The 56,726-nt window shown below is 73.0% G+C and carries 48 protein-coding genes; 26 read left to right on the top strand and 22 right to left on the bottom strand.

The window, feature by feature from the left end; genetic code table 11:
- Positions 1-308 precede the first annotated feature (308 nt).
- Positions 309-584 (top strand): DUF2087 domain-containing protein, encoded by a 276-nt coding sequence (locus ABD347_RS21125; RefSeq protein ID WP_344363613.1) that lies wholly within the window; start codon positions 309-311, stop codon positions 582-584.
- A 37-nt stretch (positions 585-621) separates the two neighbouring features.
- Here the strand turns inward: ABD347_RS21125 and ABD347_RS21120 are convergent, their stop codons facing one another.
- Positions 622-1,899, bottom strand: a complete 1,278-nt coding sequence (locus ABD347_RS21120; RefSeq protein WP_344363610.1) for a GNAT family N-acetyltransferase — start codon at positions 1,897-1,899, stop codon at positions 622-624.
- 224 nt (positions 1,900-2,123) lie between these two features.
- Between ABD347_RS21120 and ABD347_RS21115 the strand changes: the two genes are divergently transcribed.
- Positions 2,124-3,293, top strand: coding sequence for a lactate 2-monooxygenase (locus ABD347_RS21115; RefSeq protein WP_344363608.1), 1,170 nt, complete (start codon positions 2,124-2,126; stop codon positions 3,291-3,293).
- Positions 3,290-4,267: a 2-hydroxyacid dehydrogenase gene (locus ABD347_RS21110; RefSeq protein WP_344363606.1), complete on the top strand. Its 978-nt coding sequence runs from the start codon at positions 3,290-3,292 to the stop codon at positions 4,265-4,267. The genes ABD347_RS21115 and ABD347_RS21110 overlap by 4 nt, the downstream gene beginning before the upstream one ends.
- 29 nt (positions 4,268-4,296) lie before the next feature.
- Here ABD347_RS21110 and ABD347_RS21105 read toward each other — a convergent pair whose 3' ends face one another.
- Entirely contained in the window at positions 4,297-4,719 is a 423-nt protein-coding gene (locus tag ABD347_RS21105) for a YjbQ family protein (protein WP_344363604.1), read from the bottom strand.
- 121 nt (positions 4,720-4,840) lie between these two features.
- On the opposite strand from ABD347_RS21105, the gene ABD347_RS21100 reads away from it, so the two are divergent.
- Positions 4,841-6,004, top strand: a complete 1,164-nt coding sequence (locus tag ABD347_RS21100) for an NAD(P)-binding domain-containing protein (protein WP_344363601.1) — start codon at positions 4,841-4,843, stop codon at positions 6,002-6,004.
- Between the two features lie 34 nt (positions 6,005-6,038).
- Here ABD347_RS21100 and mltG read toward each other — a convergent pair whose 3' ends face one another.
- Together mltG and ABD347_RS21090 are read right to left on the bottom strand one after the other, a co-directional pair.
- Complete coding sequence (gene mltG, locus ABD347_RS21095) at positions 6,039-6,905, bottom strand: endolytic transglycosylase MltG (RefSeq protein WP_344363599.1); 867 nt, start codon at positions 6,903-6,905, stop codon at positions 6,039-6,041.
- Positions 6,906-7,177: 272 nt separating this feature from the next.
- Positions 7,178-9,130, bottom strand: a complete 1,953-nt coding sequence (locus ABD347_RS21090) for an ABC transporter ATP-binding protein (protein WP_425575724.1) — start codon at positions 9,128-9,130, stop codon at positions 7,178-7,180.
- A gap of 133 nt (positions 9,131-9,263) precedes the next feature.
- Here ABD347_RS21090 and ABD347_RS21085 point away from each other — a divergent pair, with 133 nt between their 5' ends.
- The 5 genes from ABD347_RS21085 to ABD347_RS21065 all read left to right on the top strand — a co-directional run bounded on the left by ABD347_RS21085 (position 9,264) and on the right by ABD347_RS21065 (position 18,305).
- The gene (locus ABD347_RS21085; RefSeq protein WP_344363597.1) at positions 9,264-9,713 is read left to right on the top strand and encodes a MarR family winged helix-turn-helix transcriptional regulator; all 450 of its coding nucleotides are present in this window, start codon (positions 9,264-9,266) and stop codon (positions 9,711-9,713) included.
- 79 nt (positions 9,714-9,792) lie between these two features.
- On the top strand, positions 9,793-12,717 hold the full coding sequence (locus ABD347_RS21080) for an FAD-binding and (Fe-S)-binding domain-containing protein (RefSeq protein ID WP_344363775.1): 2,925 nt from the start codon (positions 9,793-9,795) through the stop codon (positions 12,715-12,717).
- Between the two features lie 192 nt (positions 12,718-12,909).
- On the top strand, positions 12,910-14,334 hold the full coding sequence (locus ABD347_RS21075) for a Gfo/Idh/MocA family protein (RefSeq protein ID WP_344363595.1): 1,425 nt from the start codon (positions 12,910-12,912) through the stop codon (positions 14,332-14,334).
- Between the two features lie 408 nt (positions 14,335-14,742).
- Positions 14,743-16,518: an ABC transporter transmembrane domain-containing protein gene (locus ABD347_RS21070; RefSeq protein WP_344363593.1), complete on the top strand. Its 1,776-nt coding sequence runs from the start codon at positions 14,743-14,745 to the stop codon at positions 16,516-16,518.
- The gene (locus ABD347_RS21065) at positions 16,515-18,305 is read left to right on the top strand and encodes an ABC transporter ATP-binding protein (RefSeq protein WP_344363591.1); all 1,791 of its coding nucleotides are present in this window, start codon (positions 16,515-16,517) and stop codon (positions 18,303-18,305) included. Before ABD347_RS21070 ends, ABD347_RS21065 begins: the two co-directional genes overlap by 4 nt.
- A gap of 207 nt (positions 18,306-18,512) precedes the next feature.
- Here the strand turns inward: ABD347_RS21065 and ABD347_RS21060 are convergent, their stop codons facing one another.
- Both ABD347_RS21060 and ABD347_RS21055 read right to left on the bottom strand, forming a co-directional pair.
- Complete coding sequence (locus ABD347_RS21060) at positions 18,513-20,477, bottom strand: flavin monoamine oxidase family protein (RefSeq protein ID WP_344363588.1); 1,965 nt, start codon at positions 20,475-20,477, stop codon at positions 18,513-18,515.
- Between the two features lie 69 nt (positions 20,478-20,546).
- On the bottom strand, positions 20,547-21,338 hold the full coding sequence (locus ABD347_RS21055) for a metal-dependent hydrolase (RefSeq protein ID WP_344363586.1): 792 nt from the start codon (positions 21,336-21,338) through the stop codon (positions 20,547-20,549).
- Between the two features lie 122 nt (positions 21,339-21,460).
- Here ABD347_RS21055 and ABD347_RS21050 point away from each other — a divergent pair, with 122 nt between their 5' ends.
- Both ABD347_RS21050 and ABD347_RS21045 read left to right on the top strand, forming a co-directional pair.
- Positions 21,461-23,974, top strand: a complete 2,514-nt coding sequence (locus ABD347_RS21050) for a DEAD/DEAH box helicase (protein ID WP_344363583.1) — start codon at positions 21,461-21,463, stop codon at positions 23,972-23,974.
- Positions 23,975-24,031: 57 nt separating this feature from the next.
- Positions 24,032-24,898 (top strand): acyl-CoA thioesterase, encoded by an 867-nt coding sequence (locus ABD347_RS21045; protein ID WP_344363581.1) that lies wholly within the window; start codon positions 24,032-24,034, stop codon positions 24,896-24,898.
- 51 nt (positions 24,899-24,949) lie between these two features.
- Here the strand turns inward: ABD347_RS21045 and ABD347_RS21040 are convergent, their stop codons facing one another.
- Entirely contained in the window at positions 24,950-25,159 is a 210-nt protein-coding gene (locus tag ABD347_RS21040; RefSeq protein ID WP_344363579.1) for a DUF6011 domain-containing protein, read from the bottom strand.
- A gap of 72 nt (positions 25,160-25,231) precedes the next feature.
- Between ABD347_RS21040 and ABD347_RS21035 the strand changes: the two genes are divergently transcribed.
- Complete coding sequence (locus ABD347_RS21035) at positions 25,232-25,717, top strand: glutathione peroxidase (RefSeq protein ID WP_344363577.1); 486 nt, start codon at positions 25,232-25,234, stop codon at positions 25,715-25,717.
- Between the two features lie 339 nt (positions 25,718-26,056).
- Here the strand turns inward: ABD347_RS21035 and ABD347_RS21030 are convergent, their stop codons facing one another.
- Genes ABD347_RS21030 through ABD347_RS21020 form a run of 3 tightly spaced genes read right to left on the bottom strand, consistent with a single transcriptional unit; the run spans position 26,057 to position 29,631 of the window.
- Positions 26,057-28,342 (bottom strand): ABC transporter permease, encoded by a 2,286-nt coding sequence (locus tag ABD347_RS21030; protein WP_344363575.1) that lies wholly within the window; start codon positions 28,340-28,342, stop codon positions 26,057-26,059.
- A 6-nt stretch (positions 28,343-28,348) separates the two neighbouring features.
- Positions 28,349-29,119, bottom strand: a complete 771-nt coding sequence (locus ABD347_RS21025; RefSeq protein WP_344363572.1) for an ABC transporter ATP-binding protein — start codon at positions 29,117-29,119, stop codon at positions 28,349-28,351.
- A complete protein-coding gene (locus ABD347_RS21020; RefSeq protein ID WP_344363570.1) occupies positions 29,116-29,631 on the bottom strand; it encodes a PadR family transcriptional regulator in 516 nt (171 codons plus the stop codon). Before ABD347_RS21020 ends, ABD347_RS21025 begins: the two co-directional genes overlap by 4 nt.
- Positions 29,632-29,755: 124 nt before the next feature.
- Between ABD347_RS21020 and ABD347_RS21015 the strand changes: the two genes are divergently transcribed.
- The 5 genes from ABD347_RS21015 (at position 29,756) to ABD347_RS20995 (ending at position 36,518) form a co-directional block, all read left to right on the top strand.
- Positions 29,756-31,030: an ABC transporter substrate-binding protein gene (locus tag ABD347_RS21015; protein WP_344363568.1), complete on the top strand. Its 1,275-nt coding sequence runs from the start codon at positions 29,756-29,758 to the stop codon at positions 31,028-31,030.
- Positions 31,031-31,251: 221 nt separating this feature from the next.
- The gene (locus ABD347_RS21010) at positions 31,252-32,943 is read left to right on the top strand and encodes a glycoside hydrolase family 13 protein (protein ID WP_344363567.1); all 1,692 of its coding nucleotides are present in this window, start codon (positions 31,252-31,254) and stop codon (positions 32,941-32,943) included.
- Positions 32,940-34,265 (top strand): ABC transporter substrate-binding protein, encoded by a 1,326-nt coding sequence (locus ABD347_RS21005; protein WP_425575723.1) that lies wholly within the window; start codon positions 32,940-32,942, stop codon positions 34,263-34,265. The genes ABD347_RS21010 and ABD347_RS21005 overlap by 4 nt, the downstream gene beginning before the upstream one ends.
- A 4-nt stretch (positions 34,266-34,269) precedes the next feature.
- Positions 34,270-35,601, top strand: coding sequence for a carbohydrate ABC transporter permease (locus tag ABD347_RS21000; RefSeq protein WP_344363562.1), 1,332 nt, complete (start codon positions 34,270-34,272; stop codon positions 35,599-35,601).
- Positions 35,598-36,518 carry a carbohydrate ABC transporter permease gene (locus ABD347_RS20995; protein ID WP_344363559.1) on the top strand — a complete coding sequence of 307 codons (921 nt, stop codon included), beginning with the start codon at positions 35,598-35,600 and terminating at the stop codon, positions 36,516-36,518. Before ABD347_RS21000 ends, ABD347_RS20995 begins: the two co-directional genes overlap by 4 nt.
- Positions 36,519-36,571: 53 nt before the next feature.
- Here ABD347_RS20995 and ABD347_RS20990 read toward each other — a convergent pair whose 3' ends face one another.
- Positions 36,572-37,798 (bottom strand): acyl-CoA dehydrogenase family protein, encoded by a 1,227-nt coding sequence (locus ABD347_RS20990; protein WP_064067139.1) that lies wholly within the window; start codon positions 37,796-37,798, stop codon positions 36,572-36,574.
- A 135-nt stretch (positions 37,799-37,933) separates the two neighbouring features.
- Here ABD347_RS20990 and ABD347_RS20985 point away from each other — a divergent pair, with 135 nt between their 5' ends.
- Positions 37,934-38,587 (top strand): TetR/AcrR family transcriptional regulator, encoded by a 654-nt coding sequence (locus ABD347_RS20985; protein ID WP_344363556.1) that lies wholly within the window; start codon positions 37,934-37,936, stop codon positions 38,585-38,587.
- A 23-nt stretch (positions 38,588-38,610) separates the two neighbouring features.
- Here ABD347_RS20985 and def read toward each other — a convergent pair whose 3' ends face one another.
- The gene (gene def, locus ABD347_RS20980) at positions 38,611-39,156 is read right to left on the bottom strand and encodes a peptide deformylase (RefSeq protein ID WP_344363555.1); all 546 of its coding nucleotides are present in this window, start codon (positions 39,154-39,156) and stop codon (positions 38,611-38,613) included.
- A gap of 115 nt (positions 39,157-39,271) precedes the next feature.
- Here def and ABD347_RS20975 point away from each other — a divergent pair, with 115 nt between their 5' ends.
- The 5 genes from ABD347_RS20975 (at position 39,272) to ABD347_RS20955 (ending at position 43,734) form a co-directional block, all read left to right on the top strand.
- Positions 39,272-40,510 (top strand): Mur ligase family protein, encoded by a 1,239-nt coding sequence (locus ABD347_RS20975; protein WP_344363553.1) that lies wholly within the window; start codon positions 39,272-39,274, stop codon positions 40,508-40,510.
- A 20-nt stretch (positions 40,511-40,530) separates the two neighbouring features.
- On the top strand, positions 40,531-41,259 hold the full coding sequence (locus ABD347_RS20970) for a type 1 glutamine amidotransferase (RefSeq protein ID WP_156695573.1): 729 nt from the start codon (positions 40,531-40,533) through the stop codon (positions 41,257-41,259).
- 157 nt (positions 41,260-41,416) lie between these two features.
- The gene (locus ABD347_RS20965; protein WP_344363549.1) at positions 41,417-42,442 is read left to right on the top strand and encodes a 6-phosphofructokinase; all 1,026 of its coding nucleotides are present in this window, start codon (positions 41,417-41,419) and stop codon (positions 42,440-42,442) included.
- Positions 42,443-42,553: 111 nt separating this feature from the next.
- The gene (locus ABD347_RS20960) at positions 42,554-43,516 is read left to right on the top strand and encodes a cytochrome c oxidase assembly protein (RefSeq protein WP_344363546.1); all 963 of its coding nucleotides are present in this window, start codon (positions 42,554-42,556) and stop codon (positions 43,514-43,516) included.
- A 59-nt stretch (positions 43,517-43,575) separates the two neighbouring features.
- Positions 43,576-43,734, top strand: a complete 159-nt coding sequence (locus ABD347_RS20955; protein WP_344363544.1) for a hypothetical protein — start codon at positions 43,576-43,578, stop codon at positions 43,732-43,734.
- A gap of 21 nt (positions 43,735-43,755) precedes the next feature.
- On the opposite strand, the gene ABD347_RS20950 is transcribed toward ABD347_RS20955, so the two are convergent.
- The 3 genes from ABD347_RS20950 to ABD347_RS20940 form a co-directional block, all read right to left on the bottom strand.
- Entirely contained in the window at positions 43,756-44,154 is a 399-nt protein-coding gene (locus tag ABD347_RS20950) for an SSI family serine proteinase inhibitor (protein ID WP_344363542.1), read from the bottom strand.
- A 126-nt stretch (positions 44,155-44,280) separates the two neighbouring features.
- On the bottom strand, positions 44,281-45,600 hold the full coding sequence (locus ABD347_RS20945) for an APC family permease (protein ID WP_344363541.1): 1,320 nt from the start codon (positions 45,598-45,600) through the stop codon (positions 44,281-44,283).
- Between the two features lie 148 nt (positions 45,601-45,748).
- The gene (locus tag ABD347_RS20940) at positions 45,749-46,219 is read right to left on the bottom strand and encodes a DUF6098 family protein (RefSeq protein ID WP_344363540.1); all 471 of its coding nucleotides are present in this window, start codon (positions 46,217-46,219) and stop codon (positions 45,749-45,751) included.
- A 287-nt stretch (positions 46,220-46,506) separates the two neighbouring features.
- On the opposite strand from ABD347_RS20940, the gene ABD347_RS20935 reads away from it, so the two are divergent.
- Positions 46,507-47,115: a response regulator transcription factor gene (locus ABD347_RS20935; RefSeq protein WP_344363538.1), complete on the top strand. Its 609-nt coding sequence runs from the start codon at positions 46,507-46,509 to the stop codon at positions 47,113-47,115.
- A gap of 11 nt (positions 47,116-47,126) precedes the next feature.
- Here ABD347_RS20935 and ABD347_RS20930 read toward each other — a convergent pair whose 3' ends face one another.
- From ABD347_RS20930 to ABD347_RS20910, 5 genes are all read right to left on the bottom strand, one after another.
- On the bottom strand, positions 47,127-48,827 hold the full coding sequence (locus tag ABD347_RS20930; protein ID WP_344363537.1) for an ATP-binding cassette domain-containing protein: 1,701 nt from the start codon (positions 48,825-48,827) through the stop codon (positions 47,127-47,129).
- The gene (locus ABD347_RS20925; protein ID WP_344363535.1) at positions 48,824-50,449 is read right to left on the bottom strand and encodes an ABC transporter ATP-binding protein; all 1,626 of its coding nucleotides are present in this window, start codon (positions 50,447-50,449) and stop codon (positions 48,824-48,826) included. The genes ABD347_RS20930 and ABD347_RS20925 overlap by 4 nt, the downstream gene beginning before the upstream one ends.
- Positions 50,450-50,874: 425 nt before the next feature.
- Complete coding sequence (locus tag ABD347_RS20920) at positions 50,875-51,003, bottom strand: SapB/AmfS family lanthipeptide (RefSeq protein ID WP_073755677.1); 129 nt, start codon at positions 51,001-51,003, stop codon at positions 50,875-50,877.
- Entirely contained in the window at positions 51,000-53,591 is a 2,592-nt protein-coding gene (lanKC, locus tag ABD347_RS20915; protein WP_344363772.1) for a class III lanthionine synthetase LanKC, read from the bottom strand. Before lanKC ends, ABD347_RS20920 begins: the two co-directional genes overlap by 4 nt.
- A gap of 118 nt (positions 53,592-53,709) precedes the next feature.
- Positions 53,710-54,126 (bottom strand): VOC family protein, encoded by a 417-nt coding sequence (locus tag ABD347_RS20910; RefSeq protein ID WP_344363534.1) that lies wholly within the window; start codon positions 54,124-54,126, stop codon positions 53,710-53,712.
- Between the two features lie 158 nt (positions 54,127-54,284).
- On the opposite strand from ABD347_RS20910, the gene ABD347_RS20905 reads away from it, so the two are divergent.
- Both ABD347_RS20905 and ABD347_RS20900 read left to right on the top strand, forming a co-directional pair.
- A complete protein-coding gene (locus tag ABD347_RS20905) occupies positions 54,285-54,998 on the top strand; it encodes a lysophospholipid acyltransferase family protein (protein ID WP_344363533.1) in 714 nt (237 codons plus the stop codon).
- A 159-nt stretch (positions 54,999-55,157) separates the two neighbouring features.
- Entirely contained in the window at positions 55,158-55,451 is a 294-nt protein-coding gene (locus ABD347_RS20900; protein WP_344363532.1) for a DUF4190 domain-containing protein, read from the top strand.
- A 33-nt stretch (positions 55,452-55,484) separates the two neighbouring features.
- Here ABD347_RS20900 and ABD347_RS20895 read toward each other — a convergent pair whose 3' ends face one another.
- Together ABD347_RS20895 and ABD347_RS20890 are read right to left on the bottom strand one after the other, a co-directional pair.
- Positions 55,485-56,225 (bottom strand): urease accessory protein UreD, encoded by a 741-nt coding sequence (locus ABD347_RS20895; RefSeq protein ID WP_344363531.1) that lies wholly within the window; start codon positions 56,223-56,225, stop codon positions 55,485-55,487.
- A gap of 128 nt (positions 56,226-56,353) precedes the next feature.
- Positions 56,354-56,726: GTP-binding protein (locus ABD347_RS20890; protein ID WP_344363530.1), on the bottom strand; the 373-nt coding region annotated here is incomplete at its 5' end.

Raw genomic sequence — 56,726 nt, 5'->3', positions numbered from 1 at the left:
CCGGGCCCCGTACCGGGCGCGACCGCCGTACCGGACCATGGCCGGCCCCCCGTACACCCGACCAACCGCCAACGGATCCCGCCCGCCCGCCCGCCGGCCGGCGACCGCCGCACCCGGCTCGACCGGCGGCCGGGGGGCGGCCGTCGGGACCCTGGCCGCCTACCGGGCTGCGGCTGGACCCGCCGCCGTCCGCTCGTCCCGTCGTCGTACCGTCGGCAGGCGCCGCGCCGGCCGGCGGGCGGGCGGGCGGGCGCGGGGCCGGGAAAACGCGTTGCCCGCCGCGCTCCCGGCACGACAGGCTTCCCCCCATGTCCGAGATCCGAACAAGCGGCGCGCACGACGTGGCCGCCCTCTTCTCCAAAGGGCGGCTGACGGCCGTCCCACGCAAGCCGGCCCGACGTCAGCAGCTGCTCGCCCACCTCTCCGAGACGCTGTTCGAGCGCGACCGGTCGTACACCGAGCCCGAGATCAACGAGGCCCTGCGCACGGTGCACGAGGACTGCGCCGCGCTCCGCCGCTACCTGGTGGTCGGTGGGCTGCTCACCCGGTCCCGGGACGGCGGCAGCTACCGGCGGGTCCGGTAGTGCCGTAGCACGGTGGCGCGGTCGCGGGGACGCCGCGTCAGAAGCGGGCGTGGGCGGTGATGTCCGCGCCGAACTGGTCGATCATCGCCGGGGTGACGGTCGGCCGGCACTGGGCGATCGCCTCCAGGTAGTCGTCGGTGCTCGCCCCCGGCGCCCGCAACTGGTCCTGGTCGCCCAGGTCCCGCTCGAAGGCGGTCTGGGCGGCGATCCGGGCGGCATGCTCGATGTCCGCCGGAGTGAACAGGTCGCTGGCGGCCACCAGGACCGACACGTCCACGTCCGTCCGGCCGTCGGTGTACCGGGACCAGATCGCGGCGCGCGCCGCCTTGTCCGGCGTACCGATCGGGATGAGGTAGTCGAACCGGCCGGGGCGCAGGAACGCCGGATCGAGCGACCGGACGGAGTTGGTGGCGCACACCAGCAGGCGTTCGTCACCCTCCCGGAACCGGGGTATCAGCTTGAGGAGTTCGTTGGTGACCCCGTGCATCCCGCCGGGCTGCGCGGGCTCGGTGCGTACGGGGGCGATCTCCTCCACCTCGTCGATGAAGACGAGCACCCGCTCCAGCTCCGAGATCCGGGCGAACGCGCTGCGCAGCGCGGCCGCCAGGTTCCCCTCGTCGGCCAGCCGGGACGGCAGGAGTTCGACGAAGGGCCAGCCGAGGCGGGAGGCGATGCCACGCGCGAAGGTGGTCTTGCCGGTGCCCGGGGGTCCGAACAGCGCGATGGCCCGGGGCGGACGCACACCGTGCCGCGCGGCCCGCTCGGGCTGGGCCAGGGGCAGGACGACCCGCCGCTCGATCAGGTCCTTCTCCGCCTCCATGCCGGCGACCTTGCCCCACAGGTCACCCGGCAGGAAGCTCCCGCCGAGGTCCTCCAGGAGGTTGGCGGCGGGCCCGTGCAGCGGTTCGACCTTCTCGAAGTAGGCCACCGCGGGCTGGCGGGTGTAGCCGGCGTTGAGCAGCCCCTCGCCCACGAGTTCCTCCTCGGGCAGGACATAGGCGATCCGGCCCACCCGGGCGGCGAGCAGGCGCCGTTCCAGTTCGACCAGCAGAGCGCTCGCCAGGCCCCGGCCGCGCCAGGCCGGGGAGATGGCGATGCGCATGACCCAGGCGCGCTCCCCCGCCACGCACGCGAGCGCCGCGCCGATCGGTGCGCCCTGGTGGACGGCGACGACCGCCGGCTGGCGGCTCGTCAGCGCGCCGATGCACTCGGCGAGTGAGAACACGGACTCCTGACCGAGTTCGGCCGTGGTGTCGATCAAGTGGACGACGGCCGCGAGGTCGCTCTCACGGTAGTCGTGGATCAGCCAGTTCACCGGTACCACCCCTCGTTGTGCTGTTCCGGCGAGGCTAGGGGCCCCGACCTGCCCTGGCCTGTGCCGCTGTGCACAAGGCGGTGGCGCCGACTGCGACGTTGTGGAGGTTGTGGATGTTGTGGCGGACGGCACAGCGACGGCAGGACGGTGGACGCGCGGCCGGGCGGTCGCCAGGATCGCGGTGACGCACGATCTCCGCGACCGAGGGACGGGACGTACGACGCATGGCGAAACACTGGGCCGACTTCCAGTACGAGATCTATCTGAACGGCATGACGGGCGCCGTACCTCGGCTGCCCACCGACCTGACCCGCCTCGAGGAGCTCACCGAGCGACGTCTCGGTCCCGGACCGGTCGGTTACGTGGCGGGCAGCGCGGGCAACGGGAGCACGGCGGCCGCCAACCGGGCGGCGCTGGACCGGCGGCGGATCGTGCCCCGGATGCTGCGCGACGTCCACGAACGCGATCTGTCGGTCCGCGTGCTGGGCCGGGAACTGCCCGCGCCGCTCGCCCTCGCACCCGTGGGCGTACTGTCGATCATGCACCCGGACGCGGAGCCGGCCGCCGCGCGGGCCGCCGCCGCGCAGGGCGTGCCGTACATCCTGTCGTCCGCGTCCAGCACGCCCATGGAGCAGGTCGCGGAGGCGATGGGCGAGGCGGAGCGGTGGTTCCAGCTGTACTGGGCGAAGGACCGGGAGGTCACCCGGTCGTTCCTCGGCCGGGCGAAGGCCGCCGGGTTCAGCGCGCTGTTCGTCACGCTGGACACCCCGCTGCTGGCGTGGCGGCCGCGCGACCTGGACCAGGCGTACCTGCCGTTCCTCCATGGCGTGGGCACCGCCAACTACTTCACCGATCCGGCGTTCCTGGCCGGGCTGGCCAAGCCGGTGCACGAGGACCCGAACGCGGCCGTGGCGCACTTCGTCGGCATGTTCGCCGACCCGGCGAAGACGTGGCCGGACCTGGAGTTCCTGCGGGAGAACTGGGACGGCCCGATCGTGCTCAAGGGCATCCTGCACCCGGACGACGCCCGGCGCGCCGCCCAGGCGGGCATGGACGGCGTGGTGGTGTCCAACCACGGCGGCCGCCAGGTCGCCGGCTGCGTCGCCGCAGCCGACGCCCTGCCACGCGTCGCGGAGGCGGCCGACGGCCGGCTGACCGTGCTGTTCGACAGCGGCATCCGCACGGGCGACGACATCTTCAAGGCGCTCGCCCTGGGCGCCGACGCGGTGCTGGCGGGCCGTCCGTACGCGTACGGGCTCGGCCTCGACGGGCAGGCGGGCGTCGAGCACGTCATCCGCTGCCTCCTCGCCGAACTGGACCTGACCCTCGCCCTGTCCGGTCACCGCACACCCGGCACACCCGGCCGGGACGACCTGACCGAGGATGGCGCGTGACCGCCCCGAAGAACGTGCTCGCCGTCGTCGCGCCCCACGTGGGCGGCCGCGGCGCCGGTGCCGCGCTCGCCTCGGTCCTCCCGGGCCACGCCCGGGTCACCGTCGTGGAGAGCACCGACGAGGACCGGGCGGCGCTGCGCGAGGCGCACGTCGTCGTCACCGCCCTCGCCCCGGTCACCTCCGCCCACCTCGCCGCCGCACCGCACCTGGAGCTCGTCCAGTGCGCGAGCCACGGCTACGACTACGTCGACGTGGAGGCGGCCCGCGAACGGGGCGTCGCGGTCTGCACGATCGGGTCCAGCGGCGCGGAGCGGCAGAACGTGGCGGAGCAGACGTTCGCGCTCATGCTGGCACTCGCCAAGCGGCTGGTCCCCGCCCACACCGCGCTCGTCGAAGCCGACTGGGCGCTGCCGCGTCTCCAGCAGTCCCTCACGGAACTGTGCGGCAAGACGCTCGGCGTCATCGGCCTGGGGCACATCGGCACCGAAGTGGCCCGTCGCGCGGTCGCGTTCGACATGAGCGTCCTGTACGCCGGACGGCGGCGTGTCTCCCCCGAGACGGAGGCGCGCCTGGGCGGCGCCCGGCATGTGGAGCTCGACGAGCTGCTCCGGACGTCGGACTACGTCACGCTGCACACCCCGTTGAACGAGGAGACCCGTCACCTTCTCGACGCGCGGCGCCTGGCTCTGCTCAAGCCCACCGCGTTCGTCGTCAACACAGCCCGGGGCGCCCTGATCGACCAGGACGCCCTCGCGGACGCCCTGGAGTCCGGCGCCCTCGCCGGCGCGGGCATCGACGTCTTCGACCCCGAGCCGCCTCCGCGCTCGCTGCGGCTGCTCAGGGCCCCGAACGTGGTGCTGTCCCCGCACGTCGCGGGCGTCACCCGCGAGACCGTGGTCCGCATCGCCCTGGCCGCCGTCCAGAACGTCACCGACCACCTGGACGGGAAGCCGGCGAGGGACGTCGTCGGGTGAACCGGCCCGCGTGACCCGGCCGGGGAGGCTCAGCCGAGGAAACTGAGCCGCACCTGCCGGTCCGGGTTGTCCTTGTTGGTGTCGACCACGCACACCGACTGCCAGGTGCCGAGGGCCATTTCACCGCCCACGACGGGGATCGTGGCGTGCGGGGGCACCAGCGCGGGCAGCACGTGGTCGCGGCCGTGGCCGGGACTGCCGTGGCGGTGCTGCCAGCGGTCGTCGGCGGGGAGCAGGGTGTGGAGGGCGGCCAGGAGGTCGTCGTCACTGCCGGCGCCCGTCTCCAGGATGGCCACGCCCGTGGTGGCGTGCGGTGTGAAGACGTTGAGCAGGCCGTCGCGGCCCGCCGCCGCCTCCCGGAGGAAGGAGGCACAGGCGCCGGTGAGGTCGTGGACGGTCTCCCTGTCGCCGGTGGTGATGCGCAGCGTACGGGTGGTGAATGCGTCGCTCATGCCCCCATGGTGTCACCGTGCCGCCGCCGCTCCCGGAGCCGGCGTGTCCCGCGAGCCGCCCGCCTGACCGATCGGCGCGGACGACGGGAAGTTCCACGGACCTCGCCCTGTTAGTAGAAACATGAACTACATGGTGGGCGGGGACGTGGACGTGGTCGTCATCGGTGCGGGCCAGGCGGGGCTGTCCGCCGCCTACCACCTGCGGCGCGGCGGCCTGGTGCCGGACCGGGACTTCGTCGTGCTGGACCACGCCCCGCGGCCGGGCGGCGCCTGGCAGTTCCGCTGGCCTTCGCTGACGTACGGCCGCGTGCACGGGATGCACGCGCTGCCCGGTATGGAGCTGGCCGGCGCCGACGACAGCCGCCCGTCGTCGGAGGTGATCGGCGAGTACTTCGCGCGGTACGAGGAGAGGTTCGGGCTGCGGGTGCACCGGCCCGTGGACGTCACGACCGTCCGGGAGGCCGGGGACGGGCGTCTGGTGGTGGAGTCCTCGGAGGGGACGTACACGACGCGTGCCCTGGTCAACGCGACGGGCACCTGGGACCGGCCGTTCTGGCCCTACTACCCGGGCCAGGAGACCTTCCGCGGGCGGCAGTTGCACACGGCGGACTACCCGGGGCCGGCGCGGTTCGCCGGTCGGCGGGTGGTCGTGGTGGGCGGCGGGGCGTCGGGAACGCAACACCTGATGGAGATCGCGGAGGTGGCGGCGGAGACGACGTGGGTGACGCGCCGCGAGCCGGTCTGGCGCGAGGGCCCGTTCGGAGAGGCGGAGGGGCGGGCGGCGGTGGCCCTGGTGGAGGAGCGGGTCCGGCGCGGGCTGCCCCCGCAGAGCGTGGTGGGCGTGACCGGTCTGCCGCTGAACGACGCGATCCGGCGGGCGCGGGAGCGCGGCGTTCTGGACCGGCTGCCGATGTTCGACCGGATCACCCCGGCGGGTGTGGTCTGGGACGCGGGCTCCGCCCTGGCGGGGCGGACGGTGGACGCCGACGTCATCCTGTGGGCGACCGGCTTCCGCCCGGCCGTCGACCACCTGGCCCCGTTGCGGCTGCGCGAGCCGGGCGGCGGCATCCGCCTGGACGGCACGCGCGTGGTGCGCGACGAACGCGTCCACCTCGTGGGGTACGGCCCTTCCGCCTCCACGATCGGCGCGAACCGCGCCGGGCGTTCCGCCGCCCGTGACATCGCCCGCCTGCTGGACCGGGCCGGGTACGGGGGCCAGGTCCCGGACCGGGCCCCCGCCGCGCACAGGGGCCAGGACCGGGACCTGCAACCGGCGGCCGTCTGACGCGGGGCCGCCGGTCCGGGCGCGTGGAGGACGGTCAGTTCGACGCCGACGCCGACGCCGACGCGCGGTGGGCGTTGAACTCCTGGACGTTGCGCTGGTGCTCCGCGTAGTCGGCGGTGAAGCGGGTGTCGCCGGGCCGCACGGTGACGAAGTAGAGCCAGGCGCCGGGCGGGGGGTCGACCGCCGCGCGCATCGCCTGCTCGCCGGGGTTGCCGATCGGCGTGGGGGGCAGCCCCTGGCGGTTGTAGGTGTTGTACGGGTTGTCCATGCGGGTGTCGGCGTGCGACGTGTCGAGCGTGGAGCGCCCGAGGCCGTAGTTGAGGGTCGAGTCCATCTGGAGCGTCATCCCCCGCGCGAGGCGGTTGCGGATGACCCGGGCGACCTTGCCCATGTCCTCCGGCGTGTCGGCCTCGGCCTGCACGATGCTCGCGATGGTCACCGTCTGGTAGAGGCTCACGCCGTTGCGCTGGGCTCCGGAGCTGATGCGGTCCACGCCGAACCGCTCGTGGGCGGTCCGCACCATGTAGTCCAGCAGGCCGCGCGGAGTCGTCTTCTCGTAGACCGGGTACGTGGCGGGGAAGAGGAACCCCTCGGGGTTGCCCAGCGCGTCCTCCGGCAGTTTGAGGGTCCCCGCCTCGGCGACCTTGCGGGTGGTGCCGGGCGCCACCCCGAGCGCCTTGTCGGCCGCCTCGTACACCTGACCCGCCCGCCATCCCTCCGGGACGAGCAGCATCGTCGGCTTCTCGGGTGGCGGCACGGCCGGGGGCTCCTTGAGCAGCAGCAGCGGGACCAGCACCGCGGCGGCCGCGACGGCGGCCAGACCGGCACCGAGGGCCAGCCGGCCGCGACGGGTCATACGGGGACGCCCGCGCCGGGGCGCGTCGGGGGACTCGTTCACCATGCGGGCACGCTAACCCGGAAAAGGTAGATAATCGGGCAATTCGCACATCCACCCTCACCCGACCCGCCGAACGGGAACAGGCGAACACGGGCTCGGTTGTTCGCCCGAACGCATGATCGTCACCCTTTTTCCGGGACCGGGCGGGGTGCGACGGGTGATGCTTACGGTGCGCAAGCGACGGGCTGCAGACCGCGACTGCGCAGTCCCACACATGCACGTACAGCCAAGGAGAACGCACCACATGAACGTCATCACCGACCTGCTCGCCGGCATCATCCACTTCGTCGGCTGGCTCGTCTGACGATCGTTTCCCCCGGCGCCGTCGCTCCCCCGTCCCAGGGAAGCGGCGGCGCCGTCGTCGTGTCCGCCGATCCGTCGCCCGGCCGCCCCCGGCCGCCCTCGGCCGCCTGAGCGGGTCCGGACGGTTCCGGCTCCGGCTCCGCGTCGCCCCGCACCAGCGCGGCGTAACGGCCGTCCCGCTTCACCAGTTCCTCGTGCGTTCCGCGCTCGACGACGCGCCCCTCGACGAGGACCACGATCTCGTCGGCGTCCCGGATGGTGGAGAGGCGGTGGGCGATGGTGATGGTGGTGCGGCCGGCGGAGAGCGCGTCGATCGCCTGCTGCACGGCCTGTTCCGTACGGGTGTCGAGGGCGCTGGTGGCCTCGTCGAGGATCAGCACGGGCGGATCGCGCAGGATCGTCCTGGCGATGGCGAGGCGCTGCTTCTCCCCACCGGAGAAGCGGTACCCCCGCTCACCGACCAGGGTGGCGTAACCGTCCGGCAGGGACGCGATGTGGTCGTGGATCTGGGCCGCCCTGGCGGCCGCCTCGATCTCCTCGTCGGTCGCCTCCGGCCGGGCGAAACGGAGATTGTCGGCGACCGAGGCGTGGAAGAGGTAGGTCTCCTGGGAGACCACGCCCACCCCGCGGGCGAGACTGTCGAAGTCCAGCTCCCGCACGTCGACGCCGTCGAGCGTGACACGGCCGCCGGTGACGTCGTACAGCCTGGGGACGAGATAGCTGAGCGTGGACTTGCCGGAGCCGGTGGGGCCGACGACCGCCAGGCTGCCGCCGGCCGGCACGGCGATGTCGATACCGCTGAGCGTCTCACCGCCCTTGGTGTCGTACCGGAAGTCGACGCCCTCGAAGCGGACCTCGCCTCGGATCTTCTCCAGCCGGACCGGCGTCTGCGGCTCGGTGATGTCGACGGGGAGGTCCAGGTACTCGAAGATCCGCTGGAAGAGGGCCATGGAGGTCTGGATGTCCACGCCGGTCGAGAGCAGGCTCACGGCGGGCCGGAACAGGCCCTGCTGGAGCGAGACGAAGGCGACGAGCGTGCCGATGGAGATGGTGGGGCCGCCCGCCTGGAGCGCCAGCCCGGCCGCCCAGTAGAGCATCGCGGGCATGGCGGCCATCACGATGCCTATGGTCGACATGCGCCACCGGCCCGCCATCGAGGAGCGGACCTCGAGGCCGACGAGGCGCTCGGACTCGGCGGCGAAGGAGGAGGTGAGGGAGTCGGCGCGGCCCATCGTGCGGCCCAGCAGGATCCCGCTGACGGAGAGCGACTCGGTGACGGTCGCGGCCATGGCGGCCATCTGCCCCTGCCGCTGGGCGGCGATCCTCTTGCGCTCGCGGCCGACCCTGCGGCTGATCCACACGAACACCGGCAGCAGGAGCAGGGAGACGATCGTCAGCCGCCACTCCAGCGCCAGCATCGCCACGACGGTGGCCACGACGGCGGTCAGGTTCGACACCAGGGAGGTCGCGGTGGAGGTGACGGTCGCCTGCATCCCTCCGATGTCGCTGGCGATGCGGGACTGGACCTCACCGGTGCGCGTGCGGGTGAAGAAGGCGAGCGGCATCCGCTGGAGCCGGCCGTAGACGGCGGTGCGCAGGTCGTGCATGACGCGCTGGCCGACCGTCGTCGAGATCAGCGTCTGCAGCACACCGAAGACACCGGTCACCACGGCGGTGAGGATCATGCCGAGGGCGAGCAGCGTGAGCAGGCCCGTGCGCCCCTGCGGGATCGCGGTGTCGAGGATTTCGCGGAGCAGGAAGGGCGAGGCGACCGACACCAGCGACGAGGCGGCGACGAGGACACCCACCACGGCCAGTCGGCCGCGGTAGGGGCGGAAGAGCCGGAGGGCGCGCCGGATCTGGGGCGGCGGCTGTTCCGGACCGGGTGGCGGTGGCGTCCAGGTGGACTCCGCGTGGATGCGCATGGGCTCCTTCGAGAGTGCGGGGGCGGTGCGGACCGCGACCGCCCCCGGCAGCAGACCCGTCGGAGCGATCTCTGAGAGAATAGCTCATTGTTACCTATATTCACAGTGAATAAGGTCCTGATACCATCCGGCCATGTACTCCCCCGACGCCGACGGCCTTCTCGCCGAGCAGTTGCTCCGGCTGACCAGGCGCCTCCACCGCAGCCAGAAGCGGCAGCTGGAGTCGGCCGACATAGCGATCACACCCGCCCAGTCCCGGCTGCTGCGCACGGTCGCGCACTACGACACCCCGCCCCGGATGGCCGACCTCGCCGCCCGGCTCGAGGTCGTTCCGCGTGCGGTGACCAGCCTGGTGGACGGGCTGGAGGCGAGCGGACGGGTCCGCCGCGCCCCCGACCCGGCCAACCGCCGGGTGGTGCGGATCGAGCTCACCGACGCGGGGCGGGACACGCTGCGGCAGCTGCGTACCGCGCGCCGGGCCGCCGCGGAGGACATCCTGGCTCCATTGACCGCCGAACAGCGCGAGGTGCTCGGCGGACTGCTGTCCGCTCTGGTCGACGGAAGTCCGGAGCGCCACTGCTGACGCCCGTGCCGTGACACCCGCGCCCCGACGCCGGTGCCGTGACGCCGGTGCCGCCTGTCGAGGGGACCGTGACATGCCGATGCCGATGCCGGAGCCGAAACCCGACGCCTTCCGCCCCGGCACGCATCACGGCCCCTACCCCGACCGGGTGCCCGACCTGCTGGCGCACGGCTCACCCGGACGGCTGCGCGACGAACTGACGGCGCTCCTGGGCGCCGAGAAGGTGCTGTGGCGGGTCTCCGACCTCGTCCGGTACGCGTCGGACGCCAGCCCCTACCGTTTCGTCCCGCAGGTCGTCGTGGTCGCGGAGGACGTCGCCGACGTCTCGGCCGTCCTGTCCTACGCCCACGACAGAGGCCGGGAGGTCGTGTTCCGGGCCGCCGGGACGAGCCTCAACGGCCAGGCGCAGGGCGAGGACGTCCTGGTGGACGTGCGCCGGCACTGGTCGGGGGTCGAGGTCCTCGACGGCGGCGCCCGTGCCCGCGTCCGGCCCGGCACCACCGTCGCCCGCGCCAACGCGGCGCTCGCCCGTTGTGGCCGCGTACTGGGCCCGGACCCGGCGAGCGCGGCGGCCTGCACGATCGGCGGGGTCGTCGCCAACAACGCGTCCGGGATGACGGCCGGCACGGCGCGCAACGCGTACCGCACGGTCGCCTCCCTCACCGTCGTCCTGCCGTCCGGCACGGTCGTCGACACCGGCGACCCGGCGGCCGACGCCGCACTGGCGCGCGCGGAGCCCGGCCTGTGCGCCGAGCTGCTCGCCATCAAGGCGGAGATCGAGGCCGACCCGCGGCTTACGGCCCGGATTCGCGCCAAGTACGAGATCAAGAACACCAACGGCTACCGTCTCGACGCCTTCCTGGACGGTTCGACGCCCGTCGAGATCCTGCGCGGGCTGATGGTCGGCTCTCAGGGCACCCTCGGCTTCATCTCCGAGGTGGTGTTCGACACCCTGCCGCTGGACCGCGAGGTCACCGCGGCGCTGCTGTTCTTCCCGTCGCTGCCCGCCGCCGCGGCCGCGGTGCCCCGCTTCACCGAGGCGGGCGCGGTCGCCGTGGAGCTGATGGACGGCAACACGCTGCGGGCGTCGGTACGGGTGGACGGGGTGCCCGCCGACTGGGGGCGGCTGCCCCGCGCGGCCACGGCGCTGCTGGTGGAGTTCCGGGCGCCCGACACGGCGGCCCTGGAGGCGTACGAGCGGGCGGCGGCGCGGGTGCTCGACGACCTCGAGCCGGTGGCGCCCGTGGCGTCGGTGACCAACGCCTTCACCCGGGACGCCCGGACGATCGGCGGCTACTGGAAGGCGCGCAAGGCGTTCGTCGCCGCGGCGGGCGGCGGGCGTCCTTCCGGTACCACGCTCATCACCGAGGACTTCGCGGTGCCGCCGTCACGGCTCGCCGAGGCGTGCGAGGCGCTGCTCGCCCTACAGGCGGCGCACGGCTTCGACGCCGCCGTCGCCGGACACGCGGCCCACGGCAACCTGCACTTCCTGCTGGCCTTCGACCCGTCCGACCCGGACGACGTCGACCGGTACGCCGCCTTCATGGACGAGTTCTGCAAGCTGACCGTCGAGCGGTTCGACGGCTCCCTGAAGGCCGAGCACGCCACCGGCCGGAACATCGCGCCGTTCCTGGAGCTCGAGTGGGGGCCCAGGGCGACGGAGCTGATGTGGCGTACCAAGCAGGCCCTCGACCCCGACGGGGTGCTGGCCCCGCGCGTCGTGCTCGACCGGGACCCTCGCGGCCACCTGCGCGGGCTCAAGACGGTACCGAGGGTGGAGCCGGTCACCGACGCGTGCATCGAGTGCGGCTTCTGCGAACCGGCCTGCCCCAGCCGGGACCTGACGACGACGCCCCGTCAGCGCATCGTGCTGCGGCGCGAGATGACGCGGCAGAGTCCCGGTTCGCCCGTCGAGGCGAACCTCCTGGCAGCGTACGGGTACGCCGCGGTGGACACGTGCGCGGGCGACTCGGTGTGCCGCCTCGACTGCCCGGTGGGCATTGACACCGGCGCGCTGATGAAGCGTCTGCGGCACGCCCGGCACTCGGTGCGCGAGGAGCGGCTGGCGGCGCTGGCCGCCCGCCGGTTCGCGGTGGTGGAGGCCTCGGCGCGGCTCGCGGTGGCCACCGGCCGCCGGCTCGGTGACCGCCTGCCCGCCTCCGTGACGGGGCTGGTCCGCAGGGTGGTGGGGCCCGAGCGGATGCCCGGGTGGCTGCCGGAGATCCCCGGCGCGGCCGCCGCGGAGCTGCCCGTCACGGAGCGGGCGCGGGCGGTCGCCGTGTACTACCCCGCGTGTGTGAACCGGGTCTTCGGCGAGCCGGACGGGTTCGTCGGGCCGTCCCTGCCGGAGGCGGTGGTGGCCCTGTCCGCGCGGGCCGGCAGGCCGGTGTGGATCCCGGACGGCGTGGCGGGCACCTGCTGCGCCACGATCTGGCACTCCAAGGGCTACGACGAGGGCGCTCGGGTGATGGCGAACCGGATCGTCGAGGCCGCCTGGGGCTGGACGGCGGGCGGGCGGCTGCCGCTCGTGGTGGACGCCTCCTCCTGTGCGCTGGGCCTGGCACGGGAGGTGGCGCCGTACCTCAGCGCCCGCAACCGCGAGCTGCACGCGGAGCTGACGGTGCTCGACTCGGTCGTGTGGGCCGCCGACGACCTGCTGCCGCGCCTGACGGTGCGGCGGAAGGCCGCGTCGGCGGTGGTCCACCCCACCTGCGCGATGCGGCACCTCGGCGACGAGGACCGGTTGCCGGTCATCGCGGAGGCGTGCGCCGAGGAGGTCGTCGTCCCGGACGACGCCGGCTGCTGCGCCTTCGCGGGCGACCGCGGGATGCTGCACCCCGAGCTGACGGAGTCGGCGACGGCCCGGGAGGCGGCGGAGGTGACGGCGCGGACGGTCGACGCGTACCTCTCCGCCAACCGGATGTGCGAGCTCGGCATGCAGCACGCCACCGGCCGTCCCTACCACTCCGCGCTCCTCCAGCTGGAGCGGGCGACCCGCCCCTGAGGCCCGTCCCGGACCCCTCGGCGCCGTACGCCGGGGCGTCACGGTGAACCCCGCCTCGGTCCCTCCCGTTCCAGGAGTCCATGTGCTCGGAACGAGAGTCCAACCCGATCTCTTGCCCACCGGCAGCCCCAGCAGCCAGGGTCCTTCCCGGGATTCATGAACCAGCCGCGCACACAACGCACTGGAGGTTCCATGAACGACGCAGCACCCGGGAACCAGGACCGGGCCGGGGACTCACCCAGCCGTCGCTCCGTCCTGCGGACCACGGCCGGCGCGGCGGGCGCCGCCGGACTGGGGCTCGGCGCGCTGGGCGGTACCGCTGCCGCCGCCGGGACCGAGGGACCGGAGACCACCGCCGCTCCCCCGCGTCAGGGCCCCACCATGGCCGGCGTGCCCTTCGAACGGCGCTCCACCGTCCGTGTCGGGATCGTGGGGCTCGGCAACCGCGGCGACAGCATGCTCGATCCGTTCCTGGCCGTCCCCGGCGTGCGGGTGGTCGCCGTCTGCGACCCGGTGAAGGCCAAGACCGAGCGGGCCGCGGCCAAGGTCGTGGCGGCGGGCCGGCCCTCGCCCGCCGTCTACGCCAACGGGGAGAACGACTACGAGCATCTCTGCGAGCGCGGCGACGTCGACCTCGTCTACGTGGCGACCCCCTGGGACGTCCACTTCGCCATGGCACGGACGGCGATGCTGAACGGCAAGCACGTGGGCGTCGAGTGTCCCGTCGCGATGCGCCTCGACGAGCTGTGGGAGCTCGTCGACCTCTCCGAGCGCACCCGCCGCCACTGCATGCAGCTGGAGAACTGCTGCTACGGCAGGAACGAGATGCGGGTCCTGCGCATGGCGCACGCCGGCAAGTTCGGCGAGCTGCTGCACGGGGCCGGGGCGTACAACCACGATCTGCGGGGCCTGATGTTCTCGCCGACGTACTACGAAGGCCCCTGGCGCCGCCTGTGGCACACCCGGCTGCGCGGCGACCTCTACCCCAACCACGGCTTCGGTCCGGTCGCCAACTACATGGACGTCAACCGGGGCGACCGCGCGGTCAGCATCAGCAGCTTCGGCACCCCCGCGCTGGGTCTGGCCGAGTACCGCGCGGCCAACGTGCCCCCCGGAGACCCCAGTTGGAAGGAGACGTACGTCGCGAGCGACCGCACCATCAGCATGGTGCAGACGGCCAGGGGCCGGGTGATCCGGCTGGAGCACGACGTGTCGACGCCGCACCCGTACAGCAGGATCAACAGTCTGGGCGGCACGAAGGGCGTCTTCGAGGACTACCCGGCCCGGATATACGTCGAGCCCGACCACACCGACGACCGGTGGGCCGACTTCTCCTCGTACGCGGGCGAGTTCGACCACTGGCTGTGGAAGGAGCACGCCGACCCGCCCGGTGGGCACGGCGGAATGGACTACATCATGGTGTACCGCCTGACGCAGTGCATGCGGCTCGGTCTGGTCCCGGACTTCGACGTGTACGACGCCGCCACCTGGACGGCCCCGGTGCCGCTCAGTCACGCCTCCGTCAAGGCGAAGGGCGCGCCGCAGCGGATACCCGACTTCACCCGCGGCGAGTGGAGGAGGGCCCGGTCGGGCGTGGACTCGGTGAAGCCCGGCTGACCGCCGCGGGGCCCGGCCCACGGCATACGACCGGGCGAGCTCCGTTGCGCGGCTGGGCGCGGCGTCCGGCCGGGGAACGGACGGGGCGGCGGTGACCGGATCGCGCCAATCGGTGCCGAGCCCGGGCGGTGAGTGGTGGGGCACGGCGGACGCCGGGGCCGGACCCGCCGGCGCGGAGACGGCAAGGAGCCCGCCCGTGGGCGGACTCGTGTTTCGCCGTTGCCCCGTGGGCCGCGAGTGAAGCGCGGGAACCCGGCTGCGGCACCGGGGCAGGGGGCCGGGCTTTGGCGTGTTCGGCGCGGTCACGCCGGAAATTCGATTGCCGACCACGGGGCCGGACGGCGAACCTTGCACGGTTTCCGGCCGCCGTTCAGCGCTGCCGCCCGTCGACGGAATCCCTGGGACGTCATGCAGATCCGCCATCTTCCGTACGCCGATCCTGGTGATCCCGACGTGAGGTCGGGCACGCGCTTCCTGCTCTGGCTGGGCCGCAACCAGCTGGGCGGCCAGGTCAGGTCCTTGCTGTGGGGCCTGGTGCTGCACCTCGGCATCGCCGGTCTGCCGCTGGGCGTGGGCCTCGCGGTGCAGGCCGTGATCGACCGCTCGGGTGGTGGCCTCGCCCGGGCCGGAGGTCTCATCGCCCTGCTGGGCGCGGCCATCGCCGTGGGCGACACGATGATGCACCGCACCGCCGTCACCAACTGGATCACCGCCGCCGCCCGCGTCCAGCAGCTCCTGGCGCGCAAGACCGCCGAGTTGGGCTCGCTCCTGCACCGCCGGGTCGCCGCGGGCGAGGTCGTCGCCGTCTCCACCGGGGACGTCGAGAAGATCGGCTGGTTCGTGGAGGCGCTGTCGCGGTTCGCATCGGCGGCCACCACGCTGGTCCTGGTCTGTGTGGGGCTGGTGGTCTACCAACCCGCCCTCGGCGTCGTCGTCGCCGTCGGCGTGCCCGTGCTGGCACTCGCCGCCCTCCCGCTGCTCCCCCGCGCCACCCGGCGCGCGGACGTCCAGCGGGAGAAGGCGGGCCGTGCCACCGAGCTGGCCTCGGACACGGTCGCCGGCCTGCGGGTGCTGCGCGGGATCGGCGGCGAGGAGCTGTTCCTCGGCCGCTACCGCGAGGCGTCCCAGGAAGTCCGCGAGGCAGCCGTGCGCAGCGCCCGCATGTGGGCACTGATCGCCGCGGTACAGGTACTGCTGCCGGGGCTGCTGCTGATCGTGGTGGTGCTGTACGGGGCGAAGCTCGCCCTGGAGGGGCGCGTCACGGTCGGCGAACTGGTCACCGTGTACGGCGCGGTCACCCTCGCCGCCCACCCGTTGCGCAACTTCGAGGAGATCGCCATGGCGTACTCCTTCTCTCGGCCCTCCGCGAAACGCGCCGCGCGGGTGCTGGCCCTGACGCGTACGACCACCGCGAACCCGGCCGCGGCGCACGAGCGGCCGGGCGGGGACCTGTACGACCCGGTGACCGGGCTGCTCGCGCCGGCCGGTCTGCTCACCGCCGTGGTGTGCGGTGACCCGGACGCCGCCGGGAGGCTGGCCGACCGGCTCGGCGGGCATCCGTCGCAGGAGCCGGAGTCACACGTGTCCGTCCTTCTCGGCGGGGTCGCCCTGGACGAACTGCCCCTGGACGTGGCGCGCTCCGCCGTCCTCGTCCAGGACAAGGACCCGGTCCTGCTGTCCGGCACCCTCCGCGAGCTGCTGGACGTGCCGTCGTCCGGGCAGGTCGCCGCCGAGGACGCCCTGGCGGCCGCCCGGTGCGGTGACGTGCTGGACGCCCTCGCGCAGGCGTCGGTGGACCCCGGCGGCGACCCGATGCGCACCCGGATCACCGAGCGGGGCCGGTCCCTGTCCGGCGGTCAGCGCCAGCGCCTGGCCCTGGCCCGGTCGCTGGTCACCGACCCCGAGGTGCTGGTGCTCGACGAGCCGACGTCGGCGGTGGACTCGCACACCGAGGCGCGGGTCGCGGCGGGCGTCCGGCGGCTGCGTACCGGCCGGACGACCGTGGTGCTGGCCTCGTCACCGCTTCTGCTGGACCTCGCGGACCGGGTGGTGCTCGTCCATGAGGGCCGGGCGGCGGCGGTGGGCACCCACCGCGAGCTGCTGGCCACGGAGGAGCGTTACCGCGCGGTGGTCACCCGCGCGACCGAAGAGGAAACCCTTGTGGACATCGAGGAGTCGGCATGACCGCCGTCATCGGTATGGCGCCGCCCGAGTACGACCCGGCGGCCCCGGAATCGGCGGCCACGCTGCCGGTCGGCACCGCCGCGACCGTCCGGGCCTACGTGGCCGGACTGCTGCGCCGCCACCGCACCGCGTTCGTCGTGCTCGTCGCCGTCAACGCGGTGGCTGTCGTCGCGTCGATGGCCGGGCCGTACCTGCTCGGCTCACTGGTGGACCGGCTCGCCGAGGGGGCGCGGGACCTGCGTCTGCCGGTCACCGTGGGGGCGTTCGCGGCCGCGCTGGTGGTGCAGACCGTGTTCGTGCGACTGGTGCGGCTGCGCGGTGCGATGCTCGGCGAGGAGATGCTGGCCGATCTGCGCGAGGACTTCCTCGTGCGGTCGGTGGCGCTGCCGCCGGGCGTGCTGGAGCGGGCCGGCACCGGTGACCTGCTCTCCCGGATCACCACCGACGTCGACCGGCTGGCCAACGCCATGCGGGAGGCGGTGCCGCAGCTGGCCGTCGGCGTGGTGTGGGCGGGGCTGCTGATCGGCGGCCTGACGGTGACCGCGCCGCCGCTGGCCCTCGCCGTGCTGGTGGCCGCGCCGCTGCTGATCGTGGGGTGCCGCTGGTACTTCCGGCGGGCGCCCTCGGCGTACCGTTCGGAGGCCGCCGGGTACGCGGCGGTCGCCGCCGCCCTGACGGAGACGGTCGACGCGGGGCGAACGATCGAGGCGCACCGGCTGGGAGCGCGGCGGATCGGGCTGTCCGACCGGCGGATCAAGGAGTGGACGGCGTGGGAGCGCTACACGCTCTTCCTGCGTTCGGTCCTCTTCCCGGTCGTCAACGTCACGCACACCACCGTCCTGGCCGCCGTCCTGATGATCGGCGGCGTGTTCGTGCTGGAGGGCTGGATGGACGTCGGGCAGCTGACGACGGGCGCGCTGCTGGCGCAGATGCTGGTGGAGCCGGTGGGGATCATCCTCCGCTGGTACGACGAGCTCCAGGTGGCCCAGGTGTCACTGGCCAGGCTCGTCGGTGTGCGGGACATCGAGCCGGAGAGCGGCGACGGGTCCGTACGGCCCGACGGGCGTGATGTGCGGGCGGACGAGGTGCGGTTCGGCTACCGCGAGGGCGTGGACGTGCTGCACCGGGTGTCGATGGACGTGCCGCCGGGCACGCGGGTGGCGCTGGTCGGCCCGTCGGGTGCGGGCAAGTCGACGCTGGGCCGGCTGCTCGCCGGTATCTACGCGCCGCGGACGGGACGGGTCACGCTGGGCGGGGCGGAGCTGTCACGGATGCCCGCCGAGCGGGTCCGTGAGCATGTCGCGCTGGTCAACCAGGAGCACCATGTCTTCGTCGGTACGCTCCGCGACAACCTGCTGCTCGCGCGGGCGGGCGCCGAGGACGCCGAGCTGTGGGCGGCCCTCGGGGCGGTCGGCGCGGACGGGTGGGCGAGGGCGCTGGACGACGGGCTGGACACCGAGGTCGGTTCGGGCGGCCTGGCGCTGACCCCGGCGCAGGCGCAGCAGGTCGCGCTGGCGCGCCTGGTGCTGGCCGACCCGCACACCCTGGTGCTGGACGAGGCGACGTCCCTGCTGGATCCGCGGGCCGCCCGCCACCTGGAGCGGTCCCTGGCCCGGGTGCTGGACGGCCGTACGGTGGTGGCGATCGCGCACCGGCTCCACACGGCCCACGACGCGGACGTCATCGCGGTCGTCGAGGAGGGCCGTATCAGCGAGCTGGGCAGCCACACCGACCTGGTCGCGGCGGGCGGCGCCTACGCGGCTCTGTGGCGGTCCTGGCACGGGTGAAAGCTTGGCCCCGCGGCCCGGCTCGGCGCGGCCCGGCCCGGCGCGGCCCGGCGCGGCCCGGCGCGGCCCGGCGAGCGGGAGTCGTGGTCCGCCGAGGGCCTTGACGGCCCCGGACCGGCCCGGGCCGTGGCCGTCACCGGCGCCCCGCGGCTGAGCCCGCCGGGCGGGTGCCCGGAGCCCCGCCCCGGGCCGCCCGGTGCCCCCGCGTCAGCCGGTGCCGTGGACCTCCAGGGCGGCGCGGACCGCTGATTCGAGGGCGCCTTCGATCCAGGCCGGCTTCACCGAGGTGTGGCAGCCCGCGAAGTGCAGCGGGCCCTCCTGGGTGCGCATGTCCAGGAGGATCTCGGTGTGCTGGCCGGGCAGCAGGACGGCGGCCTCCCCGTAGGCGTACGGGTCTCGCTGCCAGCTCTGGGTGCGGCCGACGCCCGTGAAGAAGACCTCCAGTCGCCGCCCGTACACCTCCTGCATGCCGCGCAGGGCGAGCGCGTACCGGGCCTCGTCGTCGTAGGCGTCCCAGCGCCTGGCGTCGTCCGCCCAGCTGTAGGAGGCGAGGACGACGCCGCCGTCGCTGCCGGGGACGGGGTGGGAGGGGTTGAACATGAAGCGGTTGGCGTTGTCGGTGACCGAGCCGCCGCCGATGACCCCGGCCGCCTCGGGCTCGTCGCGGGAGACCCAGGCGTTCGCCGCGTAGTGGGTGCGCTGGTCCTCTGAGAGGTACCCCCTGGGTACGGAGGGGTGCTCGCCCAGCAGTCGTCCGTCCGGTGGCACCTGGCCCTTGCGGTAGCGGTCGTAGAGTCCCGGCTCCATGGCGTCCAGTTCGCGGCGCCAGTCGTCCTCGCCGAACTCCCACCAGCGGCGGCTGAACTCCAGCAGCACCTTGGTGGCGCTGTCGTAGTGCGCCTCCGTGATGGCACGGCGCTTGTCGTACGACAACGGGGGCGAGATCTGGACGTGCCGGAGCCCGGAGAAGGGGATGGTCACGATCGCCGCGTCGCCGGTGAACCGCTCGCGGACCACGGGGCCGCCGCGGCCCTCGGAGACCGTGTCCACGACGACCCTCTCACCCTCCTCGCGTGTCTCGACGCGGGTGACGCGCCGGTCGAAGCGGACGTCGTCGCGGACCTGGTCGAGGAGCGCGTCGGCGAGGACGGCGGTGCCGCCGTCCAGCTCGTAGAAGGCGGTACCGGGGCTGATGAGCGCCTGGCTGATGAAGCTGTGCATGAAGGAGAGCGGCAGCCTGGAGGTCATGTTCTCCAGGGTTCCGATCAGGTCGATGGTGCGCTCGTCGAGCCCCGCGTACTCGGTGAGGAACCGGTACATGGACCAGTCGCCGAACCGCTGGACGACGCGGGCCCAGCCTTCCAGCAGCTCGGGCATCGGCTTGTCGGCCCGGGTGCCGTCGGGGCGGGCCACGCTGTACTCGTCGCGTACGGGGTCGAGGGCCCGGCGCACGATGTCGGCGGCCGGAACGTCCTCGTACCTCGGCGGTACGCCGAAGGAGCGGTTGATCGCGCGTGGGTCCTTGGCGTAGTCGGCGCGGCGGGCCCGGATGCCGTTGACGCGGATCCAGGTCCGGTACCGCGGCCTGCCCTCGGGGTCGGTGTCGACGTAGCGGAACGGTCTGCGCTCGATGCCGAGCCTGTCGATCAGGCCGATGACGAGCGGGTGGCTGCCGGGGATGCGCATGGCACCCGCCTCGGCGTACTGCTTCGGGTCGGCGAACGGCTGGGCGGCGTTCTCGTGACCGCCGGTGCGGAAGGTCTTGATCCGGCCGCCTGCGCGGTTTCCGTTGGCCTCGACGACGGTGACGCGGTGGCCGGCGCGCTTGAGGAGGGCGGCGGCGACCATGCCGGCGGGTCCGGCGCCCAGTACCAGGACGTGCTTGGGGGCGGAGGCGGTCCTGGGCAGTCCGCCGCCGAGCAGGACCTTCTCGTAGCGGGGGACCAGTGGCCGGTCGTCGTCGTCGAGGACGAGCAGGGCGCGGGCGACGGCGAGGCAGGTCCGCCAGTCGGCGGTGGAGCGGGGTGCGGGGGCCGCGGCGACGGAGGGCGCGGCGGCGGGTGCGGCGGCCGCGGCGGGGGCGGCGAGGGCTGCCGGGGGCAGAGCGGCCGCGGCTGCCACCGAGGTTGCGCGGGCGGCCAGTTGACGTCGTGTCAGTTCGGCGGAATCCATGATCAGAAGAAAGCGGATCTTCCGGTTCCATGGAGGGGCTTCGCACCCCGTTCACCCGAACGGGAGGGATCAGATGAAGTTGAGCGCGGCCGCCCCGCCCACGCCGCCCAGCAGCATGAACGCCGGCATCAGCACCTTGAGCTCCACCCAGCTGCCCGCGCGGAAGCGCATCGCCTTCGGCGGCCCCACCGGGTACCAGCGCTTGCCACCGACCGGGATCGGCCACAGGATCGGGCAGCCCGAGACGGTCAGGGCGTCACCGATGTCGTGGACGAGAGCGCCCAGCACGATCGGCAGGCCCAGCCACAGGTACTCCTGCCCCGGCGCGGCGAACAGCCAGTCCGAGCCGTTGCCGGGCTTGTCCAGGACGCCCGCGAGGATCCACGCGCTGGTCGCGCCCAGCAGCCACACCAGGACGTCGCTGGACATCCGCGCCGCCCGCCACAGCAGGCCCTCCACCGCCAGCACCAGGTGGACGAAGAGGATCGCCAGGACCGCCCACCGGCCGCCGTTGACGGCGAGCGCGGACGCCCCCGCGCCGCACAGGACGGCCCACACCCACGTGTGCGTCAGGGTGCGGTGGCCACCGCTCCGGCGGGGGTCCGCCCGCGTCCTGGTGGCCTTGTAGACGGCGTACGACAGCTTGTCGACGATCTCGCAGAGGGTCTTCGAGACGGGCCCGAAGGCCCGCGAGATGGTCGCCGACTTGTGGTCGAGGTCGGGTGCGAGCGCCGCTCCGGCGCAGATCAGGGCCCCTACGACGAGCACCGGCCAGGGCATCGGACACCCCGCCGCGGCGGTCGCGGCCCCCACCCCCAGCCAAGCGGCCGCCCCGGAGAGTGAGTGCGCCGGTCCCATCATGTGCGTTCCCCGCCCCGTTTGCTCTTGTCCTGCGCCCCGGTCGACGGGACAGCCTACCGTTCGTGATCTTCATCCGGACGGCCGGTTCCCGCTTCCGGACACGCGCCAGGCAAGATGGGGGCGTGACCCTTATCGATCAGCTGCCGCCGGACGCCGACCCCGATGCCCTCTTCGAGGCCTTCTCGTCATGGGCCGAGGAGCGGGGCATCACCCTGTACCCGGCCCAGGAGGAGGCGCTGATCGAGGTGGTCTCCGGGGCGAACGTGATCCTCTCCACCCCCACCGGCTCCGGAAAATCGCTGGTCGCGGCCGGTGCGCACTTCACGGCGCTCGCCAACGACCAGGTGACGTTCTACACCGCGCCGATCAAGGCACTGGTGTCGGAGAAGTTCTTCGACCTGTGCAAGCTCTTCGGCACGGAGAACGTGGGCATGCTGACCGGCGACGCGTCCGTGAACGCCGACGCGCCCGTGATCTGCTGCACGGCGGAGGTCCTGGCGTCCATCGCGCTGCGTGACGGCAGGCACGCCGACGTCGGCCAGGTCGTGATGGACGAGTTCCACTTCTACGCCGAGCCGGACCGCGGCTGGGCCTGGCAGATTCCGCTGCTGGAACTGCCGCAGGCCCAGTTCGTCCTGATGTCGGCGACGCTCGGCGACGTCTCGATGTTCGAGAAGGACCTCACGCGCCGCACCGGCCGCCCCACCACGGTGGTGCGCTCGGCGACCCGGCCGGTGCCCCTGTCGTACGAGTACCAGCTCACGCCCATCACCGAGACGCTGACCGAGCTGCTGCAGACCAAGCAGGCGCCCGTCTACATCGTCCACTTCACCCAGGCGCAGGCCGTCGAGCGGGCACAGTCGCTGATGAGCATCAACATGTGCTCGCGCGAGGAGAAGGACCGGATCGCCGAGCTGATCGGCAACTTCCGCTTCACCACCAAGTTCGGCAAGAACCTCTCGCGGTACGTGCGGCACGGCATCGGCGTGCACCACGCGGGCATGCTGCCCAAGTACCGGCGCCTGGTCGAGAAGCTGGCCCAGGCGGGACTGCTGAAGGTCATCTGCGGGACCGACACCCTGGGCGTCGGGGTCAACGTCCCCATCCGTACGGTGTTGTTCACCGCGCTCACCAAGTACGACGGCAACCGGGTGCGGACGCTGCGCGCCCGGGAGTTCCACCAGATCGCGGGCCGGGCGGGGCGTGCCGGCTTCGACACGGCCGGCTTCGTGGTCGCGCAGGCGCCCGAGCACGTCATCGAGAACGAGAAGGCCCTGGCGAAGGCCGGCGACGACCCGAAGAAGCGCCGCAAGGTGGTGCGGAAGAAGGCCCCGGAGGGCTTCGTCGGCTGGACCGAGAACACCTTCGAGAAGCTGATCGCCTCCGAGCCGGAACCGCTGACCTCCCGCTTCCGCGTCACCCACACCATGCTGCTGTCGGTGATCGCCCGGCCCGGCAACGCCTTCGAGGCGATGCGACGGCTGCTGGAGGACAACCACGAGCCGCGCCGGAACCAGCTGCGCCACATCCGCCGCGCCATCGCGATCTACCGCTCGCTGCTGGACGGCGGGGTCGTCGAGCGGCTCGACGAGCCCGACGCGGAGGGCCGCACCATCCGGCTCACCGTCGACCTCCAGCAGGACTTCGCGCTCAACCAGCCGCTGTCGACGTTCGCGCTGGCGGCCTTCGACCTGCTGGACCCGGAGTCCCCGTCGTACGCCCTCGACATGGTGTCGGTCGTCGAGTCCACGCTGGACGACCCGCGTCAGATCCTGGCCGCCCAGCAGAACAAGGCGCGTGGCGAGGCGGTCGGCGCGATGAAGGCGGACGGCGTCGAGTACGAGGAGCGGATGGAGCGGCTCCAGGACATCTCGTACCCGAAGCCGCTGGAGGAGCTGCTGTGGCACGCGTACAACACGTACAAGAAGTCGCACCCGTGGGTCGGTGACCACCCCGTCTCGCCCAAGTCCGTCATCCGTGACATGTACGAGCGGGCGCTGTCCTTCACGGAGTTCACGTCGTTCTACGAGCTGGCGCGTACCGAGGGCATCGTGCTGCGCTACCTGGCGTCCGCGTACAAGACGCTGGACCACACCATCCCGGACGACCTCAAGACCGAGGACCTGGAGGACCTGATCGCCTGGCTGGGCGAGATGGTGCGACAGGTCGACTCCTCGCTGCTGGACGAGTGGGAGCAGCTGGCCAACCCGGAGGTCGAGACGGCCGAGGAGGCCCAGGAGAAGGCCGACCAGGTCAAGCCCGTCACGGCCAACGCCCGCGCCTTCCGGGTGCTGGTGCGCAACGCGATGTTCCGCCGTGTGGAGCTGGCCGCGCTGGACCAGCTCGGCGAGCTGGGCGGGATGGACGCGGAGTCCGGCTGGGACGAGGAGCGGTGGGCGGAGGCGATGGACGCGTACTGGGACGAGTACGAGGACCTCGGCACCGGCCCGGACGCGCGCGGGCCGAAGCTGCTGTCCATCGAGGAGGACCCGGCGCACGGGCTGTGGCGGGTACGGCAGACCTTCGCCGACCCGAACGGTGACCATGACTGGGGCATCAGCGCGGAGGTGGACCTGGCGGCCTCGGACGAGGAGGGCCGCGCGATCGTCCGCGTCACGGACGTGGGCCAGCTGTAGGTCGTCCGGCTGCGAGCCGTTCAGGTCGTCCAAGCCATCGAGTGTGAAGGAGTACGCGTGACGAACCCCGCCGAAAAACTCGTCGACCTGCTCGACCTGGAGCAGATCGAGGTCGACATCTTCCGGGGCGCGAGCCCGCAGGAGTCCCTGCAACGGGTCTTCGGCGGACAGGTCGCCGGCCAGGCCCTGGTCGCGGCCGGCCGCACCACGGAGGGCGACCGCCCGGTCCATTCGCTGCACGCGTACTTCCTGCGGCCCGGCATCCCGGGCCTGCCGATCGTGTACCAGGTGGAACGGGTGCGGGACGGGCGGTCGTTCACCACCCGCCGGGTGACGGCGATCCAGCGCGGCAAGACGATCTTCAACCTCACGGCCTCCTTCCACCAGCCGGAGGAGGCGGGCTTCGAGCACCAGCTGCCGCCGCGCCTGGACTTCCCGCCGCCGGAGGAGCTGCCATCGGTGACCGACGAGATCCGCGAGCACCTGGGCGCGCTGCCGGAGTCGCTGGAGCGGATGGCACGGCGCCAGCCGTTCGACATCCGGTACGTCGACCGGCTGCGCTGGACGGCCGAGGAGGTCCGGGAGGCGGACCCGCGCAGCGCGGTGTGGATGCGCGCGGTGGGCCCGCTGGGCGACGACCCGCTCGTCCACACCTGCGCGCTGACGTACGCCTCCGACATGACCCTCCTGGACGCGGTCCGCATCCCGGTCGAGCCGCTGTGGGGGCCGCGCGGCTTCGACATGGCGTCGCTGGACCACGCGATGTGGTTCCACCGCCCGTTCCGTACCGACGAGTGGTTCCTGTACGACCAGGAGTCCCCGATCGCGACGGGCGGCCGTGGCCTCGCGCGCGGCCGGATCTACGACCGTGAGGGCCGGCTGCTGGTCTCGGTGGTCCAGGAGGGCCTGTTCCGCCGCCACTGAGTGCCACAGAGCCTCACCGGCCGGGCCTCACGGGGCCACGGGGCCGGAGCCTCACAGGCCAGGAAGGGCCTCCTGTTGGACCTCGTGGCGCCGGGTCCGGATGTCGGGCCCGGCCGGACGCAGTTTGGCGTCGCACGCGGGACCGAGTCCGGTGCGCCGTGAGGAGGCGCCGGTCAGCGTCCGGCCGCACAGCCTGCACCGCACCGGCCGTGGGCCGGCGGCGGCGGTCTCCGTCCCGAGCAGTGGCTGATCCTGGTGCACACCTGCCTGTCTACCAGGCGCGCGTGCTTTGATCGACCCCGTTGCAGTGCCCTATCGAGGAGGATTCCCCGCATGTCCCTGTACGACATCCCGCTGCGCACCCTGTCCGGTGACCCGACGACCCTGGCCGAGTACAAGGACCAGGTGGTCCTGATCGTCAACGTGGCGTCCCAGTGCGGGCTGACCCCGCAGTACGAGGGCCTGGATCGGCTCCAGAAGAGCTACGGCGACCGGGGCTTCACCGTGCTGGGCGTGCCGTGCAACCAGTTCGGCGGCCAGGAGCCGGGCACGGCGGAGGAGATCGGCACGTTCTGCTCGGCGACGTACGGAGTGACCTTCCCGCTCCTGGAGAAGACGGACGTCAACGGCCCGGACCGGCACCCGCTGTACGCCGAGCTCACGAAGGCCGCGGACGAGGACGGCGAGGCCGGGGACGTCCAGTGGAACTTCGAGAAGTTCCTCGTCGCGCCGGGCGGCGAGGTCATCCGCTTCCGCCCGCGGACGGAGCCCGAGGCCGCCGGCCTGGTCGCGGCGATCGAGGCGCGGCTGCCCTCCTGATATCCGGAGGCACGCTCGGGGCCGGCCGCGCGGGCTCCGCGGGTGACGCTCTGCCAGGACGCGACCGGAGACGGTTCCGCACTGCTACTGCCGCGTGCCGTGCCGGCGTGTGCGACCGGCGGACGTACAGCCGGCCGTCACGGAGCGGTCCGAACGGATCGCGTCCGACGTCGACCCGGCGTCGGTCCGGGCCCCGGCCCTTGCCGTGTCGGGCGGGCGCGACCCGGCCGACTTCCGACGGGTCGCGGCCCGGCTCCCCGGTGTGGGGTGCCAACTTTCCCGTACAGCACCTCCGGCCCCGGAAGTCGCGGGTCGGTCCGAGACGCGATCGGGGCCGGGTCAGGCCACGGCGCTGAGGGTGTCCGCGAGGCGGCGGCGGGTGGCGCGGGCGGCGGGGAGGGCCGCGAGGGCGACCGCGCCGACGACGGCGGCGACGGTGAGCGCCAGGAGCTGGAGCGGGGGCGGGGCGTGGGCGATGCCGGCGCCGATCCCGGTGGCGTGGGCCTCGTGGTCGATCAGCCAGTGGGCGAACGGGACGCCGAGGGCCGTGCCGGCGAGCGCGGCGGCCAGGGCCGTGCAGCCGGTGGCGGTGAGCGTGACGGTGGTGATCTGGCGCGGGGACAGGCCGATCGCCTTGAGGGCGAGCAGGTCGCGTTCGCCGTCCCGGACGGTGCCGCCGATGACGGTGGACAGTTCGGTGAGGCCGATGAGGGCGAGGACGGCGATCAGGCCGAAGACGACGCCGCGGAGGGCGGAGAGCCGGTCGGCCGGGGTGGCGACCTCGTGGATGTCGAGGCGGCCCCCGGAGGCACCGGCGAGTTCGGCGCTCACCGTGCGAGGGTCGGCGCCGGGGCGCAGCTGGAGCTGGTAGAGGCTGGGCCGCAGGCCCGGGTCGTTCTCGCGGAGCGTGTCGAGCGAGGTGGAGACGGCCCGGCCGCCGTTCTCCGGCTCGATGCTGCGGCCGACGATGTGCAGCACCTGGGGGTGGCCGGCGACGGTGAGCCGCACCCAGTCGCCGACGCGGGCGTCGAGCAGGTCGAGCAGGCCCTGACCGGCGACCGCCTCGTCGGGGCCGTGCGCGGGGCGGCCCTCGGCGACGGAGTACGGGTAGGGCCGCTCGCGCGTGCCGAGGCCGCGCAGCGCGATGGTGCCGGTCTGGCCGGGGACCAGGGCGGCGACCTCCAGGCCGGGGTGGGCGGCGGTGACCTGCGGGTTGGCCAGGAGCAGCGCGGTGGCGTCGCGGTCGGTGAGCGTGCCGTCCGGGCGGGCGGTGAGCGCGGCGGCGAGGCCGAGCTGCTCGGGGCGGCTGTCGAACCGCTCGATGGTCGTCCAGGCGCCGAGCGCCACGGTGATCAGCAGCAGCGGCAGGGCGAGGCGCACGATGGTGGCCGGAGCGCGGCGCCCGCGCCCGAAGGCCCGGTGCCAGCCGAGGACCAGCGCGGGCGGTACGCCCAGCCCGAGTGCCTTGCGCGCCGCGCCGGACAGTCCGGCGCCCGGGGCCGCGGCGGCGGGCAGCACCGGCACCGGCGGTACGCGGCCCGCCCGCCAGGCGGCCAGGCAGGTGGCCGCCCCGATGAACAGCACGGCCCCGGCCGGGACGAGCAGGAGCGCCGGGAGGTGGCCGGGGAGGCCCTGCCAGACCTGGACGGCGTCACCGAGCCGGCCCGGCAGGTGGCCGCCGAGCGTCCGTACGAGCAAGGCGGCCAGGGCGGCGCCGAACACGGCGAACGCCAGGTGCTGGGCGAGGAAGATCCGTACGACCTGGCCGGGGGTGAAGCCGACGGCCTTGAGGACGGAGATGTCCCGCAGGTGGCCGCGCACCCGCGTGGCGATGGCGCCGAACACCGCGAGCGCGGCGGCGATGAGGGCGCCGAGGCCGAAGAGGCCGAGGACCTGGCCGAGCAGTCTGGTGTCGCCCTGCGCCTCGGCGCGGGCCTGCTGCCAGGTGGAGACGTCGCCGACGGCGCCCGCGCCGAGCGTGGTGACGGCGCGCTGGACCATGTAGTCGGTGTCGTCGGGGTCGGCGAGCCGCAGGCCGACGACCTGGCCGCCGGTGCGGTCCTCGGGCACGGCGTGTGGCAGTGCCCAGATGGTGCCGGGCCGTTCGCCGGGGCTGTAGAGGCGCTCGGCGGTCTCGGCGACGCCCAGGACGGTCATCGTGCGGTCCGCGACGGTGAGCCGGTCGCCGGGCTCGGCCCACAGGGCGCGCGCGAGGCCCGCTTCGAGGACGACGCCGTCGGGGGCGGCCGGGTCGAGCCAGCGGCCGGACGCCATCAGTGGGCGGCCGGTCGGGGGCGGGCCGCCGTTCGTGGCGCGTACTTCGACGCCCGCGCGGGCGCCGCGTGAGGCCGCGGTGGTGGTCGCGGTGCGGTACGGGCCGGACACGGCGTCGACGCCGTCGAGGGCGGCGAGCCGGCCGGTGTCGGCGGCGGGTCCGGTGTGGATCCAGACGTGGGCGCCCCGGGACTGGGTGAACACCCGCTGCCAGGGGTTGGTGGCGTAGCCGAAGAGCGCGGTCGCGAGCAGCAGGGAGGCGACGATCCCCGCGGTGGCGGCGACGAGGAAGAGCGCCTCGCCCCGGTGGGTCCGCAGATCGGCGTGCGCCCAGCGCAGCATGGCCCGCACAGCCGGTCAGTCCTTCAGTTCGTTCAGCGCGATGACTCCGGCCGGGCCGGTGCGGCGCGGCGGTGTGGCACCGAGCTCGGCGTCGTCGGCGATCCGGCCGTCGAAGAAGCTGATGACCCGGTCCGCGGCGCTGGCGAGCCGGGCGTCGTGGGTGACGAGGACGATGGTCTGCCCGCGCTGGTGGAACCGGCTCAGCAGCCGCATGACCTCGCGGGTGCCCTTGCTGTCGAGGCTGCCGGCCGGTTCGTCGGCGAGGAGCAGTCGCGGGTGGTTGACCAGGGCGCGGGCGAGGGCGACGCGCTGCTGTTCGCCGCCGGACAGTTCGCCGGGCATGCTGCGCGCCTTGCCCTCCAGGCCCAGTTCGGCGAGGAGCTTCTCGCGCTCGGCGCGGGCCTGTGCGGCGGAGGTGCCGGCGAGGAGGGCGGGCAGTTCGACGTTGTCGGCGACGGTCAGGTTGGAGACCAGGTTGAAGAACTGGAAGACGATGCCGATGCGGCGGCGTCGCTCGACGGCCCACCGCGCCTCGCTGTAGCCGTCGGTGCGCTCGCCGTCGAGCCAGAGGGAGCCGCTGTCGGGGCGCTGGAGTCCGCCGAGCAGGTGCAGCAGCGTGGACTTCCCCGCGCCGGAGGGGCCGGTGACGGCCACGAACTCCCCGTGCCGTACGGAGAGGTCGACGCCGCGTACGGCGTGGGCGGGGGCGCCTTCGCCGTGATGTGTCCTGACCAGGCCCTCGGCGCGCAGCAGCGGCGTGGCGGGTATCGCGGAGGTGTCCGTCACCGCAGGTCCTCCAGTTCCTCCTGGCAGCGCTCCAGCCAGTCGAGGTCGGCCTGGAGGTGGAGCATGGCCCCTTCGATCAGCAGGTGCGACATGCGGTTGTCCCGGTCTTCGGTCGCGGCCAGCTTGGAGAGGTTGCGCATGGTGTTGAGGTACTCGCGTCGCTGCTTGTTGATGAGGGTGATCTGGTCGGCGAGGCCGGTGCGGGGGGCGAGGGCGAGTTTCATGAAGAACTCGTCCCGGACCCTCGGTTCGTCGGCCGTCTCCTCGAACCAGGCGCGCAGTGCTTCCTGCCCGGCGTCGGTGAGGCGGTAGATCTTCTTGTTGGGCCGGCTCTCCTGGGCGATCTCCTCGCCCTCGATGAGCCCGGACTTCTCCAGCCGGCCGAGTGTCACGTAGATCTGGCCGACGTTGGTGGGAGGGTACGCGGAGCCCAGCAGTTGCTCAAGGTCCCGTTTGAGTTCGTACCCGTGGGCGGGGCCCCGGGCCAGGAGTGCGAGGAGGGGAAGGCGCACCCGTGCTGTCCTCCTCCGCGAGCTCCCGATGTGATGTGGGCTCTAGTATCGCCCATGCCTAACGGGTATACATGCCCGAGACGCGGACGCCGGGGTCTTGCGCCGGGTGCTCAGGGAGGAACCTATGCGGTGGATACGTGCCGCGGGTAGGGGTCTCCTGGTCGTGATGGTCGTGGTGACCGGGTACACGGCTTCCGGTGCCGGTCCGGCGGAGCGGGCGTCCGACGGCGGGCGGGGTCCGATGACCCTGGCCACGGCCGGGGACCTCACCGGTTACCTGGGCCGGGTGCTGGACGGCTGGAACCGGGCCCGTCCGGACGAGAGGGTGACGCTGGTCGAGCTGCCGGACTCGGCGGACGAGACCCGCTCCCAGATGGTCACGGACCTGCGGTCGGGGGCCGGCCGGTTCGACGTCCTCAACATCGATGTGGCCTGGACGTCGGAGTTCGCCGCCGCCGGGTGGATCGCGCCCGTCGACCGCGAGCGGTTCCCGCTGAAGAGCTTCCTGCCCCCGGTGGTGGACACGGCGACGTACGACGGACGGCTGTACGCCGTCCCTTACGTCACCAACGCCGGGATGCTCTTCTACCGCAAGGACGTCCTCGACCGTGCGGGCGAGCGGCCGCCTCGGACCTGGGCGGAGCTGGAGCGGCAGGCGCGGACGCTCGCCCCGCGGCACGGCCTCGGGGGGTACGCGGGCCAGTTCCTGCCGTACGAGGGGCTGACGGTGAACGCCGCCGAGGCGGTGTACTCGGCGGGCGGCACCGTCCTCGGGGACGAGGGCGAGCGGGTCACGGTGGACTCCGCGGCGGCCCGGGCGGGGATCGGCTTCCTGGCGCGGGGCGTACGGGACGGCTGGATCCCCCGGGAGGCCCTGGCGTACACGGAGGAGGAGTCGCGGCGGGCGTTCCAGGAGGGCAGGCTGCTGTTCCTGCGCAACTGGCCGTACGCCCACGCCGGCGCGTCCGGCGACGACTCCCGGGTGGCGGGGAGGTTCGGCGCGGTGCCGCTGCCGGGGCCGCACGGTCCGGGCACCAGTGTGCTGGGCGGCTCGAACCTGGCGGTGAGCAGCCATTCGCGGCAGCCGGAGTCGGCGCGTGACCTCATCGCGTACCTGACGAGCGAGCAGGTGCAGCGCCGGGTGCTGACCGAGGGTGCCCTGCCTCCGGTGCGTGCCGCCCTGTACGGGGACCGGGCGCTGGTGCGGCGGTTCCCCTACCTTCCCGCACTGCGGGCCAGTGTGCTGGCGGCCGCCCCGCGTCCCAAGAGCCCGCGTTACGAGCAGGTCAGCCTGGCCGTGCAGGCCGTGGTGCACGACGCGATGGCGCAGCACCAGACACCCGAGGCGGCCGTGCGCCGGCTGGCCGACGAGCTCGCGGCCATCGCCCGCCGCCGCTGACCTCTCCCCCGCTCTCCTCGGTGGCCCCCCTTCACTTAGTTACCCGTTAGGCACCTGCGTCAGATGGCGCCTGCACCATAACGGGATATTTCACTATCAACTGCCGCTGATTCCGGCACCATCGTTGACACCTCCTCCAGTTGCCTACCTAACATGTATGCATAACCGCTAACCGCTCTGGATGGCGCGCACCCCTTCACGAAGAAACAGGTCAACGGGTGATGCTCACAGCTCCGGCCGATGACGGCCTCTCGCAGCACCTCACGCACCGGTCCGCCCACCCCTGGTGGCGCGACGCGGTGATCTATCAGGTGTACGTCCGAAGCTTCCTGGACAGCACCGGTGACGGCATCGGTGACCTCGCCGGGGTCCGCGCCGGACTCCCGTACCTCAAGAAGCTGGGCGTCGACGGAATCTGGCTGAGCCCCTTCTACCCGTCACCGCAGGCCGACCACGGGTACGACGTCGCCGACTACTGCGATGTGGACCCCGTCTTCGGCGACCTCGACGAGTTCGGCCGGCTGGTGGCCGACGCGCACCGCCTCGGCGTCAAGGTGCTGCTGGACATCGTCCCCAACCACTGCTCCAGCGAGCACGCCTGGTTCCGCGAGGCGCTCGCCTCCGCCCCGGGCAGCGAGGCCCGCGCCCGCTTCCACTTCGCCGAGGGCCGCGGCCCGGGCGGGGACGTGCCGCCCAACAACTGGCACGCCATGTTCGGCGGCCCCGCCTGGAGCCGGGTCACCGAGCGGGACGGCACACCCGGCCAGTGGTACCTGCACATGTTCACGCCCGAGCAGCCGGACCTGAACTGGCGCAACCCCGAGGTGGCCGCCCACTTCGACCACGTCCTGCGCTTCTGGCTGGACCGGGGGGTGGACGGCTTCCGCATCGACGTGGCCGCCGGCCTGTTCAAGCACCCCGACCTGCCGGACTCCCCCGACCCCGAGGCCGACGCCCGCACCCGCGACTCGGTCAACCCGCTCGCCTGGAACCGGCCCGAGGTCCACGAGGTGTGGCGCCACTGGCGCGCGGTGTGCGAGCAGTACACGGCGCGCGACGGCCGGGACCGGCTGCTCGTCGGTGAGGTCTCCGTACCGACCGCCCGCGAGCACGCCAAGTACGTCCGCCCCGACGAGCTGCACCAGGCGTTCTTCTTCGACCTGCTGAGCGCCCCCTGGGACGCCGGCGCCTTCCGCACGGTCATCGGCGAGGCCATCCGGGACATCGCCGGTACGGGTTCCACCGTCACATGGGTGCTCAACAACCACGACCAGGTGCGCACGGTGACCCGGTACGGCGAGTCGGGCACCGGGGGCAGCGGGCTGGGCGCCGCCCGGGCGCGGGCCGCGGCGCTGCTGATGCTGGCGCTGCCGGGTGCCGCGTACATCTACCAGGGCGAGGAGCTGGGCCTGCCGGAGGTGGTGGACCTGCCCGACGAGGTGCTCACCGACCCGATCTTCCGGCGCACCGGCAGCCGGGCCCGGATCCGTGACGGCTGCCGCGTGCCGCTGCCGTGGTCGGGGCACGCCTCGCCGTTCGGGTTCAGCACCGGCGCCGAGAGCGCCAAGCCGTGGCTGCCGCAGCCCGGCTGGTTCGCCGACCACGCCACCGACCGGGCTCTCGCCGACACGCGCTCGTTCTGGCACCTGTACCGCGACGGTCTTCAACTCCGGCACGGGCTGCCGCAGTTGGGTGAGGGCAGTCTGCGCTGGCTCCAGGCGCCGCCCGGCGTCCTGGCGTTCGAGCGCGGCGAAGGCCTCATCTGCGCCGTCAACTTCACCGCCGACCCGGTGCCCGCACCGGTCCTCGGCGCACCCCTGCTGTCCAGCGGCCCTTGCCCGGCCGGCGTACTGCCCGGATCCACCGCCGCCTGGTGGACCGGTGACCACACCACCTCGGAGGTATCACGATGATGACGCGACGACGGATGGCGATGGCGTGCTGTTCGGCGCTGACCGTGGCGCTGGCAGCGACCGCGTGCGGCGGCGGCCCGGTGAGCGCGGGGGGCGGGGACAAGGAGCTCAGCGGCCAGGCCCTCAACGTGGCCGGTGTGTGGTCCGGCGCCGAGCAGAAGAACTTCCAGAAGGTCCTGGACGCCTTCACCGAGAAGACCGGCGCCACGACCCGGTTCACGTCGACCGGTGACAACGTCTCCACGGTCGTCGGCAGCAAGATCGAGGGCGGCAACGCCCCGGACGTGGTGATGGTCCCCCAGGTGGGCGTGCTCCAGCAGTTCGCGAAGCAGGGCTGGCTCAAGCCCCTCCCCGAGAAGACCGTGAACACCGTCCGCGCCAACTTCTCCCCCGTCTGGACGACGTACGGATCGGTCGGCGGCACGCTGTACGGCCTGTACTTCAAGGCCGCCCACAAGTCGACCGTCTGGTACAGCCCGGAGGCGTTCGAGCAGGCCGGGGTCGAGCCGCCGAAGACGTACGAGGAGATGCTGGCGAGCGGGCAGGCCGTCTCCGACTCCGGCCTGCCGGCCTTCGCGGTCGCCGGTGAGGACGGCTGGACGCTCACCGACTGGTTCGAGAACATCTACCTCTCCCAGGCGGGGCCCGGGAAGTACGACCAGCTCGCCAGGCACGAGATCAAGTGGACCGACCCCACCGTGGTGAAGGCCCTGACCACCCTCGGCGAGCTGTTCTCCGACAAGAAGCTGATCGCGGGCAGCCGGAAGGGCGCGCTGGGCACCGACTTCCCGGGCTCCGTGGAGAAGGTCTTCGGCCCCGACCCCGAGGCCGCGATGGTGTACGAGGGCGACTTCGTCGCCGGGATAGCCAAGGACCAGTTCGGGAAGAAGATCGGCGAGGACGCCCGCTTCTTCCCCTTCCCCGCCGTCGAGGGCGGCAAGGCGCCGGTGGTCAGCGGCGGCGACGCGGCCGTCGTCCTCAAGGACGGCAAGAACCAGAAGGCCGCCGATGCCTTCCTGGACTACCTGGCGACCCCCGAGGCGGCCGCCGTGTGGGCGGAGGCGGGCGGGTTCCTCTCCCCCAACAAGAAGCTCGACCTCTCCTCGTACGGCGACGACACGGTGCGCGAGACGGCCAAGTCGCTGATCGACGCCGGGAACTCGGTGCGCTTCGACATGTCGGACCAGGCACCGGCCTCGTTCGGCGGGACCAAGGGCGTGGGCGAGTGGAAGCTGCTCCAGGACTTCCTGCGCGACCCGTCGGACCCGGCGGCCACCGCGGCGGCGCTCGAAGCCGCGGCGGCCAAGGCGTACAAGGGCTGACGGCATGACCACCCTCACCACTCCCGTGGGGGCCGCGAGTCCCCGGCGGCGCGCCCAGCGCCGCCGGCGGACCATCGCCGTGGCCTTCGTCCTGCCGACGCTGCTGCTCCTCGGCGCGCTGGTCGTCTACCCGGTCCTGTTCTCGGTCGGCCGCAGCTTCTTCGACGCCGCCGGGACCCGGTTCGTCGGCGGGGGGAACTACGCGGAGATGTTCCGCGACCCCGCCACCCTGACCGCCATCCGCAACAGCGCCATCTGGGTGGTCGTGGCCCCCACCCTCCTCACCGGCCTCGGGCTGATCCTCGCCGTGCTGGTGGAGAAGGTCCGCTGGGCCACCGCGTTCAAGCTGCTGCTGTTCATGCCGATGGCCGTCTCCTTCCTGGCGGCGGGCATCATCTTCCGGCTCGCCTACGAGGAGGACCCCGACAAGGGCGTGCTCAACGCGGCGGTCGTCGGTGTGCACGACGCCTTCAACGGCACGTCCTCGTACCCGAGCGCCCGGCCCCGGGAGGACCAGGGCCTGCGCAGGGCCCCGGACGGGTCGTACGGAACGGCCGAGGCCGTCGCGCCGGGCCGGACCGTGAACCTGGGACTGGTGGGGCTGCCGCCCAGGGACGTGCCCGCGGAGGCGAGGCCCGCGTCGTCGGCGAAGGCCGGCCCGGACGAGGTGCGCGGCGCCGTCTACCTGGACTTCACACCCGGCGGCGGGGGGCGGCCGGGCGCGATCGACGCGGCCGAACGCGGCCTGCCGGGGCTGACGGTGGAGGCCGTACGGGACGGGCGGACGGTCGCCACCGCGACGACGGCCGCGGACGGCTCGTACCGCTTCGCGGAGCTCACGGCCGGCTCGTACACGGTACGGCTGCCCGCCTCGAACTTCGCGCCCCCCTACGAGGGCGTCTCCTGGCTCGGTCCGGCGCTCGTCACTCCGGCCATCATCGGCGCCTACCTGTGGATCTGGACCGGCTTCGCCATGGTGCTCATCGGCGCCGGGCTGTCCTCCCTGCCGCGTGACGCGCTGGAGGCGGCCCGGATGGACGGGGCGAGCGAATGGCAGGTGTTCCGCCGGATCACCGTCCCGCTGCTGGCGCCGGTGCTGACGGTCGTCTTCGTGACGCTGGTGATCAACGTGATGAAGGTCTTCGACCTGATCTACATCATCGCGCCGGGGCCGGTGCAGGAGGACGCCACGGTCCTCGCCACGCAGATGTGGCTCGTCTCCTTCGGCGGCGGCAACAACCAGGGGCTGGGCAGTGCGCTCGGTGTGCTGCTCCTGCTGCTGGTGATCCCCGCCATGGTGTTCAACGTCCGCCGCTTCCGCAGGAGCCAGCCATGAGCGCGACCGTCACCGCACCTTCGCCGCAACCGTCCGCTCCGCCCCCGCCCGCCCCGCGCGCGCCCGCCCGGCCACCGGGCGGCCGGATCCGCCGCTCGCTGGGCAACGGCCTGGTCCAGGCGTTCCTCACGGTGGTCGGTCTCGTCTGGATCACCCCGGTGGCCGGACTGCTGCTGTCCTCGCTGCGCTCGGCCAACGACAACGCGGCGAGCGGCTGGTGGACCGCGCTGGCGCGCCCCGGCCAGTTGTCCCTCGACAACTACACGGCGCTGCTGGGCAACGCGGGGATCACCCGGGCGTTCTGGAACACGGTGCTGATCTCGGTGCCCACGACCGTGCTCGTCGTGGTCGTCGCCGCGCTCGCCGGGTACGCCTTCGCCTGGCTGGAGTTCCCCGGCCGGGACTGGATCTTCCTGGGAGTGGTGGCGCTGCTGGTGGTGCCGGTGCAGGTGGGCCTGCTGCCGGTCGCCAAGCTCTTCGGGCAGCTGGGCCTGTTCGGCACGATCCCGGGCGTGGTGCTGTTCCACGTCGCCTACGGGCTGCCGTTCGCCGTCTTCCTGCTGCGCAACTACTTCGCCGACATCCCGCGCGAGATGCTGGAGGCGGCGCGCATGGACGGCGGCGGCGAGTGGCGCATCTTCACGCGGCTGGTGCTGCCGGTGGGGCGGCCCGCGATCGCGAGCCTGGCGATCTTCCAGTTCCTCTGGGTGTGGAACGACATGCTGGTGGCGCTGCTGTTCGCCGACAGCTCCTCACAGCCCCTGACGGTGGAACTCCAGTCGCAGGTGCGGCAGTTCGGCAGCAACATCGACGTTCTGGCACCGGGTGCGTTCCTCTCCCTGATCGTGCCGGTGGTGGTGTTCTTCGCCTTCCAGCGGCACTTCGTCCAGGGCGTGATGGCCGGCTCGGTGAAGTGAGGTCACGGATTCGGGCGGGGCGCCTCTCACGGGGGAGGCGCCCCGCCGCCGGCTCAGCGGATCGGCATCCCCGACAGGGTGCGGGCGATGACCAGGCGCTGGACCTCGCTGGTGCCTTCGAAGATGGTGTAGATCGCGCTGTCCCGGTGCATCCGCTCCACCGGGTACTCGCGGGTGAAGCCGTTGCCGCCGAGGATCTGGACGGCCTGGGCCGTGACCTTCTTGGCGACCTCGCTGGCGTAGAGCTTGGACATCGAGCCCTCGGCGGAGGTGAAGGGTTTCCCGGCGGTCGCCATCCAGGAGGCGCGCCAGACGAGAAGCCGGGCGGCGTCGATCTGGGTGCGCATGTCCGCCAGCTGGAAGGCCACGCCCTGGTTGTCGATGATGGGCCGGCCGAACTGGACGCGGGTCCTGGCGTAGTCCAGGGCCACCTCGTACGCGGCACGGGCGGTGCCCACGGCCATGGCGCCGACGGCCGGGCGGGACGCCTCGAAGGTCGCCATGGCAGCGTTCTTCACACGTTCGCCGCCCGCCCTGGCCTTCTCCCGGGCGCGCGCGAGGCGCTCGTCGAGCTTCTCCTTGCCGCCGAGCAGGCAGGAGCCGGGGACGCGGACGTCCTCGAGGACGACCTCGGCGGTGTGGGAGGCGCGGATGCCGTGCTTCTTGAACTTCTGGCCCTGGGAGAGGCCGGGGGTGCCGGGCGGGACGATGAACGAGGCGTGGCCCTTGGAGCCCAGCTCCGGGTCGACGACCGCGACGACGACATGGACGTTGGCGATGCCGCCGTTGGTCGCCCAGGTCTTGGTGCCGTTGAGGACCCACTCGTCCTTGGCCTGGTCGTAGACCGCGCGGGTGCGCATGGCGGCGACGTCCGAGCCGGCGTCGGGCTCGGATGAGCAGAACGCCGCGACCTTGACGTCGCCGGGATCGCCGTACATCTGCGGGATCCACGTGCCGATCTGCTCCTCGGTGCCGTTGGCGAGGACGCCGACGGCCGCCAGACCCGTGCCGACGATGGACAGGGCTATGCCCGCGTCGCCCCAGAACAGCTCCTCCATGGTCATCGGGATACCGAGACCGGTGGGGTCGAAGAACTGCTGGGCATAGAAGTCGAGGGAGTAGATGCCGACCTTGGCGGCTTCCTGGATGATGGGCCAGGGGGTCTCCTCGCGCTCGTCCCACTCGGAGGCGGCCGGTCGGATCACGTCCTTGGCGAAGCCGTGCAGCCAGTCACGGACCTGCTTCTGGTCGTCATTGAGTTCAAAGGTGAACTCGGCCATGTTCCCTCCCGGCTGTTACTTGCGGTAACAGCAGTCTGTTACCGGTAAGTAGCCGCTGTCAACCGACAGCGTCCGCGCGGTGGGTGTTACGTTGCGCGGGTCTTTGAGGACATCGCACGGGCGGGGAGACACGCTATGGAGACCACCCATCGGAACGAGCAGCAGCGGTCGGCCGACCAGCGGCGACGCGAGCTGCTCGAGGCCGCCGACCGCGTGGTCCTCCGCGACGGGCCACAGGCGTCGATGAACGCCATCGCGGCGGAGGCCGGCATCACCAAGCCGATCCTCTACCGGCACTTCGGCGACAAGGGCGGCCTGTACCGGGCGCTCGCCAAACGCCACACGGACGCCCTGCTGGCCGCCCTCCAGGGGGCGCTCGACGCCCCCGCCGACCGGCGCCGGCGGGTGGAGGCGACGCTCGACACATACCTGACCGCCATCGAGGCCCGCCCGCAGGTGTACCGGTTCCTGATGCACCCCTCGGAGGAGACGGGTGGCGGTCAGCAGCCGGAGCAGGGCTTCGACACGGGGCGCCACTCCGCGCCCGTACTGCGCCGCATGGGCGAGGAGCTCGCCCGGGTGATCGCCGAGCGGGTCGACCTGGGCCCGAACAGCGAGGTGCTGGCCCGGGTGTGGGGCCACGGCATCGTCGGGATGATGCACGCCGCCGGTGACTGGTGGCTCGGTGAACGCCCCTGTCCCCGCGAGGAGTTGGTGCAGGGTCTGGCGGACCTGCTCTGGGGCCACCTGGAGCGGGTCGACGACAAGGTGGACGGCCCCGGGTTCTGACGCCGCCTGGCGAGGGCTTGCCGTCAGCGAGCCCGGGCCCGGGAGGCGCGGTGCGCCGCGCGCAGGGCGCGGGTGCGGCGCCAGCCGGTGAGGCGGTCCGTGTAGACCGTGCCCTCCACGTGGTCGCACTCGTGCTGGAGGCAGCGCGCGAAGAACCCCGTGCCCTCGACGCGCACCGGTGTGCCGAACCGGTCGACGCCCTCGACCACCGCACGGTCGAAGCGTTCCGTGCCCGCCTCGACGCCCGGCAGGGACAGGCAGCCCTCCGGACCGCGGACCGTCACGCCGTCCGCTTCCACCAGGCGCGGGTTGACGATGTGGCCGAGGTGGCGGACGTCCTCGTCGTCGGGACAGTCGTAGACGAAGACCCGCGAGGCCACACCGATCTGGTTCGCCGCGAGGCCGACGCCCTGGGCCGCGTACATCGTCGCGAACATGTCCTCGATGAGCCGGGACAGGGACGGACCGAAGTCGGTGACGGGCTCACAGGGGGTGTGCAGCACCGGGTCGCCGAGCAGGGTCATGGCTCGTACATGGCCGGAACTGCCGGGGATCGGCCGGTTTCGCATGGCGTCCAGCGTACGTTCCCGTCAGCCCCGAGGGTTTCAGCAGGTGGCGCGGTTCGGGCGTCCGGCCGGATCTCGATAGGCTGAGCCCGGACCCACGCTAGGAGGAACAAGGACGATGGCAGGCAACACGGAGCCGCTGTCGCCGCGCGCCAAGCTGGCCGTGACGGCAGGAAAGGCCGCAGCGGCGGTGTCACGCGCCGCGGGACGCGGCAGCGGATCGGTGATCGGCGGCCGGGTCGCGCTCAAGCTGGACCCCGAACTGCTCGGGCGGCTGGCGCAGCACCTGGACGTCGTCCTGGTGTCGGCGACCAACGGCAAGACCACCACCACCCGGCTGATCGCCGAGGCACTGCGGGCCAGCGGCCCGGTCGTCTCGAACGCACTCGGCGCGAACATGCCCGCGGGCATCACGTCCGCCCTCGCCGGCGGCTCGGACGCGAAGTACGGCGTGATCGAGGTGGACGAGAAGTACCTCGCCGGCGTCGCGCGCGACGTGACGCCGAAGGCGATCGCGCTGCTCAACCTCTCCCGCGACCAGCTCGACCGCGCCGCCGAGACGCGGATGCTCGCGGAGAAGTGGCGCGAGGGGCTGTCCGGCTCGAAGGCGGTCGTCATCGCCAACGCCGACGACCCGCTCGTCGTCTGGGCCGCGTCGTCCTCCCCCAACGTCGTCTGGGTGGCGGCCGGTCAGGAGTGGAAGGACGACGCCTGGTCCTGTCCCGCCTGCGGCGGTGTGATGCAGCGCCCCGGCGACGACTGGTTCTGCGGCGAGTGCGGCTTCCGCCGCCCCGCCCCCAGCTGGGCGCTCAGTGGTGACCACGTCCTGGACCCGCACGGTTCCGCCTGGCCGATCCACCTCCAGCTGCCGGGCCGCGCCAACAGGGCGAACGCCGCCACCTCCGCCGCCGTCGCGGCCGTGTTCGGCGTACCGCCGCAGGTGGCGCTGGAGCGCATGTACCAGGTGCAGGCGGTCGCGGGCCGGTACGACGTGGTCTCCTTCCAGGGCCGCGACCTGCGGCTGCTGCTGGCGAAGAACCCGGCGGGCTGGCTCGAGACGTTCTCGCTCATCGACCCGCCGCCGACACCGGTCATCCTGTCCGTCAACGCCCGTGGCGCGGACGGCACCGACACGTCCTGGCTCTGGGACGTCGACTACACCCGGCTGGCCGGGCACCCGATCGTGGTGATCGGCGACCGGCGGCTGGACCTCGCGGTCCGGCTCGAAGTCGCGGGCCTGGACTTCCGGGTGTGCGAGACGGTCGACGAGGCGGTACAGCTCTCCCCGCCCGGGCGGATCGAGCTGATCGCCAACTACACCGCGTTCCAGGACGTCCGCCGCCGCGTCGGCAACTGACCCCCGCAAAGGACATGAGCATGAGCGACAGCAGTCTGCGTCTCGTGTGGGTCTACCCGGACCTGCTCAGTACGTACGGAGACCAGGGCAACGCCCTCGTGGTGGAGCGGCGCGCCCGCCAGCGCGGCCTGGACGTGCAGCGGGTGGACGTGCGCAGCGACCAGCCGATCCCGACCTCCGGCGACATCTACCTGATCGGCGGCGGCGAGGACCGGCCGCAGCGGCTGGCGGCCGAGCGGCTGCGCCGCGACGGCGGTCTGAACCGCGCGGCCGAGAACGGCGCCATCATCTTCTCGGTGTGCGCCGGCTACCAGATCCTGGGCCACGAGTTCATCAACGACCTCGGGGAGCGGGAGCCGGGTCTCGGCCTGATCGACGTGATCTCGACGCGCGGCGAGGGCGCCCGCTGCGTCGGTGACGTACTGGCCGACATCGATCCGCGCCTGGGCCTGCCCCAGCTGACCGGCTTCGAGAACCACCAGGGCGTCACCCACCTCGGTCCGACGGCCCGGCCGTTCGCCCGGACGGTGTTCGGCAACGGCAACGGCACCGGGGACGGCACGGAGGGCGCGTACAACGACACCGTTTTCGGGACGTACATGCACGGACCGGTCATGGCGCGCAATCCGCAGATCGCGGACCTGCTGCTGAAGCTGGCCCTGGATGTGAACGCGCTGCCGCCGACCGACGACCGGTGGTACGAGGCGCTCCGCACGGAGCGGATCGCGGCGGCCTCGCAGCCCGCCTGACGGGCCGTCGGACCAGAGGTTTTGTCGGTTCGTACGACTACCGTCCAGTAGTCGGACGCTCGTTTCGGCCCCGTCACCCAACGCCGGTAGGGTGGCGGGGATCCAACCGGACGACGTGGTCCGGGAGTCGGCCCACGTTGCAAAGGTATCTCGGGCTATGCGCATTGGTGTGCTCACCTCCGGCGGCGACTGCCCCGGTCTGAACGCCGTCATCCGTTCCGTCGTGCACCGTGCCGTCGTCGACCACGGCGACGAGGTCATCGGCTTCCACGACGGTTGGAAGGGCCTCCTGGAGTGCGACTACCGCGGGCTCGACCTGGACGCGGTCTCCGGCATCCTGGCCCGCGGCGGCACGATCCTCGGCTCTTCCCGTGTCCAGCCGGCGCACCTCGTCGACGGTGTCGAGCGCGCCAAGGGCCACGTCGCCGACCTCGGCCTCGACGCGATCATCCCGATCGGGGGCGAGGGCACCCTCAAGGCGGCCAACCTCCTCTCCCAGGCGGGGCTGCCGATCGTCGGCGTACCGAAGACCATCGACAACGACATCGCGTCGACCGACGTCACCTTCGGGTTCGACACCGCCGTCGGGGTCGCCACCGAGGCGCTCGACCGGCTGAAGACGACCGCGGAGTCACACCAGCGTGTGCTGATCGTCGAGGTCATGGGCCGCCACACCGGCTGGATCGCGCTGCACTCCGGCATGGCCGCCGGCGCGCACGCGATCGTCGTGCCCGAGCGGCCCTTCGACATCGACGAGCTGACCGCCCGGGTCGGGGCACGGTTCGAGGCGGGCAAGAAGTTCGCGATCGTCGTGGTGGCGGAGGGCGCCAAGCCGCGCGCGGGCACGATGGACTTCAACGAGGGCGGCAAGGACATCTACGGGCACGAGCGGTTCGCCGGCGTGGCCCAGCAGCTGGCCGGCGAGCTCGAGCACCGGCTCGGCAAGGAGGCCCGCGCGGTGATCCTCGGGCACGTCCAGCGGGGCGGGACGCCGACGGCGTACGACCGGGTCCTGGCGACGCGGTTCGGCTGGCACGCGGTGGAGGCCGCGCACCGGGGCGAATTCGGCATGCTGACCGCGCTGCGCGGCACGGACATCGTGATGGTGCCGCTCGCCCAGGCGGTGGAGACGCTGAAGACCGTGCCGTCGGAGCGGTACGACGAGGCCGAGACCGTGCTCTGAGCACCGTTCCGCACCGAACCACCCGCCCCCGGTCACAGCCGCGACCGGGGGCGGTTCTAGTCTGGACCCCGCAAGCGGACAACCCAGACGAAACGAGTCAGGAGCCGGCGGATGGATCACAGCGGGCACGGTACGCATGACATGCCCATGGATCTGCCGCCGTTCACCCTGGGACGGGCGCTCGAGTTCTCGCCGGACGCCTTCTTCCTCGTCGGCTGCCTGGTGGCCCTCGGCCTGTACGGGTGGGGGGTGGCGCGGCTGCGTCGGCGCGGCGACGCCTGGCCGGCCGGCCGGACCGTCTTCTTCACGGTCGGCGTGCTGAGCGTCGCGCTGGTGATGTGCACCAGGCTGAACGACTACGGCATGGTCATGTTTAGCGTGCACATGGTCCAGCACATGGTCATCAGCATGCTCTCGCCGATCCTGCTGCTGCTCGGCGCGCCGGTGACGCTGGCGCTGCGCGCGCTGCCGGTCGCCTCACGGCGGGGCTCCAAGGGGCCGCGTGAGCTGCTGCTGGCCCTGCTGCACAGCCGCTACATGCGGATCATCACGCATCCGGTGTTCACGATCCCGCTGTTCATCGCGAGCCTGTACGCCCTGTACTTCACGCCGCTGTTCGACTTCCTGATGAGCTCCCGGCCGGGGCACATCGCGATGATGGTGCACTTCCTCGCGGTCGGCCTGGTCTTCTTCTGGCCGATCATGGGCGTGGACCCGGGTCCGCACCGGCCCGGTTATGTGATGCGGATGCTGGAGCTGTTCGCGGGCATGCCTTTCCACGCCTTCTTCGGCATCGCGCTGATGATGGCGACGGAGCCGATGGTCAAGGCGTACGCGAACCCGCCGGCCTCGCTCGGTATCGACGCCCTCGCCGACCAGAACGCGGCGGGCGGCATCGCCTGGGCGTTCAGCGAGATCCCGTCCGTGCTGGTGCTGATCGCGCTGGTGTACCAGTGGTACCGGTCCGAGCAGCGCCAGGCCGTCCGCGAGGACAGGGCGGCCGACCGGGACGGGGACAAGGAGCTGGAGGCGTACAACGCCTACCTCGCCTCACTGCAGGCGCGCGGACAGTAGCGCCGACGCCCCCTCCGGGGAGACCATGGCGGTACGGCCGCCATGAGGAGGACGCGCAGATGTCCGGTTCCACGAAGACGATGAGCGGGCTCACCATCGGGGCGCTGGTGGTGGTGACGGCGTACACGGTGGCGCTCGGCAGCAACGGCTGGCTGTGGTTCGGCTGGGTGGTGCTCGGGCTGGTGACGATCGGGATGGCGGCGACCCGGGACATGTGATCCGGGCCGCCGGGCGGCGCCTCAGAAACGGAAGAGCGGCCCCGTCGCGGTGTCCAGAACGCACGCGTTCGGGTACGTCTTGCGCCAGTCGACCCGGAGGCCTCGCCACTCGCCGGCGGCACGCGCGGTGACCGGGTCGAACCTCTTGGTGCACGGGTGCTGGTCTCCCGGGAGCCGGTCGAGGTTCCCGCGCGCCGTGTCCAGGGCAGCGCAGGCGCCCTCGGCGTCGGGGTGGGGGCCGCTGGGCCGGGGCGAGCAGCGCAGGCGGACACCCCTGATCCAGCTCTCGTCGCCGCCCGAGACGGTGAGGAAGAGCCCTCCCGTCCCCTCGACGTCGGGATCGTGGGTGTCGGCGTGGACGGGGACGGCCGCGGCGAGCGCGAGGAGGACGGCTGCTGCGGCGGTGGCGCGGAGGGACATCTGGTACTCCCGGGGCTCCGGTTGCGGGCACACGCCCAGGTGCGGGCACACGCAGGGCCAGGGCACCTCCGTCCGGGGGCGGCTGCCAAGTCGCCGCGCCGCGCGGTACCGCGGACGGCCCACACGTCACCGGTCGCGGACGGACGCCGGCTCCTCGCCGCGCCGGGCGGCGGCCACGGCGGCGAGGACCAGACCGACGCCCAGCAGGATCAGCCCGCGCAGCCAGACCGCCGGCTCGATCCGGGTGGCGAGCAGGACGCAGGAGGCGGCGCCGAGCACCGGGAGCACGGTCGGCGCCCGGAAGTGTCCGGGGACGCCGGGGTCCCGGCGCAGGACGAGCACGGCGGTATTGACCATGAAGAACACCACCAGGAGCAGCAGCACCAGCGTGGAGGCGAGGGTGGCGACGCTGCCGGTGAGGGCCAGCAGCATCGACAGGGCGGTCGTGACCGCGATCGCGGCCCACGGGGTGCGCCGCCCCGGCAGCACCTTCGTCAGGGCGACGGGCAGCAGTCCGTCCCGGGCCATGCCGTAGGCGAGCCGGGAGGACATGATGCCGGTCAGCAGGGCGCCGTTGGCGACGGCGACCAGCGCGATCGCGCTGAACAGCCACACCGGTACGCCGCCCGCCGCCTTCACCACCTCCAGCAGCGGCCCACTGGAGGCGGCGAGCGTGCTGGTCGGCACGGCGGCGGAGGCGGCCAGTCCGACCAGCACGTACACCACGCCGGCCGTGGCGAGGGCGCCGAAGAGGGCGCGCGGGTAGGACCGCCGGGGGTCGCGGGTCTCCTCGGCGACGTTGACCGACGTCTCGAAGCCCACGAAGGAGTAGTACGCCAGGACCGCGCCGCTCAGCACGGCGGCGGCCGCGCCGTGCTCCGGGGTGCCGAGCCGGGTGAGCCGGCCGGGGTCGCCGTCGCCCCGCAGCAGCAGCCAGGCGCCCAGCACGACGATGATCGCCAGGCCGCCCAGTTCGATGACCGTGGCCACCACGTTGGCACGGGTGGACTCCCGGATTCCACGGGCGTTGAGCAGGGCGAGGGCCGCCAGGAACACCACCGCGACCAGAGCGACGGGGAGGGTGACGAAGGCCGTCAGGTAGTCACCGGCGAAGCCCCGGGCGAGCGCGCCGACCGACACGATCCCGGCGGCGAGCATGCAGAAGCCCGCGAGGAACCCGGCGAAGGGCCCGTAGGCGCGGGTGGCGTAGTGGGAGGCGCCACCGGCACGGGGGTATTTGGTGGCGAGTTCCGCGTAGGAGGCCGCCGTGAGGAGGGCCAGCGCGAGGGCGGCGGCGAGGGGCACCCAGACGGCGCCCCCGGCGTCGGCGGCGACCTGGCCGATCAGAACGTACACACCGGCGCCGAGGACATCGCCGAGGATGAAGAAGTAGAGCAGAGGTGTGGTGAGTGCGCGCTTGAGCGGCTGATCGTTCGCTGTCGACATGAGGGCTCGTCTGCCCCGGATGCCGGGCGGCAGGCGGGACCTTGGTCCCACTGGTGGTGGGTCCGTCACTGGTCGTGGTCATCGTAGTCACCGGGCGGCTCACCGGAGGGGTGGTTCCTCCGGGGCGGCCGGGGCGGCGCGGGGGCGGTCAGCGGCGCATGGGGCCCCAGGGGCGGCGCTGACGGGCGACCTCGGCCTCCGCCTCCTCGATGACGGCCAGGTCGATCCAGCTGACGGGTTCGATGTCGCACACCAGCGGTTCGTTGTCCGGGCCACGGCCGACCTCGCGTCCGCGCAGTGTCCAGGGGCGTACGTCGCCGTCCCGGTCACGGCGCAGGTGGCAGTAGTCGTACAGGCGGCGCGCGACCCACAGCCGGAGGGAACGGTCGCCCCACCACGTCTCCACCTGGAGCGGGTTCGCCGACAGGCCGGGCATGGGGATCCCGGTGAGCTCGTCGACGCTCCGGGTGGCGTCCAGGTCGTGTGCCGGGCCCCGGGACCAGCGGACGTAGAGCGGGCCCTGGCGTTCCACGAGCTCGCCGAGTTCCCGGAGGGAGCGCACGGTGGGCAGCTCGGTCTCCCCCTGGGAGGCCAGGGGCCGGTCGGTCGTGTACGTCATGGGTCCACCCTCCTCGTCGTACGGAGGACCACCGCATACCCAGCCATTTTCCGGCGACGCGCCCGTTCCCACCACGCGACCGCCACGCGACAGCGGCGCGGGGCAGGGCGGCGAGGGGGCGCACACCTGCGCGCAGGGTGGCGCAGGGGGCGCTTGCACATAAGGAACGCGCGCCCCGCGCGTACCTCGGGGAAATGTTCCAGCCTCGCCGCCCGGGGAAGCCGCATGGGTGACCATACGGAAGCTCGGCGTGATCAGCCGTGCTGACGACAGGGAGGGGATGGCACATGACGAAGGTGCTTGTCTTGCACAGCGTCAGTTTGCTGAGGTCGGCGCTGGTGGCGCTGCTGAAATCGGAGGGGGCGTTCGACGTGGTCTCGGCCGGCTGGCGCTCCGCCAACAGACACGTCGGGTCGTTACGGCCGGACGTGTGCGTGGTGGACCTCGACTGTCCGGGCGCGGCCGCGCTGCTGGACGGCGGGGCGGATACGGACCGGGAGCTGTTGGGGGCCCGCACGGCACTGCTGGTGCTGGCATCGGCGGGCCGGCCGGGGGCGTTGCGCCGGGCGTTCGAGGCGCGGGCGCTGGGATATGTGGACAAGCACGGTTCCCCGCACCGGCTGGTGCGGGGTATCCGCAAGGTCGCGGAGGGCGAGCGGTTCGTGGACGAGTCGCTCGCCTTCGGTTTTCTGGAGGCGTCCCGGATGCCGTTGACGGCACGGGAGCTGAGTGTGCTGGCCCGGGCGGCGGAGGGCGAGTCGATCGCGGAGATAGCCCGGGGCCTGCACCTGTCGAACGGGACGGTGCGCAACTACATGGCGTCGGCCACCCGGAAGGTGGGTGCGCGCAACCGGATCGACGCGATCCGGATATCGCAGGGCGCCGGCTGGGTGTAGGGGTCGTGAGGTCAGGCCGCGTCGGGCTGCCACAGCCCGACGAGGTCCCGGTAGAGCCCGGAACGCGTGAGCAGTTCGTCATGCGGGGCGCACTGGGCGCGGTCCCCGTCCAGCACCAGGACCCGGTCCGCCCGCATGGCGGACGAGATGCGGTGGGCGACGACCACGAGGGCGCCGGGCCGGGCGGCGAGTGCGCGCTCGGCGTCTTCCTCCGTGTCGGGGTCGAGGTGACACGTCGCCTCGTCCAGCAGGAGGAGCGGGGCGGGTGACAGATAGGCGCGGCCCAGCGCCAGCCGCTGCCGCTCGCCCTGCGACAGCAGGCCCGGGTCGATCACCGCGTCGAGGCCGCCCAGCCGCCGGACGAGGGGTGTGAGCCCGAGGGCGTCCACCGCCCGCCGCACCTGTTCGGGCGTGGCACCGGGGTGGAGGTAGCGGAGGTTGTCCTCGACGGTGCCGGTGAAGACGTACGCCTGCTGGGGCAGGAGGGCGGGCGGGCCGGACACCGTGACCGTGCCGCCGGCCGGGGCGAGGAGCCCGGCGAGGAGGGCGGTCAGGGTGGACTTGCCTATGCCGCTCGGGCCCACTACGGCGAGGTGCTCCCCCGGCCCGACGACGAGGTCGAGGCCGTTGAGCACCGGGCGCGCCCCGGGACCGTAGGCGAAGGTGACGTCCCGCAGCTCGGCGGCCGGCGGGGCGTGGCCGGGCGGTGCGGGTCGGCGTCGCACCGGTGGCCGGGGTGCCGGGAGGTCCGCCGGCGGGCCGGTGAAGCGCTCCAGGACCACCAGCAGCCGGGTGCCGGCCGCCCCGAGCGCGGTCATCAGGGCGTCGAGCGCCGGGAGCAGCGCCTGGACGAGGTAGGTGAGGGCGCCGAGCAGGGTGCCCGCGGTGACCCCGCCGCGCAGCAGCCACGGAGTGGCCAGCAGCAGCGCGACGACCGGCATCCGGCCCGCCGCGCCCAGGGCGAGCGTGCGGACGGCGGCCCAGCCGGCCAGGCGGCGGGCCAGCCGGGCCTCGGCGTCGACGAGCCGTCCGACCTCGGCGGCGACATGGCGCTCACCGCCGCACGCCCGTACGTCCCGCAGCCCGGCGCCGACCGCCCCGACCCGGCCCGACAGCGCCTCGTCCGCGTCCAGGAAGGCGCGCTGCACGGCGGCCATCGGTGCGAGGGTGGCGAGGAACATCGCCAGTCCGAGCAGGAGCGGTGGCAGCACGACGAGCGTGAGCGCGGGTTCCAGGGAGGCCATCCCGAGCAGCGCCCCGAGGGCGGTGAACACGAAGGAACGGGCGGTCAGGACGAGCCCGGCGAAGCTGTCGCGGGCGATCTCGGTCTGATGGGTGAGCCGGGACACGACCGGGCCGCCGGCCGCGCTCTCCGCGCGCGCCGGATCCGCCACCGCCGCCGTGACGGCGTGCGCCACGGCACGGCGGACCAGGCCGTCACGGAGCGGTTCGACGAGGCCCGCCAGCCCCGTGAACACCCCGCGTACGGCGAGCCCGCCCAGGAGCGCCCCGGCCGCGGCCACCGCCAGCCACAGCAGGCCGATGTCGGTGCGCCCGGCGAGGAAGCCGTCGTCCAGGGCGCGGGCGACACCGTACCCGCCGAGGAACGTGTGGGCGGACTCCAGCAGGGACCAGGCGGCGAGACGGAGCGCCTCCCGCTTGTGCCGCAGCAGGAACCGCCGCCCCTCGGGAAACACGCGGCCCGCCGTCATGCGTCCTCCGCGCCCGCCGAGGCGAAGACGGCCCGGTACGCCGGGTCGCGCCAGAGCGTCCGGTGCGGCCCGACGGCGCGTACCCGGCCGCCTTCCAGCCACACCACGAGGTCCGCCCTGACCGCGGAGGAGAGGCGGTGGGCGACGACCAGCCGGGTGCCCGGACGGACGTCGTGGGCCAGCGCCCGCTCGACCTGCCGCTGGGTGACGGTGTCCAGTCCGGACATGGCGTCGTCGAGGATCAGCAGCCGTCCCGCGTGGGCGAACGCCCTGGCCAGGCCCAGGCGTTGGAGCTCACCGCCGGAGAGCGGAGCGTCGGCGAGGGGTGTGTCGTAGCCGTCGGGCAACCGCACGACGAAGGCGTCGGCGCCGGCCGCGCGGGCGGCGGACCGCACCGCGTCGACCGGCGCCGGGTCGGCGCCGAACGCGATGGACGCGCCGACCGTCGTCCCGAAGAGGGCGGGCCGGCTGAAGGCGTACCCGACCTCCCGCCGCAGCTGCCCGGGCTCGACGCGGTCCAGGGGTACGCCGTCGAGCAGGACGAGCCCCTCGTCGGGGTCGACGAGCCGGCCCGCGACGGCGGCGAGCAGGGACTTGCCCGCGCCCGACCGGCCGACCACGGCGGCGGTGGCCCCGCCGGGCACCCGCAGGTCGACGCCGTGGAGCACGGCGGCCCCGTCCCGTACGACGGTGACGCCACGCAGTTCGAGCGCGCCCGTGCCGCCGGCGGGCAGCGCCTCCCGGCCGTGCGGGACCACGGGGAGGGCGAGGAGCTCACCGGTGCGACGGGCCGCGGCCCGGCCGCGGACCAGCCCGCCGAGGGCCGCGGCCACCGAGCCGACGCCGGCGGCGAGGGCGGCGTACCGCGAGGCCGCGACCAGTTCGCCGACACCCAGGGCGCCGGAGGCCAGCCGGACGCCGCCGACGGCGAGGACGACGGTCACCAGGAGGGGCATCAGCACGCCGCTGCGGGCGACGGCGCGGCCGTACACGAGCCACATCGTCCTTCCCTCGGCGGCGAGTTCGGGGAGCGTGGCGAGGACGCGCCGCTGCTCGCGCGCGGCGGTGCCGGCGGCGGCGATCGTGCGGGCGCCGGACAGCGCCTCGACGAGGCGGTCCGCCATGCCGGACTGCACGCGCTGGTAGCGGGAGACGGCGCCGGAGGAAGTACGGGCGAAGGCCCTGAGCAGCAGGACGAGCAGCGGTACGCCGGCCAGGAACGCGGCGGCCGTCCACAGGTCGATCAGGAGCAGCGCGACCAGCCCGCCGAGGGGCGGGAGGACGGTGGCGAGCGCGCCCGCGGCGGTCGCCGGGACGGTGCCGGCCTCGGTGGCGTTGGCGGTCAGCCGGGTGGCGAGGTCTCCGGGGGCGAAGCGGGCCGCCGCCCGGTGCGGGGAGGTGGCGAGCAGGTGGCCCACGGCACGGTGGCGGAGCCAGGCGGTGGACCGGGCGTTGGTGGCGCCGGTGAGCAGGGCGACGAGCGCGTCGAGGGCGACCTCCACCGCGATCAGCGCGGCGCAGAGCGCGACCCATCGCGGCGCCTCGGCCGACCCGGCGAGCAGCAGGTCGAGGCTTCTGCCGAGCACGGCCGGCTCGGCGAGGGCGGCCAGCGCGGCCCCCACGGAGCAGACGGCCACTCCTGCGGCCCGCCCGGCACTGTGCCGCACGGCCCCCCGCAGAACGCCCCTGCCCGTGCCGCGCTCCCCGGGCCCGGGACCGGCGTCCTTCCCAGGACCGGCGTCCGTCCCAGGACCGGCGTCCGTCCCAGGACCGGCGTCCGTCCCGGAGGAGCCGCCGTCTTCCGGTGCGGTGCCGCCCTCCGGTGCGCGGCCGTCCCCCGGTGCGGTGCCCGCACGGGGTGGCACCCTGGGCGCGGGGTTCCGAGGCCCGGGGGTGCTGGGGGACGGGTGGGGCGGCGGGGGCGGGGAGGTCATGGGGAGCGGTGTCCTCCTCGGGGTGGGACAGGGACGGTCCCGGGCGGGGTGAGCCGCCCGGGACCGGGTGATCCGTACGGCCGCGCGCGTTCGGCACCGCGCGACCGGGCGGGTCAGTTACAGGTGGTAACGCTCAGGCTGCTGTCGCCGCAGAGCAGGAGGCTCGCGCGGCTGCCGGTGGCGATGTCACCCGTGGCCTCTTCCTTGGGGGTCTCCATCGACTGCAGGTCGAGAAGCGTCATGATTGATTCCTTTCCTTCATGGGGACGGTGTGCTCTGTCTCGGCCCCTGGCTGGAGCCGGCTCGTGGGCCGCCGGAGCGGCGGGAGGAACGGCAGGTGCGCGTGTCCGTCGGACGCGGCACTGCCGAGGGCGAGGAGGCAGCCGGCGGTACCCGTGGCCAGGTCCATGGACAGCCGCATCATCTGCTCGCCAGGGAAGGCCAGATGACCCTGGTACGGCACGGCGTGCCGGGCGAGGGCGTCGATCTGGCGACGTACGTCGGAGGGGGCCGTGCCCGGGCCGGGCGCGGTGGTGCGGCTGAGGTACAGCACCATGCCGGCCGCGCCGCGGAACAGCCCGGGCTGGGCGTAGAACGTGGCCTGGGCGGCCCGGACGATGTCGCGCCGCGCCTGCGAGAAGTCGGCGTCCTCGCGGTGGGCCGCGTAGTCGTCGAGCACCATCCCGATGCCGACGCTCCCGGCGCCCAGGTACGGCATGGTGCGCCACCCCTCGTCGACCTGGAGGGTGCCGCCCGCGCTGGTGACGCAGCGGGCCAGGTCGCGCCGGAGCGCGTCGCCGGCCAGGTCCAGAAGACCCGTGTCACCGGTGCGCTCGTACAGGCGGAGGAAGAGGAGCGCGGGGCCGGACGCGCCGTACAGCAGCCCGGCCCGGGATATCCCGGGAAGGCCGTGGGCGACGAGGTCGGCGCAGCGCAGGGCGGCGTCCCGCATACCGAGCGAGTCCAGGGCCAGGCCCACGCCCGCGAGGCCGCTGTGCAGGTCGGGGGCGATGTCCTCCCAGGGCCGCTGGAGGGTCAGTTCGGCCAGTTCCAGGGCCCGTTCGGGGTATCCGAGGCGGTCCAGGGTCCAGGCGACACCGGCGAGGCCGTCGTAGAAGCCGACGGGGGTGCCGGACTCCGGTTCCTTGGTGCGGCGCAGCAGCCACTCCTCGGCCTCCGGGCAGGGCCCGGCGTCCGTCCCGGCGAGAGCGTACAGGACGCCGGCGGTGCCGTATCCGAAGGTCAGTCCGCCGCCGGCGGCGGTGAATTGCGCGATGTCGCCGGGGAAGAACCGGTCCTCGCGTTCGGGTGTGGCGGAGGCGAGCACGGCACGCGCCAGGGAGTCGCGGCTGCGCGGCCAGTCACCGGGTTCGACGGGCAGGTACGGTGCGCCGTCGTCCGCCCGGTCGCCGGTGATCTCCCGGACCGCCTCGTCGAGGAAGCCGCGGGGCACGGGGAACTGCTCGGCCGCGATGTCGGCGAGGTGCCGGGCCTTGCCGGGGTCCAGCGGGAAGAGGCTGGTGAGCGGCAGGAACAGGGCGATCCGCAGGCAGGCCAGGGCGTAGCGGTCGACAGCGAAGCCGCGCCGGTCGGCTGGTGCGACGAACGCCGGGTTGGCGACGGTCTGGCGGCGTCCCTCGTCGATGTGGGCGGCGGCCTCGAAGTCGAGGAGCGCCACGGACGTCTCGTCCTCGGACACCATGATGTTGAAAAGGTGCAGGTCGTTGAAGACGACTCCGCGTGCGTGCACGGCGTCGACGGCCTCCTCCACCAGGCGGTGGATGCGCAGCGCCCATGCGGTGTACTCGGCCAGCGACTCGGGGGTCGGGTCGGCCTCGATCAGCGGGTGCCTGCGGGCGAAGAAGGTGTTGAGGGGTTTGCCCTCCAGGAACTCCATCGCCAGGAAGTGGTGGTCACCGAGGACGAACGTCCCCTTCACCTCGGGGGTGTACGGCAGTCCGGCGAGCCGCTCCAGCGCGGTCTGCTCGCGTTGGAGCCGGGTGACCGCGTCGGCGCCGTCGGCGGCCAGGCCGGCGTGGGGGCGTCCCTCCTTCAGGACGACCTTCTCGCCGGTGCGGCGGTCGTGACCGACGTACACTCCCCCGCCGTTGGAGAAGTGCAGGGCGCTGTCGACGGTGTACGGGATGTCGGTGACCGTCACGGCGGCGCGTGCGTCGAGGTGGGGCCGGAGGAAGTCGGGGGGCTCGACCCAGTCGGGTATCTGGAAGACCGGTCCCCGCAGGTCGGGGACGAGCCGCCCGTCGGGGTGCTCGACGGCCGGGCACAGCTCGCCGTCCTCGCCGTAGCAGTGGCGCCGGGTGAAGCTGCCGTACCGGATGTACACCGGTCCCTCGCCCCAGCGGAGGTCGCTGAGGATGTACGGGCCGGGCTCCCCGGCGAGCAGCGCCGCCAAGTCGTCGGCGGTCCGGTGGCACTGCTCGTCGTCCGCCGGGTAGACGGTGATGAACTTGCCGCTGGCGGCCCGGTCGGCGTACTTGGCGTTGCGGGTGTGCAGCAGGTAGCGGCTCGGGACGAACTTGAAAGCGATACCCCGGGGGAGGCAGTACTCCATCACTCGGGAGAGAATCGTTTCGGCGTTGTCCAGGCACGCGGAGACGTGAATCTTCCAGCCCTGCGCCGGCAGCGTGAGGTCGAGGGGCCGGAGGGCCAGCCAGTCACCACTGCGGTGCCGGCGCCAGCCTTCGGGAACCGGCGCGAGCGCCGCCTCGTACGGCGCGCCACGGCGGCCGGTGCCCTCGGCGGACAGCCGGTACGGCGCGTCGTAGAAGTGACGGTCGGCGTCGCAGAAGGCGGCGTAGCCCTTGATCACCCCTGCTCCCTCCATCGACGACGGTGACGATGGGGAAGACGTTGTCACCTCGGGAGGGAGCGGGAACAGTCACAAGCGTCAGCAACCGACCATGCGGAACGCATGAGTAACCTGCCGCTCACCCGGACTCGGGGGGCCCCTGTGTCTCAGAACGGCCTTCCCGGGCGACCAGGATGAAGGCGTGGCCCGCCGGGTCGGAGTACGTCCGCACGTCCCGTGGACCGGAGTTGTACCTGGTCTCGACCGGCCGCGCGCCGAGGCCGACCGCCTCGCGCTCCGCCTCGTCCATGTCGTCCTGGGCCACCAGGATGTGCAGGTGCGCCTGTTGGGACTCGTCCGGGCGGGGCCAACTCGGCGGCGCGTAGCCGTGATCGCGCCGTACGGCCATCCACACGCCGTGGTGGCCGACCACTTCGATGAAGTCGGGATCGATGCCGCGTCGCGTCCGGGCGTCGAGGAACTTGGCGTAGAACTCCGCCAGCGCCTCCGGTTCGGCGCTGTCCAGGACCAGGACGCTGCTCTTGGGTACAGTCATGACACCCTTGTGCCCGCATCCCGGTCGTCCATCACGGGCGTGGTTCCCGGTGACGACACGCGCACTTACACTGATCCCCCTCGAACTGGTTTGTGTCCTGATAAAACGCACAGAGCCGATCCGAGCCGAGCCGATCCGGTGCAGTAGGGAGCCAGCCAGTGTTCTACTACCTGCTCAAGTACCTCCTCCTCGGGCCGGTGCTGCGGCTGCTTTTCCGGCCGAGGACCGAGGGACTGGAGCACATCCCGGAGGACGGCGCCGCGATCGTCGCGGGCAACCACCTGTCCTTCTCGGACCACTTCCTGATGCCCGTCGTCCTCAGGCGGCGCATCACCTTCCTCGCGAAGCAGGAGTACTTCACGGGCCCGGGCGTCAAGGGCCGGCTGACCGCCGCGTTCTTCCGCAGCGCCGGGCAGATCCCGGTGGACCGGTCGGGCAAGGAGGCCGGACAGGCGGCGATCCGGGAGGGTCTCGGGGTGCTGGCGAAGGGCGAGCTGCTGGGGATCTACCCGGAGGGCACCCGCTCGCACGACGGGCGGCTGTACAAGGGCAAGGTCGGGGTCGCGGTCATGGCCCTGAAGGCCGGCGTTCCGGTGATCCCGTGCGCGATGGTCGGCACGTTCGAGATCCAGCCGCCCGGACAGGTCGTGCCGAAGATCAAACGCGTGACGGTCCGTTTCGGCGAGCCGCTGGACTTCTCCCGGTACGCGGGGATGGAGGACGACCGCACGATCCTGCGCGCCGTGACCGACGAGATCATGTACCGGATCCTCGCACTGTCCGGCCAGGAGTACGTGGACGACTACGCGGCCAAGGCGAAGGAGGCCGGACACGCCGCTGAACAGCGGAAGTTCCCGAGGTTCCGTCACTGACTCCGCGCGCCCCGGCACGGCCGCCGACCGGGACCCGCCACGCGGGCGCACCGGCGTACGGACGCGGGAACCGTACGGAGTTCTCACACGAAGGGCATGGGACCGGCACGACGGGCAACACGGACTTTCACAAGTCCACCCCGAACAGGGAGAGTTGTCATGGCCGGTTACGGCACCAGCAGTGCGCACGGGCAGGCTCAGTCCCGTACGAACGGTCTCGCCATCGCCGGGCTCGTCTGCGGCATCGTCGGCGTGCTGTTCTTCAACATCATCCTCGGGCCGCTCGCCATCGTCTTCGGCGCGGTCGCTCTGAAGCAGGCCAAGGCCGGCCGGGGCGGGGCGGGCATGGCGAAGGCCGCGATCGCACTCGGCATCGTCGACCTGGTGATCTTCGCCATCCTGCTGGCCGTCGCGGCGTCGTCCGGCGGCTTCACCTGGTACGTCGGCGGCTGACGCACACCATCCGTCGCGGTCCGCCCCCCGCCGTCACAAGGCCGCCCGCGCCTCGTCCAGGACGCGCCGCAGCCGCAGCGCGTCCGGGGCGACCGCGGTCACCAGGACGGCGGGCCCGGCCAGCGGTGTGAGGGCCGCGGAGTCCCCGATGAGCCGGGGCTCGGCGGCCCTCTCGTCGTACGCCGGGTCCACCACGAGGAGCTGGCCGACAGCACGGTGCCCCGCCAGTACCGCTCCCCCGTCCCAGCCGCCGGGCGCCCCGGGGCCGTAGGCGAGTTCCTGGTCCAGCAGCAGGCGTCCGGCGCGCCGGACGGTGAGGCGCGTGACGAGGGTGCCGGGCTCCTCGCCGTGCCGGCCGAGGATCTGCTCCTCGCGCAGCACCAGCCGGGCGGTGGCGGCCAGGTCGACCACCGTCCGCATCCGGAGGTCCGAGCCGTGCGCGGAGACCAGCTGCTCCGGGAGCCAGCGCAGCTCCGATTCCCCGCCGACCGTCAGGCGCACGTCGTAGCGGGCGTGGCCGGCGTCCCGGCCCGGCAGGGCGACCGTGGCGGCCGCCGCGTCGACGGTGAGCCGGGCCCCGTCCCGTACCTCCGCCTCGACGGCCAGCCGGTCACCGCCGAGCGGCGCGGTCATCGCGCCGACCACGGTGACCCGTGTGTACGGGCCGGTCGCCCGGGTGCGGCGCAGGGCGAGCGGCCCGGCGCTCTCCAGCACGGGCAGCCCCGCGGGAGTGGCGACGATCCGGGCGGTGGCGTGGACGCCCCTGTGGTGCACCGGCCGCGTACGACCACGACTGACGGGACTGGCGGGGTTCAGCGGACTCACGGGACCCGTGGGACTCACGGGACCGGCCTGACTCACAGGACTCCCCGGCCCCCCGGGACTCATACGACTCGTACCGCTCATGCGGTTCGGGTGGCCCAGGCGGCGAGCTGTGCGCGTACCCATCCGGCGACCGGCCCGACGCCTTGTTCACCGGTGAGGGAGGTGAACGCGACGGGCAGGTCGCCGCGCTGTTCCTTGGCGTCGCGGGCCATCCGTTCCAGGTCGGAGCCGACGTGGGGGGCAAGGTCGGTCTTGTTGATGACGAGCAGGTCGGCGGTGGTGACGCCGGGGCCGCCCTTGCGCGGGATGTCGTCCCCGCCCGCCACGTCGATGACGAAGATCTGGGCGTCGACGAGGCCTTTGGAGAAGGTGGCGGTGAGGCTGTCGCCGCCGGACTCGACGAGGATGAGGTCGAGCGGCCCGACCGCCTCCTCGAGGTCCTCGACGGCT

This window comes from Streptomyces gobitricini (genome assembly GCF_039532985.1).
Classification (GTDB): Bacteria; Actinomycetota; Actinomycetes; order Streptomycetales; family Streptomycetaceae; genus Streptomyces; species Streptomyces gobitricini.
The sequence above is the reverse complement of the archived record's forward strand: the minus strand, read 5'-3'. Positions and strand labels throughout refer to the sequence as shown.

What these genes read in the sequence shown, in the direction of transcription:
- ABD347_RS21125 (WP_344363613.1), top strand. Translation starts at nt 309, where the DNA reads ATGTCCGAGATCCGAACAAGCGGCGCGCACGACGTGGCCGCCCTCTTC.
- ABD347_RS21115 (WP_344363608.1), top strand. Translation starts at nt 2,124, where the DNA reads ATGGCGAAACACTGGGCCGACTTCCAGTACGAGATCTATCTGAACGGC.
- ABD347_RS21105 (WP_344363604.1), bottom strand. Translation starts at nt 4,719, where the DNA reads ATGAGCGACGCATTCACCACCCGTACGCTGCGCATCACCACCGGCGAC.
- ABD347_RS21100 (WP_344363601.1), top strand. Translation starts at nt 4,841, where the DNA reads ATGAACTACATGGTGGGCGGGGACGTGGACGTGGTCGTCATCGGTGCG.
- mltG (WP_344363599.1), bottom strand. Translation starts at nt 6,905, where the DNA reads ATGGTGAACGAGTCCCCCGACGCGCCCCGGCGCGGGCGTCCCCGTATG.
- ABD347_RS21090 (WP_425575724.1), bottom strand. Translation starts at nt 9,130, where the DNA reads ATGCGCATCCACGCGGAGTCCACCTGGACGCCACCGCCACCCGGTCCG.
- ABD347_RS21085 (WP_344363597.1), top strand. Translation starts at nt 9,264, where the DNA reads ATGTACTCCCCCGACGCCGACGGCCTTCTCGCCGAGCAGTTGCTCCGG.
- ABD347_RS21080 (WP_344363775.1), top strand. Translation starts at nt 9,793, where the DNA reads ATGCCGATGCCGGAGCCGAAACCCGACGCCTTCCGCCCCGGCACGCAT.
- ABD347_RS21075 (WP_344363595.1), top strand. Translation starts at nt 12,910, where the DNA reads ATGAACGACGCAGCACCCGGGAACCAGGACCGGGCCGGGGACTCACCC.
- ABD347_RS21070 (WP_344363593.1), top strand. Translation starts at nt 14,743, where the DNA reads ATGCAGATCCGCCATCTTCCGTACGCCGATCCTGGTGATCCCGACGTG.
- ABD347_RS21065 (WP_344363591.1), top strand. Translation starts at nt 16,515, where the DNA reads ATGACCGCCGTCATCGGTATGGCGCCGCCCGAGTACGACCCGGCGGCC.
- ABD347_RS21060 (WP_344363588.1), bottom strand. Translation starts at nt 20,477, where the DNA reads ATGGATTCCGCCGAACTGACACGACGTCAACTGGCCGCCCGCGCAACC.
- ABD347_RS21055 (WP_344363586.1), bottom strand. Translation starts at nt 21,338, where the DNA reads ATGATGGGACCGGCGCACTCACTCTCCGGGGCGGCCGCTTGGCTGGGG.
- ABD347_RS21035 (WP_344363577.1), top strand. Translation starts at nt 25,232, where the DNA reads ATGTCCCTGTACGACATCCCGCTGCGCACCCTGTCCGGTGACCCGACG.
- ABD347_RS21015 (WP_344363568.1), top strand. Translation starts at nt 29,756, where the DNA reads ATGCGGTGGATACGTGCCGCGGGTAGGGGTCTCCTGGTCGTGATGGTC.
- ABD347_RS21010 (WP_344363567.1), top strand. Translation starts at nt 31,252, where the DNA reads ATGCTCACAGCTCCGGCCGATGACGGCCTCTCGCAGCACCTCACGCAC.
- ABD347_RS21005 (WP_425575723.1), top strand. Translation starts at nt 32,940, where the DNA reads ATGATGACGCGACGACGGATGGCGATGGCGTGCTGTTCGGCGCTGACC.
- ABD347_RS21000 (WP_344363562.1), top strand. Translation starts at nt 34,270, where the DNA reads ATGACCACCCTCACCACTCCCGTGGGGGCCGCGAGTCCCCGGCGGCGC.
- ABD347_RS20995 (WP_344363559.1), top strand. Translation starts at nt 35,598, where the DNA reads ATGAGCGCGACCGTCACCGCACCTTCGCCGCAACCGTCCGCTCCGCCC.
- ABD347_RS20990 (WP_064067139.1), bottom strand. Translation starts at nt 37,798, where the DNA reads ATGGCCGAGTTCACCTTTGAACTCAATGACGACCAGAAGCAGGTCCGT.
- ABD347_RS20985 (WP_344363556.1), top strand. Translation starts at nt 37,934, where the DNA reads ATGGAGACCACCCATCGGAACGAGCAGCAGCGGTCGGCCGACCAGCGG.
- def (WP_344363555.1), bottom strand. Translation starts at nt 39,156, where the DNA reads ATGCGAAACCGGCCGATCCCCGGCAGTTCCGGCCATGTACGAGCCATG.
- ABD347_RS20975 (WP_344363553.1), top strand. Translation starts at nt 39,272, where the DNA reads ATGGCAGGCAACACGGAGCCGCTGTCGCCGCGCGCCAAGCTGGCCGTG.
- ABD347_RS20970 (WP_156695573.1), top strand. Translation starts at nt 40,531, where the DNA reads ATGAGCGACAGCAGTCTGCGTCTCGTGTGGGTCTACCCGGACCTGCTC.
- ABD347_RS20965 (WP_344363549.1), top strand. Translation starts at nt 41,417, where the DNA reads ATGCGCATTGGTGTGCTCACCTCCGGCGGCGACTGCCCCGGTCTGAAC.
- ABD347_RS20960 (WP_344363546.1), top strand. Translation starts at nt 42,554, where the DNA reads ATGGATCACAGCGGGCACGGTACGCATGACATGCCCATGGATCTGCCG.
- ABD347_RS20955 (WP_344363544.1), top strand. Translation starts at nt 43,576, where the DNA reads ATGTCCGGTTCCACGAAGACGATGAGCGGGCTCACCATCGGGGCGCTG.
- ABD347_RS20950 (WP_344363542.1), bottom strand. Translation starts at nt 44,154, where the DNA reads ATGTCCCTCCGCGCCACCGCCGCAGCAGCCGTCCTCCTCGCGCTCGCC.
- ABD347_RS20945 (WP_344363541.1), bottom strand. Translation starts at nt 45,600, where the DNA reads ATGTCGACAGCGAACGATCAGCCGCTCAAGCGCGCACTCACCACACCT.
- ABD347_RS20940 (WP_344363540.1), bottom strand. Translation starts at nt 46,219, where the DNA reads ATGACGTACACGACCGACCGGCCCCTGGCCTCCCAGGGGGAGACCGAG.
- ABD347_RS20935 (WP_344363538.1), top strand. Translation starts at nt 46,507, where the DNA reads ATGACGAAGGTGCTTGTCTTGCACAGCGTCAGTTTGCTGAGGTCGGCG.
- ABD347_RS20930 (WP_344363537.1), bottom strand. Translation starts at nt 48,827, where the DNA reads ATGACGGCGGGCCGCGTGTTTCCCGAGGGGCGGCGGTTCCTGCTGCGG.
- ABD347_RS20920 (WP_073755677.1), bottom strand. Translation starts at nt 51,003, where the DNA reads ATGACGCTTCTCGACCTGCAGTCGATGGAGACCCCCAAGGAAGAGGCC.
- ABD347_RS20910 (WP_344363534.1), bottom strand. Translation starts at nt 54,126, where the DNA reads ATGACTGTACCCAAGAGCAGCGTCCTGGTCCTGGACAGCGCCGAACCG.
- ABD347_RS20900 (WP_344363532.1), top strand. Translation starts at nt 55,158, where the DNA reads ATGGCCGGTTACGGCACCAGCAGTGCGCACGGGCAGGCTCAGTCCCGT.